We start from the raw sequence: 50,723 nt of genomic DNA, 5'->3' as shown, positions 1-50,723 counted from the left end.
ATGCCGAATTTCACCGGCGTCAGCGCGATACCCTTCTTGAGAATCGGGTTGGCCGCGTTCCACTCTGCCACCGCCGCCCGCCTGCCTGCGTAATCGTAGGACATCTCCAGCGCCTCTGTCATCTCGTGCAGGATGAAATCCTCGACCGTCTGGCCATAGGGCGTGACGGTCCTGGGCTTCTTCTTGGCGGAAATACCCCCCGGGGGGCTCGGCTCTGCCGAGCGGGGGGCGGCGCCCCCCTCCATCGGGTCGTAGTAATTCGCCTTTCGCACCGTCAGCGGATCGCGGCCCAGCACATGGGCGACGTGATCCATGACGCGCTCGATCCCCACCATGCCCTGCGGGCCGCCAAAGCCGCGATAGGCGGTGGCACTGCACATGTTGGTGCGCAGCCGGTGGCTTTCGATCCGGACGGCGGGCAGGAAATAGGCGTTGTCCGCGTGCAACATGGCACGATCGGCCACCGGCAAGGACAGGTCCTGCGACCAGCCGCAGCGGGTGTATTGCCGGAACGCGATCCCCTGAACCACGCCCTCCGCATCGACCCCCACGCGATAGTCGATGCGGAAATCATGCCGCTTGCCGGTGATCACCATGTCGTCGTCGCGGTCATAGCGCATCTTGGCGGGGCGTTTGGTGGCGGCGGCCACCACCGCGCAGGCCACGGCCAGCGCGTTGCCCTGGCTTTCCTTGCCACCAAAGCCGCCGCCCATGCGCCGCGTCTCGACCCGCACGTTATGCATCCGAAGGCCCAGAGCATCGGCCACCTTGTGCTGGATCTCGGTCGGGTGCTGGGTCGAGGAATGGACCAGCATGTCGCCGTCTTCCTGCGGAAAGACAAGGGCGGCCTGGCCTTCCAGGTAGAAGTGCTCCTGCCCGCCCATTTCGATCCGGCCTTCGATGACATGCGGCGCGCCGTCGATGGCGGCCTCCACATCGCCGCGCGCCCAGATGCGCGGGCCTTCTTCGAACCGGCTGTCGGCGGCCAGCGCTTCCTCGATGGTCAGGATCGGGGGCGCGGCTTCGGTCTCGATCCGTGCCTTGGCGACGGCGCGCCGCGCCGCGAGGTGGCTTTCGGCGGCGACGAGGAACACGGGCTGGCCTTGGTAATGCAGCGTGCCGTCCGACAGCAGCGGCTCGTCATGCAAGGAGGGTGAGCAGTCGCACTCCGACGGCAGGTCATCGAAGGTCCAGACCCCCACGACACCGGGCGCGGCGCGCACCGCGTCGAGGTCGAGCGCGGTCAGCCGACCGGCGGCGATGGGCGAAAGGCCAAAGGCGAGGTGCAGGCAATTGGCGGGCGTCGGGATGTCGTCGACGTAACGTGCCTTGCCGGTCACATGCAGCGGCGCCGCGTCATGGGGGAGGGGTTTCGCGACGCTCATGGCCGCACCTCCAGCACATTCGTGGCCTGTCCCATGTCCTCGGCCCGGTAGCGGCGCAGCATGTTCCGCGCGGCGGTCAGGCGATAGTCGGCGCTGGCACGCATGTCGCTCATGGGGGCAAAGTCCTGCGCCCAGGCGGGGCCGGTGGCGTCCAGCGTGGCCTCGGTCCACGGCTGGCCGGTGAGGGCGACCTCCACATGCGATGCCCGCTTGGGGATGCCTGCCATGCCGCCAAAGGCGATGCGGGCGCTGGTCACGATGCCCTCCGTGACAGTCAGGTTGAAAGCGCCGCAGACGGCCGAGATGTCCTGGTCGAAGCGTTTCGACAGTTTGTAGACGCGCAAGGAGGACAGGGCTTTGGGAATGGTCACCGCCTCGACAAATTCGCCCGGGGCACGGTCCTGCTTGCCGTAGTCGATAAAGAAGTCCTCCAGAGGTATCTCGCGCCGGGTGTCGCCCTGGCGCAGGTGCAACGTCGCGTTTGCCGCGATCAGCGCGGGCGGGTTGTCCCCGATGGGCGAGCCGTTGGCGATGTTGCCGCCGATGGTGGCGGCGTTGCGCACCTGGGTAGAGCCATAGCGGCGGATCATCTCAGCATAGCCGGGGCACAGCGGTTTCATCAGCGCCTGCACGCGGTCCATCGTGACGCCTGCGCCGATGCGATAGCCGCTATCCGTCTCCTCGATCCCCTGCAGGTCGGCGCAGCGGTTCAGGAAGATCACCGTATCGAGGTCGCGCAACTGTTTCGTCACCCATAGGCCCACGTCCGTGGCCCCGGCAACCAGCGTGGCCTGCGGATGTTCCGCGTAGAGCCGCGCGAGGTCATCGGCGGTCGTCGGGGCGTGGCAGGTCGGCGAAGGGCTTTCCGCCATTTCAGCGCCTCGGTACGCCTGATCGCCGCTGATCCAGTCGGGCACCGGCTGATCCTCTGCCACCCGGGCGGCGCGCAGGATCGGCGCATAGCCCGTGCATCGGCAGAGGTTGCCCGCCAGGGCGTCCTTGTGGCCGGTGTCTCCGTTCAGATGCGCCGTGGCCATCGAGACCGCAATGCCTGGCGTGCAAAAGCCACACTGGCTGCCGTGACAATCCACCAGCGCCTGTTGTACGGGGTGCAGCGTGCCGTCCGGGCCGGAGAGGCCCTCGACCGTGCGCACCGCCTTGCCGTGCAATTGCGGCAGGAAGAGGATGCAGGCATTCAGGGCGCGCGCGCCGCGCTCGTCCGTCACCATGACGGTGCAGGCGCCGCAGTCGCCCTCGTTGCAACCCTCCTTGGTGCCGGTAAGGCCGCGCCTCTCGCGCAGCCAGTCGAGCAGCGTTTCGGTGGGTGACACCTCAGCCAGCTCAACGCTCTCTCCATTGAGAAGAAAGGCGATGTTCATCAGGTTGTGACCCGCCGCCTTACCGAATCCCCCGCGATTTTTTCGCAGGGTGCGCGCCCTCGATGCGGCGTAGAAAACGCGCCCTTGTCCCTGTTATCGGCGGTCAGGCTAGGCGGGCAGGATGCGGCAAGGCAAGGGAAAAACGCCTGCAGATTGATCGTCACCGCCCGTTTCGGCGCCAAATCGGGCGGTGGCTGCTGACATCACAGGCTGCGTGCGATGTCCAGCATCTGGTCGGCGGCGGTGTTCCAACCCTTGCTGAAACCCATTTCCTCGTGCTTGTCGCGCGCAGCCGTGTCGTTGTGCAGCGCGGTCGCCGTGTAGAAGGTGCCCCCGTCGCGCGGTTCAAAGGTCACGATCGCGGTCATGAAGGGCTGGGCCGCGGGCCGCCAGCCAGCTTGCAGGGCATCGGTGAAAACCAGCCGCCGTTCGGGATCGACGGCCAGGAAACAGCCTTCGTTCGGCATGTCGGCCTGGCTGCCGTCGGGCAGCGGGCCTGCCATGCGGGTAAAGAATCGCCCGCCCGGGCGCAGGTCGATCACGGCCTCGGTCACATGCCAGGGTCTGGGGCAGAACCACTGCATCAACAGCTCCGGTTCGGTCCAGCAGCGCCAGAGCGTCGCGGGCGGTACGTCCATCATGCGTTCAAGGCGCAGGTCAAGATCGGGATCGAGGTCGGGCATGGGTCAGTCCTTTTTGGATGCAGCGTCAAGGGATTTGGCGAAACTCTCCAGCCGGTCGGTCTGTTCCTCCCAGAGGCGCCTTTGGCGGGCGAGCCAGTGTTCTGCCTCTGCAAGAGGCGCGGCCTCGATATGGACCGTGCGCACCCGGCCCTGTTTCTCGGACCGGATGAGACCGGCAGACTCGAGTTTGCGCAGGTGTTTCAGGAAGGAGGGCAGGGCCATGTCGTGCGGGGCGTGCAGTTCTGACACCGGGGCAGGGCCGCCGACCAGCCGTTCGATCACGGCGCGGCGGGTGGGGTCGGCCATCGCGCCGAAGAAGCTGTCGAGATGGTTAGCCATGAGGCTACCTATTCTCGCAGCATGTCTTGCGTCACGAGAAACCTAGCTGAATGGCTAAGTGTTGTCTTGCTGCGAGAGGTCGTCACGCAACTTGGCGATTTCCTCTGCCACGGGGCCAGAGGGGCAGGCGGCCCGTTCCGACCAGGCCGAAAAGCGTTCCAGCAAGGGCAGGAAGGTCTGGATCTCTTCCATCGTCCAGTCCTTAAGGTAAGAACCAAGCACGAGGAACTTGTAGCTGCGCACCGCCTCGACCGCCTGTTTGCCGGTCTCGGTCAGTTCCAAAACGGCGCGGCGCGCGTCCTGCTGGCTGACCGCGCGGCGCAGAAGGCCGCGTTTGATCAGCTGGCTGGTCAGGCGGCTGGCGCGTGACGGGTCGATGGCCAGCCGTGTCGCCACGGTCGAGACCATCGTTTCCTCTCCGGAGGCTTCGCCGAATTCGTTGACCGGCGCCGAGACCGCCATCAGCACGTCCAGCTCGGCAAGTTCCATCCGCAGGCCAAGGTCTTCGAGCGCGCGCAGGCCCAGTTCCCGCTTGACCACCTTGCGGCGCCAGATCTGCAGCACGGCGTCGATGTCGAAGGCGGCTTCTGCCACTTCTCCGCCGATCCCGGCGCGGTCCAGTTGCGCCTTCAATCTGTCATCCCGCGCGGTCATGCAGCCCCCGATGTGCAATATTGCGTGCTTTCGACAAATGCATGACGTTGACATGCTTTTGCGTTTGGCACATATTTAGGCCCAGATCCCAGGCGATGCAATCCGGTCGCCTGCGCCGAATCCGCCCGGTGCCGGCGCGCTGTCCCCGTTTCAAGGAAGTTTCCATGTCCCTGGCCGAAACCCCTGTTGCCCTTGCCGACGACCAACCAGACCCGGCCACGCTGCGCCTGGCGCTGATCGCGATCGCGGCGACCTTGCTCTTTGCCTCTCTTGGTCAGACCATCGTGTCCACCGCAATGCCGATCATGGTCGCGGACCTTGGCGGGATGGATCATATCACATGGGTGATCACTGCCTACCTCATGGCGTCGACCATCGGCGCGCCTGTGGCGGGAAAGCTCTCTGATCTTTACGGTCGCAAGATTGTCCTGCAGGCCGGCATCCTGGTTTTCGTGCTGGGCGCGGTGATCTGCGGGACGGCTGTCTCGATGGAGATGGTGATCGCCGGGCGCGTGGTGCAGGGGCTGGGCGGCGGCGGGCTGATCGTCACCTGCATGACCGCCGTTGGCGACCTGATGCCGCCGCGTGAGCGGGGCAAGGCGCAGGGGTTCCTGGGGGCGGCCTTTGGCGTATCGACGGTGATCGGCCCTCTTCTGGGCGGGGCCATCGTGCAGAGCATCGGCTGGCACTGGATTTTTTTCGTCAACCTCCCGGTGGGCGTGGTGGCCTTTGTCGTTCTGAACCGCGCGCTGCCCTCGCCGCTGGAGCGGTCGGGCAAGCCGGTAGATTACCTGGGGGCGGCGCTGCTGGCAGCGATCCTCGGGTGCATCGTTCTTTTGCCCAGCATCGCGGGCAGCTATGGCTGGTCCAGCCTGCCGGTGACGTGGTTGTTCATCGGCCTCGCCCTTGCACTGGCCGGCTTCATCCGGACAGAGCGGCGCGCCAAAGAGCCGATCCTGCCGCTGCCGCTGTTTTTCAACAACACTTTCCTGGTGACCAACGCGGTCGGCTTCCTGGTGGGCATGGGGATGTTCGGCACCATCACCTTTCTGCCGCTGTTCCTGCAGATGGTGAAGGACATCAGCCCGACCGTCTCCGGCCTGTTCCTGGTGCCGATGATGGGCGGGTTGATCCTGTCGTCCACGGCGGCAGGCAAGATCATGTCTGCGACCGGCCACTACAAGCTGATGCCAGTGCTGTCGACGGGCCTTCTGACCCTGGCGCTGCTGGGCATGTCGCGGCTGGATGCGGCCAGCGCGCTTTGGTTCATCGGCGGGGTCATGGTGCTGGTGGGCTTGGGGCTGGGGCCGGTCTTTGCCGTGGGGGTCGCGGCGGTCCAGAACGCGGTGCCGCGGTCGATGATGGGCGTGGGCACGGCCTCGACCAACATGTTCCGGCTGATCGGCGGCTCCGTCGGCACGGCTGTTTTTGGCGCGATGTTCAGCGCCGGGCTGATGCGCAACCTCGCCGGAGAGATCCCGGGCGGCGTTTCGGGCGGCATCGGTGCGCTGGGCGCCAATGTGGTGCAAGCACTGCCGGAAGAGGCCCAGGCGCGGGTGCTCGACGGGTTCTCGGACGCTTTGCACCCGATTTTCTGGGCGGCGGCGGCAGCGGCTTTGCTGGCCTGTCTTGCCTCGATGCTGCTACGCGAGGAACCGCTGGGCGAGACCTGATCCGTCAGGGCCGGTCCGGCACCATGAACTCGGCGATGCGGTTGATCGCCGAGGTGACGTTCAGGATGCCGTTATGCCCGCCGTGGTCGTATTCTTCCATCTGCGCGCCGGGCCAGGCAGCGGCAAGGGGGCGCGCCTTTTCGACCGGGGCGGCGTAATCGTTGCGGGACTGAACGATCAAAAGGTCCTCGTCCCGGGTTTCGGCCACCGGCAGCCAGGGGCGATCAATGGGGCAGGGAGCGCCGAGCGCGCTCACCCGATCGACGAACTGTTCGAGGCAGCGGCCCGACAGCCCGTATTGCCGCCCGCCGAGGCGGATCAGCCCGGGCAGGTCCAGTGGGACCGAGATCAGCGTCATGCGCGGTGCCGAAATACCCCGTTCAAGCGCGTGGAACATCGCGTTCGCGGCGACGCAATGGGCGACGATCCCCGCGTAGGGCCCTTCGGACTGCGTGGCCCGGCAGATTGCGTCCACGATGTCACCGAGACTGCAGACCCTGCGCTTGGCGTGGCCGTGGCCGGGATAGATCAGCATGTCGACCGTAGCCCCCCGTTTCTGCAGGGCGCGGACTACACGGGTGAACTGGCGGATGTGTCCGTCATGTCCGGGTGCGATCAAAACGCGGGGCGCATCGGCCGCGTTCCCGCGAAAGCGCGAGCGCAAGACAAAGCAGTCCTGTCCCAGGTCGACGATTTCGAACCGATGTGACCGGCCCGCAAGCCTATCCAGCACGGCCTGGTGGGAGGTCAGGTAACGGCGTGCCAGTTTGTCGGCGGCCAGGCGGGGTGCAAGGATCGTTGCCGACAGCAGCACCGTACGGCGCAGTCGGGCCCGCAGGCCGCGGCCGGGTGTCAGGTTCGGGGCGGAACTGTCGGGGGAGGTGGACCCGGGCGCCGTTTCGACACGCGCAATACTATCTGCATGGATCTGCATGACTGGTACTGAAATCCCATCGGCGGCATGTGACTTTCCTGGGCTCAGAATGACACTAAAATACAATCAGGGCACGACTTTGTCGGGATTGTGCCCACGGCGGGGCCGTTCGGAAGTATGCCGCCATTCCCGGGATCGGGGCACGGATTGGGGCTTTTGCCAGAAAAGACCACAGCATAGGGTATGCAAATGGCCGATCCCCGATTCATTCACCTGCGTGTCCACACCGAATATTCCCTGCTCGAAGGCGCCGTGCGGCTGAAAAAGCTGCCCGGGCTCTGCACCGACATGGGAATGCCCGCGGTGGCCGTGACCGACACCAATAACCTCTTTGCCGCGCTGGAGTTTTCCGTCGGTGCCAGCGGCGCCGGCGTGCAGCCGATCATCGGCTGTCAGGTCGATCTGCGCTATATCGATCCGCAGCCGGGGGAACGCCCGAAACCGCCCGCGCCGCTGGTCCTGCTGGCCCAGACAGAGACCGGGTACGAGCACCTGATGAAGCTCAACTCGTGCCTGTACCTGCGCAAGGATACGGAACTGGCCCATGTGACGCTGGACGAGCTGGCGGCGCATTCCGAGGACGTGATCTGCCTCAGCGGCGGGCCGGACGGGCCGGTGGGACGGCACCTGCGGCAGGGTCATCGCGGCGCGGCGCAGGCCCTGATGACGCGGCTGGCCGAGATCTTTGGCGACAGGCTTTATGTCGAACTCCAGCGCCACCCGGGCGAGGACGGCACTCCGCCCGAGGCCGAGCGCCTGACGGAACGCGGTTTCGTCGAGATGGCCTACGAGATGAACCTGCCGCTGGTCGCCACCAACGACGTCTATTTCCCCAAGGAAAACATGTACGAGGCGCATGACGCGATGATCTGCATCGCCGACGGCGCCTATGTCGACCAGCAGGAACCCCGCCGGCGCCTGACGCCACAGCATTACTTCAAGAGTCCGCAGGAAATGGCCGTTCTGTTTGCCGACCTGCCCGAGGCGCTGGACAACACCGTCGAGATCGCCAGGCGCTGCGCCTTCATGGCCTACAAGCGCCCGCCGATCCTGCCGAAATTCGCCGATGACGAGGTCGCGGAACTGCGCCGCATGGCCAATGAGGGGCTGCAAGCCCGTCTTGCGGTGATCCCGCACGCGGTCAGTGTCGAGGAATACCAGGAGCGGCTCGATTTCGAGCTGGGCATCATCGAGGGCATGGGCTTTCCCGGCTACTTCCTGATCGTTGCCGATTTTATCCAGTGGGCCAAGGACAACACCATCCCGGTTGGGCCGGGGCGGGGGTCGGGGGCGGGCAGCCTTGTTGCCTATGCGCTGACCATCACCGACCTTGACCCGCTGCGCTACTCGCTGCTGTTCGAACGCTTCCTGAACCCGGAACGGGTGTCGATGCCGGACTTCGACATCGACTTCTGCATGGATCGCCGCGAAGAGGTGATCCGCTACGTGCAGGACAAGTACGGCCACGACAAGGTGGCGCAGATCATCACCTTTGGCGCGCTGCTGTCCAAGGCGGCGGTGCGCGACATGGGCCGGGTGTTGCAGATGCCCTATGGGCAGGTGGACCGCCTGTCCAAGATGATCCCGGTCGAGGGGGTGAAACCCGTCTCGATCGAAAAGGCGTTGCAGGACGAACCGCGCCTGGCCGAAGAGGCCCGCAACGAGGAGGTCGTCGACCGCCTGCTGAAATATGGCATGCAGGTCGAGGGGCTGCTGCGCTCGGCGGGCACCCACGCGGCGGGGGTCGTCATCGCCGACCGTCCCACGGACGAGCTGGTGCCGCTTTATCGCGATCCGCGCTCGGACATGCCGGCGACGCAGTTCAACATGAAATGGGTCGAACAGGCCGGCCTCGTGAAATTCGACTTTCTCGGCCTCAAGACCCTGACCGTGATCCAGAACGCGATGGATCTGATCTTCAAGTCCGGGCGCCCGTTGCACGTGGCGGCGGATGGCACGGAACTGTACGAACCGGCGGAAGGGGCGGAAAACCACATCAACGCCATCCCGCTGGACGACGAGGTGACCTACAAGCTCTATGCCAGCGCGAAAACGGTGGCGGTGTTCCAGGTTGAAAGCTCGGGCATGATGGATGCGCTCAAGCGCATGAAGCCAACCTGTATCGAGGACATCGTCGCGCTGGTCGCGCTGTATCGTCCGGGCCCGATGGAAAACATCCCGGTCTACTGCGAGGTCAAGAACGGCCTGCGCGAGATCACCTCTGTCCATCCGCTGATCGACCACATCCTGGAAGAGACGCAGGGCATCATCGTCTACCAGGAACAGGTGATGCAGATCGCCCAGGTCATGGCGAAATACACGCTGGGCGGCGCTGACCTGCTGCGCCGGGCGATGGGCAAGAAGATCAAGGAGGCAATGGACGCCGAACGCCCCAAGTTCACCAAGGGGGCGGCCGAAAACGGTGTCGACGCCAAGAAGGCCTCGGAGGTTTTCGACCTTCTGGAAAAATTCGCCAACTACGGCTTCAACAAATCGCACGCGGCCGCCTATGCGGTGGTCAGTTACCAGACCGCCTGGCTGAAGGCGAACCACGCGGTCGAGTTCATGGCCGGTGTCATGAACTGCGATATCCACCTGACCGACAAGCTGGCGGTCTATTTCGAAGAGGTTCGCAAGGGCCTGAAACTGTCCTGGGTGCCGCCCTGCGTGAACCGGTCTCAAGCGACTTTCGACGTTGTCGACGGCGAGCTGGTCTATGCTCTGGGTGCGCTCAAGAACGTCGGGCTCGAAGTCATGCGGCTGGTGGTCGCGGGACGGGCCGAAGGGGCGCCGCAGGGCCAGGATCGGCCCTTCGTCAACATCTATGACTTCGCGCGCCGGGTGGATCTCAAGAAGATCGGCAAGCGCCCGCTAGAGATGATGGCGCGTGCGGGGTGTTTCGATGTGCTGGATTCGAACCGGCGGCGGATCTTCGACTCGCTTGATGCGCTGGTTGCCTATTCGGCGGCGATCCACGAACAGAAGGCCAGTGCGCAGGTGTCGCTGTTTGGCGAGGCGGGCGAGGACCTGCCGGAACCGCGCCTGTCGCCGGTGTCCGATTGGCTGCCCGCAGAACGGTTGGCCGAGGAATTCAAGGCGGTCGGTTTCTACCTCTCGGGCCACCCGCTGGACGACTACATGCCGCAACTGCGCCGGGTCGAACGCAATGGCAATTTCGTGACCCTGGACGAGCTGACCCACAAGGTGCAGTCCAACGGGCCAATGCTGGCCAAGCTGGCGGGCGTGGTGGCTGGTCGGCAGGAACGCAAGTCGGCGCGTGGCAACCGTTTTGCCTTTGCCCAGCTGTCGGATCCGACCGGCGCCTACGAGGTCACGCTATTCTCGGAGGCGCTGGAGAAATCGCGCGAATACCTGGAAAGCGGCTCCAAGGTGCTGGTCACGGTCGAGGCGACGATGGAATCGGACCAGCTCAAGCTGTTGGGCCGTTCCGTCGCGCCGGTCGAGGTGGTGGTGGCCGGGGCCGGGGGCAGCGGTTTGCGCATCTATGTCGAATCCGCAGGCGCCCTGCCGCAGGTCGCCTCTGTCCTTGGGCGTGCGGCGGAACAGATGCCCAAGGCGGCGCGCGGGCCGATCCAGCTGTGCCTCAGCGACCCCAGTCTGCCGGGCGAGGTCGAACTGGACGCCGGCCTGGAATTCCCGGTCAGCCCCGAGATCAAGGGCGCGGTGAAATCGCTCGACGGGGTGCTGGCGGTCGAGGAAATCTGAACCGTATCGGCGGCCGTTGGCGCAATCTGTCGACGGCCAAGGTGGACGCGGCCCCCTTGACCGCGCTAGAACCCCCGGAGTTTTCGGGGAGAACGACATGGGCGCTCGCGTGATCAGGGGGGGATTTGTCCTCTGCGTGGGACTTTTTCTGGCTGGCTGTGGCGATCCGCTGTCCGGCGTTCCCAAGTATCAGGACGTGCCGCTGGCCGATGATGCCGGTCAGGCCGATGTGGTAACGCCGGAAACCCCGCGCACGCCGGTGACGGATGCGCCGCCCCGGCGCGGGCTCCTGGGCCTGTTCGGCGCGAGGGCCGCGGCCGCCAAGCGCGACGACGCCACGGAACTGGCCGCTGCGGGAGGCGCAACCCTCGACGAGGACGCCGACCGGCCTCGGAAACGTGCCCGCGCGCCGCGCCCCGGTGCGCCGGATGCGCGCGAGATTCCCTTTGGCACCCGGCTGCCCTATGGGCAGATCGCCCGTGTCTGCGATGCGCCGCGCCGCAAGCTGGGCAAGAAGATCGAAGGGTATCCCGAGCGCCGCAGCACCTATGTTCTTTATGACAGCGCACCGGACACAAGCAGCGCGCGCAACTTCTATCTGACCGGGTTCGACGATGGCTGTGCCCGGCAGTTCACCGCGGCGCTGGTGATCTTTGGCTCGCCTGAAAGCTACGAGCAGATCCACTATGGCCCTTCGGGAGAGGCGCAGCCGATCTCGGAGACGGACAAGGCCTATGAGAAGGTCAAGCGACGCGTCTGTGGTGTCCGCAAGGGCAAACCCTGCGGGTCCAAGATGCGGCGGCTGGAGCGCGACACTGTCTTTGTCAGCGTCTACGAGCGGTTCGGCAGCAATCCCCGCTGGAAGAACATCCTGTTGCACGACGGTGAAGTCGTCGCGATGGACATGAAGGACTGACAGGGGCGCCGGAGGTGGGCGGTGGGTTGGAACAACCCACCCTACGCGCGGGCGAATTGTGCCGCGACGATGGCGCCCTAATAATGCGGTGGTTTCTCGTCTCCGAAGATGACCCCGCCGGAGCCTTCCGCCTCGCGCGCGGCCTCTCGTTGCAAGAGCATTTCGACCCGCGCGGTGAGGCGGGTGATCTCGCGGTCCTGGCGGGCGACGGTTTCGGAGAGGTCGTCGAGCGCGCGCAGGGCGTGGGCGAGACCTTCTTCCAGTTGATCGGTTCTGTCGGTCATGGGCTGCGCTCCGTGGTTGGGTCAGGGGTGGGTATGTCTACCAGGAAGAAGCTGCAAGGCGCTCTGCTTGCCCCGCACCGGTCGAAGGGATAGAGGAAGCGCGACATATCCGACAACCGGGATGACTCATGGCCAAGCAGAAGAAAGCCCCGCGCCCCAAGGCGCAGACACCCAAGGGGTTCCGCGATTATTTCGGTCCCGAAGTGACCGAGCGCGCAGAGATGCTCAACACCATCGCCGGGGTTTACCATCAATACGGTTTCGATGCGCTGGAAAGCTCGGGCGTGGAGACGGTCGAGGCGCTGGGCAAGTTCCTGCCCGACGTGGATCGCCCGAACGAGGGCGTCTTTGCCTGGCAGGACGAGGACGACAGCTGGATGGCGCTGCGTTATGACCTGACGGCGCCCCTGGCGCGGGTCTATGCCCAGCATCGGAACGATCTGCCGCTGCCCTACCGGCGCTACGCGATGGGGCCGGTCTGGCGTAACGAAAAGCCGGGGCCGGGGCGCTATCGGCAGTTCTACCAGTGCGATGCGGATACCGTGGGTGCGGGCAGCGTGGCGGCGGATGCCGAGATCTGCGCGATGCTGGCGGATACCTTGGAGAAGGTGGGCATTCCGCGCGGGGATTACCTGATCCGGGTCAACAACCGGAAGGTTCTGAACGGTGTGCTGGAATGCATGGGGCTGGACGATGATGCCCAGCGCGATGCGGTGCTGCGGACCATCGACAAGTTCGACAAGGTAGGCGAGGCCGGGGTGCGCGAGCTTCTGGGCAAGGGCCGGCTGGATGCCTCGGGCGCCTATATCGACGGCGTTGGCCTGAGCGACGCGCAGGCCGAGCCGGTCGTCGCCTTCCTGACCTCGGGCAGGCTGGAGGCGGCGGAGACACTGGCCAACTTGCGCGCCGCGATTGGCGCGTCGACCGTGGGCGAAGAGGGCGTGGCCGAGCTGGAGCAGATCGCCGAGTTGCTGGCGGCGCAGGGCTACGGCCCTGACCGGATCATCATCGACCCGTCGGTCGTGCGTGGCCTGGGCTATTACACGGGGCCGGTCTTCGAGGCCGAGCTGACTTTCGAGATCCTTGATGAGAAGGGCCGCAAGCGGCAGTTCGGGTCTGTTGCCGGGGGCGGGCGCTATGATGATCTCGTCAAGCGGTTCACCGGGCAGGCGGTGCCGGCCACCGGTGTCAGTATCGGGGTTGACCGGCTGCTGGCGGCGCTGCGCGAAAAGGGCCGCATCGGTGGCAGCGTGCAGGGACCGGTGGTCGTGACGGTGATGGATCGTGACCGCATGGGGGACTACCAGGCGATGGTGGCAGAATTGCGCCAGGCCGGGCTGCGGGCCGAGGTTTATCTTGGCAATCCCAAGAACTTTGGCAACCAGCTGAAATACGCGGACAAGCGGGAAAGCCCTGTCGCCGTGATCGAAGGCGGTGACGAGAAGGACAAGGGCGTGGTGCAGATCAAAGACCTGATCCTTGGCGCCAAGCTGGCCGAGGATGCCAGCCTCGAGGAATGGAAAGACCATCCCAGCCAGTACGAGGTGCCGCGCGACCAGATGGTGGCCAAGGTCCAAGAGATCCTGGACCTGCACAAATGAGCCTTGCCGCGATCAAGGAAAAGGCGGCCACGCTCAAGGCGGGGTTCGTCGAAAGCGGTGCGGAGCCGGTGGATTGTCCCGTGCTGCTCCCGGCGGACACGTTGCTGGATCTCTATGGCGAGGACATCCGCACGCGCGCCTTCCTGACCCATGACCCGGTGCGGGGCGAAGTCATCCTGCGCCCGGATTTCACCGTCCCGGTGGTGCAGAAACACATGGCCGAGGGCGCGGAACCGGCGCGCTATACCTATGCCGGAGAGATCTTTCGCCGGCAGGAAGAGCACCCGGAACGCCCCTCGGAGTATCACCAGGTAGGCTACGAGGTCTTTGACCGGGCCGACCCGGCGGGTGCCGATGCCGAGGTCTTTGCCAGGTTTTCGGAGGCTCTGGCGCCTTACGGATTGCGGGCCGTGGTGGGCGATATCGGCATCCTGATCGCCGCTGTGGAAGGGCTGGAGACGTCCGAGGCGCGCAAGGCGGCGCTTATGCGGCATATCTGGCGGCCGCGCCGGTTCCGGGCGCTGCTGGATCGGTACGCGGGCAGGGCGCCGGTGCCGTCCAGCCGGACCGCGCTGCTGGCTTCGCCGGATCCGCTGTCGCTGGCCGAGCCGATGATTGGGCTGCGCGGTACCGCAGAAATCGCGGCGCGCGTCGATGCCCTGCGCGCGGATGCGCAGGACCCGGTGTTGCCGGGCGACCAGGTGGACCTGCTGGAAGCGCTGGTGAAGGTTTCGGAAACCTGCGGCAACGCGCTGGAGCAGCTGCGGGACATCGCGGTGGACATGCCTGCCATCGCCGGAGCGGTCGACCGCATGGCTGCGCGGTGCGAGGCGCTGGCTGCGCGGGGGATCGACGTGACCTCGTTGATGTTCGACGCGAATTTCGGCCGGACCTCGATGGAATATTACGACGGGTTCGTTTTCGGGTTCTCGGCGCGCGGCCGACCGGACTGGCCGCTGGTGGCGTCGGGCGGACGCTATGACGCGCTGACCCGACAGTTGGGGCAGGGAAGAGAAATCCCCGCGGTGGGCGGTGTGATCCGTCCCGGCCTGCTGGTCGACCTGGAGGAGGCGGCATGAGCATCAAGCTTGGGGTGCCCTCCAAGGGGCGCTTGATGGAGAAGACCTTTGACTGGTTCGGTGCGCGTGGCATCGGCTTGGCGCGCAGTGGGTCAGAGCGCGAGTATTCCGGAGAGGTGACCGGCGTCGAGGGTGTCGAACTGGTGCTGCTGAGCGCCGGGGAAATCCCGCGCGAACTGGCGGCGGGGCGCATTCACCTTGGCGTCACGGGGACCGACCTAGTGCAGGAAAAGCTGGTGCAATGGGATCAGAAGGTGGCGCCGCTTGCCGAACTGGGCTTTGGTCATGCCGACCTGATCGTGGCGGTGCCCTCTTGCTGGGTGGATGTGAACACGCTGGACGATCTGGACGCGGCGGCGGCGGCCTTTCGCGCGCGGCACGGGTTCCGCATGCGGATCGCGACCAAGTACCACCGGCTGGTACGTGCCTACCTGCACGAGGGTGGTGTTTCGGATTACCAGCTGGTCGACAGCCAGGGGGCGACCGAAGGCACGGTCAAGAACCTGACCGCCGAAGCCATCGCAGACATCACCTCGTCGGGGGAAACCCTGCGCGCCAACCATCTCAAGATCCTGGCCGAAGAACCCGTTTTGCGTAGCCAGGCGACCCTGTTCAAGTCGCGCGTTGCGCCGCTGGAAGAAGGGGAGCGCGAGACCATGCGGCTTTTGCAAGACCGGCTGGGTCTCTAGACCACGCGCAATGGGAAGCCCCGGGCCTCGCACTGCGGGCCTGGGGCGAAGGGTTACTCGGCCTTGGTTACAAGTCCGGTTTCGAAATCGCTGGCGGCGTGGCGTTCGGGCAGCATGCCCTCATCGGTCCGGTTCACGAGGCGGCCGCGTTGGACCGCCGGACGCTCCAGGATTTCATCCGCCCAACGCAGCACGTTGGTATAGCTTTTCACGTCCAGGAACTCGCCCGCGTTGTAGGATTCCCCGTGGACGGTGCGCCCGTACCAAGGCCAGATGGCCATGTCGGCAATCGTGTAGTCTTTGCCCACCATGTAGCGGTTTTCCGCAAGATGCCGGTCGAGGACATCCAGCTGGCGCTTTGTCTCCATCGCGAAACGGTTGATCGGATATTCCATCGGGTAGGGCGCATAGGCGTAGAAATGGCCGAAACCGCCGCCCAGGTAAGGGGCGCTGCCCATCTGCCAGAACAGCCAGCTGAGCATCTCGGCGCGCTTTTCGCGTGGCCCTTGGAAAGCATCGAACTTCTCGGCCAGATGCATCAGGATGGCGCCGGATTCGAAGACCCGAACCGGCTCCGGCCCCGACCGATCCATCAGCGCGGGGATCTTCGAGTTCGGGTTGATCTCGACAAAGCCCGAGCCGAACTGGTCGCCCTTGCCGATGCGGATCAGCCATGCATCGTATTCGGCATCGTGCCCGGCGGCCAGCAACTCTTCCAGCAGGATGGTGACCTTGACCCCGTTCGGTGTGCCCTGCGAGTAGAGCTGGAACGGATGCTCCCCGACGGGCAGTTCCTTGTCATGGGTGGCCCCGGCGATGGGGCGGTTCAGCGACCCCCAGGTGCCGCCGTTTTCCTTGTCCCAGGTCCAGACTTTGGGGGGCGTATACTGTTCGGTCATGGCGCGTGTCCTTCTCATATCTCGTCGCAGAACCTATAGGTCCTGAAGCGAAATGCCAGAGGGGGCAGGGGTGCACAAAGCATGTGCAAAGACGCAAGGCGTGGCGCTGGTGCTTGGGGCGGCAGTGCGCCCGGACGGGACGCCCTCGCCTGCTGTGGTGCGCCGGGTCGGGCATGCCGTCGCGCTTTGGCAGTCAGGTCAGGTGGGCCTGTTGGTGCTGTCCGGGGGTGTCCGCACGCATCCGCCAACAGAGGCCGAGGTCATGGCACGGCTCTGCCGCGAGGCGGGCGTGCCGGACGCGGCCCTGCTGCTGGAAACCCGCGCGCTGACCACCGAGGAGAACATGCGTCTTGCGCAACCTTTGCTGGCCGGGCTGGGCTGCCAGGACGTGGTGATCGTGACCGACAGGTACCACGCCGCGCGGGCGCGGCTGGTGGCGCAGCGGGTTGGGTTGCGGGCAACGGCCAGTTGCCCGCGTTTGACGGGCGCCCCGATGTCGCGCGTGCTGCGTGCCTGGGCGCGCGAGGCGGTGGCGCTTGGCTGGTACTGGCTGCGCGGGGCCGGACGCTGATCCGGCCCCGCCACGTCATCCGGGCAGGATGACCTCGATGTATTGCATGTAGCCGTTCTGGCCGTAGACGTTGACGATCACATGCATGTTGCCGCGCATGATCGCATTGGCCACATGTGGCGGCATGTAGCCGTTGTTGACCATCTGCTCCAGCCGAGCGCGTGCATTGATGTCTCCAAAGTAGGGATCCCACTGGTCCCCGTATTGCGAGATCCCAAAGCGGTGGTAGTTGGCCCGGTCCTGACGCAGAACCTGTGCCGGGGTGCTTAGCCGGACGCCATTGGAATTGTAGAGATCCTGCTGCCCGATGAAGGCGTTGTAGGACCCAATCAACTGCTGCGCCTGCACTGCGGCGGGCGCCAGCAACACGCAGGCAAGAGCGGAAAGAAGGAAACGGCGCTTCATGATGGCCTCCCGTCATCTGTTGGCGATAGCAAGAGTCTAGCACCGGTTTGACAATCGCACCTTGATACAGGCAAAGCCCGGGATCAGAGCACGCCAATTTCGGCCAAGGCTCCGGCCAGTTCGGGGGGCAGCGGCTCTTCCTCCGCCCGGCTTCCCGGCAGGTCGGGCGGGGCGTCGGCGGCGGCGAGGTAGCGCCAGCCCTGGAACGCGCGCTTGGGCGCGGCAGCGGTGCGGGTAATCTCCGGGTCCAGCACAAGGGCGCAGCGTTTGATCCCGTCCGCACCGGTGACCGGGTCAAGCCGCAGGATACGTTGGCGGCACTGGATCAGCCCCTTGATCACCCAGTAGATCGAGCCGCCGTTCAACACCTCTTCCTCGCGCCGGGGCCACATGCGGGTGATGTGTCGCGGCAGACCATCTTCGGTCTGGGCGCGTCGCATGCCTTGCCAGTCCATCAGGCTGTCGACGCTCTCCGTGCCCGCGCTGAGTTTTATCAGGTGAGTTGTCTTGGCCATGTCATCCCCTTGGCTGCCAAGGATCATAGCGGTGCCTGTCTCGGGTTCAAGCCGGGGGAGGCGCGTGTTGATCCTTGCCTCAAAGTTGATCCGGATCGTGATCGTGGCCTTGTGGTTGCGGGTGGTCGGCTTGCTGTCTTTGGAATTATTCAATTACAAAAATAGTCGGTTATAATTAATAGTAGGCTTGTGCCTTTGTGCTCGGGCTGGCGGTCCTGTCGGTGAGAGTGCCGATTTCTGTAGGTTACTCCAGTCTTGGGGCGCAGTGGTATTCTTGAGGAGGAGCGGCGATGAGTGTGTCGGATGAGGTCGTTTTGATCAGCGGTGCAGCCAGGGGGATGGGCGCAAACGAGGCGCGGAGCTTTGCCGCCGCGGGTGCAAAGCTGGTGCTGGGCGATGTTCTCGAAGACTAGGTGCAGGCGCTTGCTGCGGAGCTTGACGATGAGGCGGCCCTCGCGGTGCATTTGGATGTGACTAGGGCGAAGATTGGGAGGCTGCCGTCGCCGTGGCGGTAGCGCGTTTCGGCTGGATCGACGTGCTGGTCAACAATGCAGGTATCCTGCGGTTCTCGGGCATCGAGACCTGTACGGACGAGCAATGGGAGCAGGTGATCGGGATCAATCTTGGGGCGTTTTCAAAGGGATTTGCGCCGTCACCCCTGCGATGAAAGATGCGGGTGGAGGCTCGATCGTCAATAACCCGTCGACGTCGGGAATGAAGGGCTTTGCCGATGTGCTGGCCTATATTTCCTCCAAGTTCGGAATCCGGGGGCTGACAAAGGCCGATGCTGTCGAGCTTGCGCCGTTGAACATCCGGGTCAACTCTGTTCATCCGGGGAATATCAATACGGATAAAGTCGACGACCTCTATCCCAATTTCAACCACGTCCCGATGAACCGCCTGGGCGAACCTGAGGAGATCAGCAAGCTGGTGATGTTTCTGGCCGGTGACGACAGCTCGTTCTTGACCGGGGCCGAGTTCGTGGCGGATGGCGGCGAGACTAGCGGTATGCCCACTTTGTTCTGATGCCATACGGGTAGCGCCTCACAGCGTCGCCCTATTTCAAACTTATTCCGCGAATTCGATAATCTATGGATAATTGTAATGCATGAACTGTCCGCCAGCCGGATCGGCCGGCGCGCTTGGCGTGTTCTGCCTCAGTGCGCCGGCACCTACCCCAGTTCTGATGACAGGTCGCCGGCGGCTTCGTTCAGGGCGGGAATGAACCCTTCCTCTGCCCGGCCCTCGAGGTAGTGGTCCTGTCCGAAAATGGTGATGGCCATGACCATCTGCCCTGCATGATCAAAGACCGGCGCCGCATAGGCCGAAATGCCGGGCACTGGTGGGGTAACGACCGTTGCGTAACCGACCTCTCGGATATGGTCGAGTACCTTGCGGGACATGACGCGGTGGACGCCAACCCGCCCGCTGTCTGGTCACGCCTAGATCAAGCGCGTAGCGTCCAAGGCGATAGTGGCCCGTTTCCTCGTCCTGTTCGATCAGGCCGATCTTGCGATAGCTGACGAGGTAGGCATGTGCCTGGGCGGGGGCGAAGCCAGCGACCTGTGCAAGATACTTGAGCATCATCGGTTCGATTTCTTCTGCCATGGGCAGTCCGCTCGGCATTGTCCTCGGACCAATGGCGGATCAATACCTCACCATTGACGAGGAGGTGGATCTTGGTCGCGAAGCCACTACGCGAACGGCGAAAACTCTGTCGCGGAGTCCCCCTTTAACGGGAAAATCACGGATGTGCGAAAACGAAGGCCAGTGGACCGTGCAGGGAGGTCGGCCACACTGCTGCCCGGCGAGCCGGCCGTGTAAAGGTATCCGAGCGTTCTGGGACGAACTGCCCCCCGCGCGCATTCTCAAGTGCGTCAGTTTTGTGCGTGAAGGCGGCTCTTGCTGCGCCTTGTTCATGAGGAGATACGCGAAAAGACTGCGGGTACTCCAAGACGCTTTACAACCGATAAAAGCGCTGGAGTGACGGGGGCGAGTTCGCTCGGATCATTGCGGGCATGGCGTCCGAACGCAGCGAAGAAAAGACCGTCATGATCGACGTGTCCAAGCTGAAAACCTGCCATGCGGCGTCCGGCACTGCATCGAAGGGATTTCGGTCAACAGAGCCCCTCGATCAACTGAAGAGATCTCTAAAAGCGTTCGTTGCGGGCGTTATTAAACGCTTTTCTTACGCAATCCATTTCGAGGCGCAACTGACCCATCCGACCGCGTTGGCCGAGGCAATGGTGCCCTGCAGTACGACGACGATCTATTCGGAATGCCTCGACTTGCTGAGCGCGGCCGCGGATGAGGGCATCGAGGCGGCGCAGAACCTGTTTCGAGACCATGACAAGCCACCCTATCGCCTGTTCGCCTTTGCCCCGGGAAAGAAGACCGCAGCCACGGTCACCGAGGCGGTGCTGAACATGGAACCGGTGATCGGGCTGGGCGAGTTCGAGCATTTCACCTACAGCTCCGGCAGCGAAGACGATTTCCGCAAGGCCACCTAGGTCCGCGAAAAGGGGGGGGGCATCAACCTGATCCATGCGATCAAGATGGCGACGCTGAACTCCGCACGGTCCTTCCACATGGACGACAGGCTTGGTTCACTGATGCCCGGGCGTTACGCCGATATCGTGCTGACCGACAGCCTGTCGACCATCAACCCACGCTTCGTTTTCAAGGGGGGCGACCCGCCGTGCGTCGCCGTTTCAGTCGATCGACGCGCCAAGCGCGCGGCGCATCTCTTCGGTGAACATCGACGAAGCCAGCCCATGCGCGCGTTTCGGTCGGCGGACCAGTGACAGGGTGTTGCTGCCGAAGGCGCCGTCGCGGATCGGGATATCGGTCAGCTTGCCCTCGCGGCGTTCCTCGAGGATGTCGAACCGGCTGAGAAAGGCGATCCCGTCGCTGCCTGTGGGATACTCTTCATCGCCTCAATGGAATTGGTCTCGAAGGCGGGGTTTGCGTCCTGCCGGAGGCGTCGAACGCCTCGGCCACGATCTGTCGTATCGGCATGGATTTGTCCGCGAAGATCCATGGATGGGTGAGGCATTCGCTTAGCGGCACCATGTTCATATGTGCGATCGGATGTGCCGTCGACACCACCGCGCCGAGTTGCGCGTTCATCCGGGGCATGACTTCGATATTCGGCGTGGGCGGCAGGTTGTAGGCAAAGCCCAGATCGGCCTTGCCATCCAGCACCGCCTGCAGCACGTGCTTGTTGATCGAGGAAGAGGCAACGTTAAGCCACTCCCCCGCCGCGCGGATCGAGCCGGAGCGTGCCACCTCGCCGAGATAGCGCAAGACACGGGAATGCAGCATGAGGCGTCTCGGTTCATCGCCGTTCTGGCAGAGCCGGTATGCCCGAGCGGGACCGGGGGGGGCGTCCAGAAACGATTTCGGGCTACGGCAGAGGCCGGATCAATTATTGCGGTTTGCTTATCAGTAAAAAAGATTATTTAATTTGTGAAAAGAGTATGGCTTGCTTAGTGTCCCCGGGAGTTTCCAACAAAAGGGCAAGGTCATGGGCACCGTCGGCGATCAGCTTTCTTTCTTTGCAGCCAACCGCGAGCGGCCGATCCTGCTGGCCGGAGGCCGCATCACCGGCGCGAGCGCACAGGCCGAACAGGCCGATATTCTGATCGGCACCGATGGCCGTATCGCGGCTGTCGGGCCGGGCCTTGCGTCGCAGCCCGATACGGTGCGCGTCGATGTCTCCGGCAACCTGATTTCGCCCGGTTTTGTCGACATGCATCAGCATCTGGACAAGACCGGTGTGCTGCGTTTCACGCCAAATCCCTCGGGTACGTTGCAGGGCGCGCGCGAGGCCTTCGCGGCCTATGCCCGGACCGCCGGACCCGAGGACATCACCCGACGCGCCTCGCGGACAATGACACGGTGCCTGTCGCGCGGCACCACCGCGATCCGCAGTCACATCAATGTCGACAAGGATGCGGGTTTCAACGGGATCGAGGCACTGGCCCGGCAGCGGGAGGCTTGGGCCGATCGGATGACACTGCAACTGGTGGCCTTCATGACTCCGCATCCCGGGCAGGACCTGGAATGGCTGGCCGGGAACATCGACCCGGCGGTACGTTTCGCCGATGCGGTGGGCGGCACTCCGGCGGTCAGCGAGCACCCGGAACGCTATATGGACATCCTGTTCGAGGCCGCGGCCCGCGCAGGCAAACCCGTTGACCTGCATCTGGACGAACATCTCGATCCGGACAACCTGTATATGCATGCGGCGCTCGACCGGGTAGAGCGTTTCGGGATGCAGGGGCGCACGGTGTTCAGCCATATTTCGGTGCTCAGCGCGCTGGAGCCTGACGCCGCAAGGGCGATCATGGAGCGGATGATCGACCTCGACGTGGGGGCGGTGACGCTTCCGGCGGCCAATCTCTATCTTCAGGCCCGCGACCGCACAAAGCTGCCGCCACGCGGGCTGACCCGGGTGGCCGAACTGCTGCGCGGCGGCGCCAAGATCGCCACCGCCTCGGACAATATCCAGGATCCGTTTGTGCCGACGGGGTCGGGCGACATGCTGGAAATCGCGCGCTGGACGCTGCTGGCGGGGAACCTGATGGCGGACGAGCTGCGCGACGTGCACCGGATGATCACCGACATTCCCGCCCGACTTATGGGGCTGGGGGCGGATTACGGCATCCGCCCGGGCGCCTGGGCCGATCTGGTGCTGACCGATTGCGAGGACACCGATACGCTGGTGGCCGGCGGGCCGGTCCAGTCGCGGGTGCTGGCGCGCGGGCGGCTGGTGTCGGAAACCGCGACGGTGCTGCCGCAGGCGATGGCCGAAACGGCCTGACCGGGCCGGGAGAGGGGCGGGTCATGAATGTCACGCTGCGCCAGATCCGTGCCTTCCTTGCGGTGGCCGAGCTTGGGCGTTTCAACCTTGCGGCCGGCGCGCTGGGGCTGACCCAGGCGGCGGTCAGCCTGCTGATCAAGGATCTGGAACAGGAGCTGGGCGTCCGGCTGTTCGACCGCCACACCCGCAAGGTGAACCTGACCGATATCGGTATCGAGTTCCTGCCCCAGGCGCGCAAGGCGATGGAGGACCTGGACCTTGCCACGCGCAGTGTCCGCGAACGCGCGCAGCTCAAGAAGGGCAAGGTGGTTGTCGCCAGTTCGATCATCTTTTCCTCAACCACGATTCCTGCGCTGATCGCCCGTTTTCTGGACCAGCACCCGGGCATTTCGGTCGGGTTGCGCGACATGCCCGAGGAGGAAATCCGCCCTGCCTTGCTCCGCAACGAGGCGGATATCGCTTTGGGGACCCTGCTGGACGACGACCCCGAGATCAGGTCGCAGCCTGTCAGCCAGGACCGGCTGATGCTGATCTGTCGTGCGGATCATCCGCTGGCTGCGCGGCAGGCCATTGGCTGGACCGACCTGTCGGATCAGAAGCTGATCGTGCTGGCGCGGGACAACCCGCTGCGCCAGATCGTCGAGCGGACCATGATCGGCGTCGCGCCGGACTTCCTTCCGGCTTACGATGTGCGCTTTTCCACCACTGCCATCGGCATGGTCGCGGCGGGCCTGGGGGTGTCGGTACTGCCGGAAAACTCGATGGAACTGACCTCGGCCGCTGGGGTGTGCAGCGTGGCGCTGAGCGATCCGGTCATCACCCGAGATATCTGCGTCATGCAACACAAATGGCGAAGCCTGTCGCCGCCCGCCGAACGGTTGAAAGAGATCATCCTCGCGGCGTTTCCCGAGGCCGCTGCCGCGTCCCGACCCGCGTCCGATCCTTAGCCAGCCCCCTTAGAGCCAGCCGCAATCCTGCGTTCCGCCATCCTGGCGGGGCGCGTTTCGGGTTTCGTGCACCAGCGAAAGTGCGTGCGCAAAAAAGAGATCGTTCCGCGTCAAATATCGTTCTTCTAGAGAGAGCGCATCAATGACGTTTTTTTATGCCGAGGCGCAGCACGGCGGCTTCTACCAGGCCAAGACGCCGTGTCTGTACGAGGCCGCGGGCTGGACGTCACGCTGCGCATGGGCGGGCCGCAGGTGAACGGCATGCAGCTTTTGCTGGCGGGTGAAGCCGATGTTTATACCGGCTACGACTTCCAGGTGCTGAGCGGAGTCGAAAAGGGGCTGCCGGTGCGTGCCGTGGCAGCGACCTTCCAGCATGACGTGAACGGTATCCTGACCCATGAGGATGTCGCCGGGCTGGACGATTGGTCTTCGTGCCCCATTCGATCTACGAGGCGGTGTTCCCGTCGACCCACGTCGCGGTGATGGCGGCACGGCCCGGGCGGATCTCGCGCATCATCGATATCGACCATGCCGGACTCCGGGACGAAACCTTCCGTGGCAGCCCTCGTTTCGCAGCGCTGTGCAGCGAGTTGTCCGAGGCGCTGCGCGACGCATCCGGGAAATCTGGCGAGATGGGAGAACCGCGATGAAACGATCTTTTGCAAACGCGGCTGCCTCGATCGAGGTCTTTGCCCGATCCTTGTCGGCCTGGCCGTGCAGATCCTTTGGGAGGTGCTGTGCAGTGCATTCGACGTGCCGGTCTACCTGTTCCCCAAACCCAGCGATGTCTGGCACAGCATCCTGGCCAACGGCGCCGTCCTTCTGGGGGCGATGTGGGGCACGCTGTCGATCACGCTGCGGGCTTTCGTGCTGGCCGTGGTGACGGGCACGCTGATCGCCTTCGTGTTCAACGAGAGCCGGCTGTTCGAGGCCTGCCTGTTTCCCTACGCGAACATTCCGGGGCCGGGTGCACCTGTCGGAGTGCGCCGGACCGCGGGTCGATTCGATGCGTGGCCCCTTCGGAGACGTCCTTTGAACGGTCTGTCTGAGATGAGGGGAATATTTCAAAATAATGTTTTTAAACAGAAAAAATCTTATTGTTGACAATGAATAGTGGTCCGGTCTAGCGTTCTTGCACCAATGACGAGGTTGCCGTGACAAAGCCCCAATTCCGCAGAAAGGCGGCTGCAAAAGCCGAACTGAAAAGCGGCCAGGACGCAGAAGAGCGCGTGTTCTCCCTTGTGGTCGAGGCGGTGCAGGACCAGAGACTCAAGGCGGGTGACAGGCTGGTCGAACGCGAACTCGCAGAGGCGGCCGGTGCCAACCGGCAGGCGATCCGCAACGGGCTGCTGCGACTGGTCAATGCCGGGCTGGTCGAGACCAGCCGCAACAAGGGGGCCCGCATCGTCCGGCTCAGCGCGGCAGAGGCCGAACAGGTTTTCGAAGCCCGCCTGGTGGTCGAAACCGGGCTGCTGCAACGACTGGCCCGGACCTATACCGACGAGGCAGGTATTCGGTTGCAGGAGATCCTGCGCGCCGAAGGGGCCGCCTATGACGAGGGCAATGTCGTCGAGGCGCGGCATCATTCGCGGCTGTTCCACATGGAGATGGGGCGCCTGGCCGGAAACAGGCACCTGTCGCGGTTGCTGAACGACCTGATCAATTGCCAGCCGTTGCTGATGTCGCATCGACGCGGACGGCCCTCGGAGTTTTCGGGTCACAACCTGCATATCAAGACGCTGGCCGCCTTGGCCCGTGGCGACAGCGAAGGGGCGGTTCACTACAACAACCAGCTTCTGAGCGCGGTCAAATCGGAAATGCTGCTCGATATCAAGGCGAGCGAAGATGACGACGGGCCACCCTCGGCCTGACACCAAATACCCGGCGAAGCCCCTCACCAGGATTAGCGGCCACCCATGAAACGCCAGCGGCACGTTCCGTCCGCTGCGATCTGAAGGAGGCCAGATGCGACGCTTTGCCTATCATGAACCCAAGACCCTTGAAGAGGCCTCGCGCCTCTTGGTCGACCTGGGCGAAAATGCCCATGTGCTGGCCGGTGGAACCGACCTTTTCGTCGAGATCCGCGAAAGGCTGCGAGATGTTTCCGATGTGGTGAACATCAAGAATATCCCCGGCATGAATGACATCACCTGGGATCCCAATGTCGGGCTCACCTTTGGTGCGCTGGTCACGGCGCGGCAGCTGGAAACCCTGCCGGGCGTGCAGCGGACCTTCCCCAATTTCGCCGAAGCCTTGCGCCAGCTGGCCTCGATCCAGGTGCGCAACCGGGCGACCGTGGTCGGCAATCTCTGCCGCGCGTCGCCCTCGGCCGATACGATCCCGCCGCTGATCGCCGATGGCGCGATCATCCATATCTACACGCCGAAGGGGATGCGCCGGATGCCGCTGGCCGAGTTCTTTACCGGTCCCGGGCGCACCCGGCTGGAACGCGGCGATATCGCCACCGGGATCGTGATTCCGGCCCCGGCTCCGGACAGCGGGCGCATCTATCTCAAGCATGGCCGCCGCAAGGCGATGGAACTGGCCACGGTGGGTGTGGCGGTCAGCCTGGACCGCGATGGCGACACCTGCACCGATGCGCGGATCGCGCTTGGCGCGGTGGGGCCGACGGTCCTGCGTGCATCGGCGGCCGAGGCGCTGCTGAAAGGGCGGAAGATAACGGATGAACTCATCGCGCAGGTGGGCGCGCAGGCGATGGCCGAATGCACCCCTATCAGCAACGTGCGCGCCAGCGCCGATTACCGCCGGAGCATGGTGGGTGTCCTGACGCGCCGTGCCGTGAAGACCGCAATGGAGGCGACCCAATGAAACAGATCGTGGAACTGACCATCAACGGGGATCCCCACAGCTTGGCCGTGGAAGGGCACCGTTCGCTGCTGGACACGCTGCGCGAAGAGGCGGGACTGACCGGAACGAAAAAGGGCTGCGACGTGGGCGATTGCGGCGCCTGTACGGTGATCGTCGATGGTCAGCCGGTCAATGCCTGCCTGATGCTGGCGGTCGAGGCGCAGGGCCGCAATGTCGAGACCGTCGAGGGGATGCAGCAGAGCATCGACATCCTGCATCCGCTTCAGGATGCCTTCATGCGCCACGGCGCATCGCAATGCGGGTTCTGCACGCCGGGCATCCTGATGATGGCGCGCAAGCTGATCGAGGAAAACCCCGATCCCAGCGATGACGAGATCCGCTTTGGTCTCAGCGGCAATATCTGCCGCTGCACCGGCTACACCAAGATTTTCGACGCGGTCCGCAGCGCGGCCGCCGAGATCCGCGCGGTGCGCGCGCAGGAGGAAACGGTATGAACAAACCCGCGAACAACCTGAGAAATGCATTCAGCACGATCGGCAAGAGCGTCAAGCGCGAGGATGTGATCGAGAAGGTCACGGGCGAAGGGGCCTATGTCGCCGACCTGAAGCCGGTCGGGATGCTTTATGGCAAGATGAAACGCTCGGACGTTGCCCATGCCCGGATCAAACGCATCGACGTGAGCAAGGCCCTCGCCTACCCGGGCGTGAAGGCGGTTCTGACCCATGAGGACGTGCCGCGCGTGCTGCACTACGGCTCACCGCACCCGCGTTCCGTCTCTTGCACCAAGGATCAGTATATCCTGGACGACAAGGTTCGGTACTGGGGCGAGGGCGTGGCTGCGGTGGCCGCGATCAGCGAAGAGATCGCCGACGAGGCGCTGGACCTGATCGAGGTCGAATACGAGGAATTGCCTGCCGTTTTCACCCCCGAAGAGGCGATGAAACCGGGCGCGCCGCAGATCCATGAGGTGGGGCCGGGCGGCAACCTTGTGCTGGACCCGGTGCGCGTGGAACGCGGCGATGTCGACAAGGGGTTCGCCGAGGCGGATTTTGTGCTTGAGGGCGAATTCTCCGGTGGTCGGCCCATGCCCGGCTACATGGAGCCCAATGTTTGCCTGGCCGATTGGGACGGGTCGGGCAAGCTGACTTTCTGGACCTCGACCCAAAGCTCTTTCATGGTCCGAGGCATCCTGGCCGAGGTTCTGGGGCTGCCCAGAACCAAAGTGCGGGTGCTGGTTGATCACATGGGGGGCGGCTTTGGCGCCAAGCAGGATTGCTTCCAGCATGAGTTCCTCTGCGCCTTGCTGGCGCGGGAGACGCGCAAGCCGGTGCGGATGGAATTCACGCGGCGTGAGACCTTCCTTGCCGGACGGTCGCGCCACCCGTTCAAGCTGTGGCTGAAACAGGGGTTCCGCAAAGACGGCACGATCACCGCGCGCGACATGCGGATCGTGTTCGACTCCGGGGCCTATGGGTCTCACAGCCCGGGGGTCACGACGGTGGGCACCAATTCGGCCACCTCGCTCTATCGTTGCGAAAACGTGCGGTTGGATGGGCGCGCGGTCTATACCAACACCCCGATTGCGGGCGCATTTCGCGGTTATGGCGTGGTGCAGACCTACTACGCCCTCGACATCCAGATGGACGAGGCGGCAGAGCGGCTGGGGATGGACCCGGCGGACCTGAAACTGAAAAACGCTGTGCGTGAGGGCGATATTGCGCCTTCTGGCCACGCGATCGTCGGGCATGGGTTGGAGGCCTGCATCGAGCATGGCACGCGGGTCTTTGATTGGAAGGGGTTGCGGCAAGGGGCGCGCTGCCCCGACCCGGCGGCGTCGCATGTCCGCAAGGGCTGGGGTCTGGGCTGTGAAATGCACGGCTCCTCTGCCTATCCCGGCATCAAGGAACAGGGCAATGCCCTCATCAAGGTGAACGAAGACGGCTCGGTGACGTTGATGACCGGCGCGGCGGGCCTGGGCACGGGGGCCCATACCGCGCTTGCGCAGATCGCGGCGGAAGAGCTGAACATGCCCTTTGAAAGCGTCTCGGTCGTGCATGGCGATACCGACGCCGTGCCCTGGGACATCGGTGCCTTTGCCAGCCACACCACTTACCTGGTGGGCAGCGCCACTCGGATGGCCGCCGCCGAGGCGCGCGCCGGTATCCTGAGACGTGCCGCTGAAAAGCTTCAGACCACGGCCGATGGGCTGGACATGGTCGACGGTCGGATCTTCCTGCGTGCCAGTCCTGACAGCGGCCTCACCGTGGCCGAGGCTATGGGGCCGACCCCAGGGATCCCATCCGCCAATATCCTGGGGCGGGGGACGTATGAACCGACCAAGTCCTATTCCTTTGCAGCGCATTTCGTCGAGGTGACGGTGGACACGGAAACCGGCCTGGTGACGGTGGACAGGGTGGTCCCGGTTCACGACGTCGGCAAGGTGATCCACCCGATCGCTGCTGCCGGCCAGATCGAGGGCGGCATCCAGCAGGGCATCGGTCACACCCTGACCGAGGATTACATCATCGACACGCAAACCGGTCGATCCCTGAATGCGGGGCTGGTGGACTACAAGATGCCGCTGTCGATGGACATGCCCGATATCGACACCGTGATCCTGGAGGCGGCCCCCGATCCCGGCGGCCCCTGGGGCGCCAAGGGGGTCGGCGAAGACCCGATCATCGCCATCGGACCGGCCATCGCCAACGCGATTCACGACGCGATCGGGGTGCGGTTCCATCACTACCCGATCACCCCCGAAGACATTCTGAATGCCCTCAACGAGAAGGAGCGCCAATCATGATGAACGTTCACGAAATCCCCAAGGACAAGCTGCCGATCACCATTCTCACCGGCTTTCTGGGATCGGGCAAGACGACGCTGCTCAACTACATCCTGACCGAGAAACACGGCTATCGCATCGCCGTGATCGAGAACGAATTCGGCGAGGTCGATGTGGACAGCGACCTGGTGCTGGCCTCGGACGAAGAGATCTACCAGATGCAGAACGGCTGCATTTGCTGTTTTGTCGACGTCCGAAACGACCTGATCGACGTGATGAAAAAGCTGCTGGCCCAGAAGGACAAGTTCGATCACATCATCGTCGAAACCTCTGGCCTGGCCGACCCGACGCCAGTGGCGACCGCCTTTTTCGCCGATCGTAGCGTCGCGGACGAGGTCAATCTCGATGCAATCGTGACGCTGGTGGATGCCAAGCACATCGACCAGCACCTGTACGATCCGGTGCTGGACGGGCGCGACAACCAGGCGGTGGATCAGATCGTGGCGGCGGACCGGATCATCGTGAACAAGGTCGACTTGGCCAACGAGACCGGACTGGCCAAGCTGGAAGGCGATCTGCGTGGGTTGAATCAGACGGCCGAGATCCTGCGCTCGGAGTTCGGGGTGGTGGACCTGGACAACATCCTGAACGTCAACGGGTTCCAGCCGTCCTACGTCAAGGAACGGGCGGAGATCCTGCAGATCGACATGACGGCCGAGAGTGACCATGAACACCACCATCACCATCATCACGGCCACCTCCACGATGAAACGGTGTCCTCTATCAGCCTGACCTTCGAGCAACCTTTTGTCCTGGACAAGCTGCACGCGGTGCTGACCGCCTACCTCGATGAAAAAGGGCCGGCTATCTTTCGCACCAAGGGTATCCTGTCGATGGCTGGCGACGACCGTTTCTATGTCTTGCAGGCGGTGCACCAGCTCTTTGACCTGCGCCCGGATCATCCCTGGCAGGACGACCAGCGCCGCTCCAAGATCGTGTTCATCGGGCGCGATCTGGACCGTGACGAGATCGAACGAAAACTCTCTTCCTGCTTGGTAGACTAACCCCTCCTCCTCTTGGTCCCGGGTAGGGAAGCGGCCCGCGCGATCTGCGCGCGGGCCGCTTTGGTGTTTCATTATAGATAATAAAAACAATTACTTATCTAACTTTTCCTGTTGACCTTGGATGGTCGCGGGCGTAGTCTGGGACAAGAGTAGAAGCGCAGCCAATTGCTCACCAACCCATTGAGAGGTGAGGCTGCGATGTCGAAACTCCCCACTTTCCCGATCCGGATTGGCCCCAAGGGGACCATCCCCCGCACAGCGTCCTTCGGGCCGTTCGCGGGCGGGACCGGCATTGCATCCAGGCACCTCGTTCCAGGAGGTTCCTCATGATTATCGACCTGAGTTGCTATCCGACGGATCTCGTCGATCTGGCCTGGCGCCACGACGGCGAGCCCTTCACCGGAGAGCGGCTGCTGAAGATGATGGACGGCCCGTTCTATGTGAACGGCAAACCCCGTCGCGTCGACAAGGCATTCATCCAGCCGCCGCAGGGCAACACGATCTACACGCACGGCATCCACGAAAAGGAAGGCAAGGCCGCGATCCGGGAATACATGGGCTATACCGAAAAGATGGTCTGTGAACATCCGGACCGTTTCATCGGCTGCTTCGTGTACAACCCGCGCTACGGCACCCAGAACGGCGCCGAGGAAATCGAACGCTACGTCAAGGAGTTCGATTTCAAGATGGTGCAGCTGCAGGCCAACATGCATGCCTATCGCCCTGACCGGGCGCTGGACTGGCTGCGCCCGGCGATGCGCGTCTGCGCGGACCTCGGCATCATGGTCAAGGTGCACACCGGCGACGGGCCCTATTCGATCCCGACGGAATTCATCCCGATTATCCGGGAATTCCCGGAGGTGAACTTTATCCTGGCGCATTTCGGTGTGCAGACCGGTGGTGTCTACACGTTTGAGCCATTCCAGATGGCGATGGACGAACCCAATGTCTACGCCGAAAGCGGCTGGTGTCTGCAGTCGCGGATCGTTGAATTCGCCAAGGAACTGCCCAAGCACAAGATCCTGTTCGGCACCGACACGCCGCCCAACGAACCGGGCATGTGGATCAACCTGCTGGAGGTGCTGTGCCACGAGCCGCCGCAGGGCCTGAACCTCGATGAGGACACGCTCGAGGATTACCTGGGCAACAACACCGCTCGGATGATCGGGCTGGAGCCGACCGCGCCGCCGAAAACCGTGGCCGAGGCAGAGGCCTATCTGCGGGACAACGGCGTCGTGCTGGAACCGGCAGAATAAGCCGCCCAAAGACTTTCCGAAGGAGACCAAGATGATTATCGACACCCATCTTCATCCGACCAACCTGGTGGACGAGGCGTGGCGCCATACGGGCGAACCCTTCACCGGCGAGCGGATGCTGAAAATGATGGACGGCCCCTACATGATCAACGGCAAGCCGCGCCGGATCGACATGGGGTTCATCCAGCCGCCGCCGGGCAATACCGGCTATCGCGATGGCAACCGCATGGGCCGCGAAGGAATTCGCGACTACATGGCCTATTGCGCGGAGCTGTGCCAGAAATACCCGGACCGCTTTATCGGGAATTTCAACTACAACCCGCGCTGGGGCCCGGAGAACGGCGCCAAGGAGATCGAATTCCACCACAAGGAATACGGTTTCAAGATGATCAAGCTGCACGCCAACATGCACGGTTACCGGCCTGACCGGGCGCTGGAATGGCTGCGTCCGGCGATGGAGATGTGCGCCAAGTACAACATCGTGGTGCTGATCCATACCGGCGACGGACCCTACACGATCCCGACGATGTTCTACCCGATCATCCGTGAATTCCCGATGGTCAACTTCATCATCGGCCATTTCGGCATCCAGACCGGCGGCAACTACAGCTTCGAGGCGTTCTGGATGGCGATGGACACGCCGAATGTCTATTGCGAAAGCGGGTGGTGTTTCCAGTCGCGGATCGTCGAGTTCGCCCAGCAGTTGCCCAAGGACAAGATCGTCTTCGGCACTGACAGCCCGCCCAACGATCCGGGCATGTGGCTGCGTGAGCTTGAGGTGCTGTGCCACGAGCCGCCGCACGGGATGAACCTGTCCGAGGACGATCTCGAAGGCTACCTTGGCAACAATATCGCCAAGCTGGTGGGGATCGACACCACGCCGCCGCCGCGCGATGCGAAGGACGCACAGGCCCGCCTGACGGATACCTATGCGGGCGTCGACCGCGCGACCGGCAAATTGCTGGAACCGGTCTGATCCTGACCTGACGGCGCCGGGTGTCCGGCGCCGTCTTGGACACTTTCACCCTATTTCACGATCTTGCCGACCCGGGGGACGATAGCCATGCTCATGACCAAAACCGAAAGCCATCACCCGCAGGATGTGCGTCATTTCCTGGCCGGCTACTGCGCCGAACATCCCGGGGACGTGATAGAGATCGACAGCCCGGTCTCGGACGACCAGGACGCCACGGCGCTGATCTGGGCGCTGGCGGGGCAGGGGCGGCAGCCGCTCTTGCGGCTCAACAAGGTGGCACATCTGGATGCGCCGGTGCTGTGCAATGTCTTCGGGTCGCGGCAGCGGATTGCCCGTCTGTTCGACACGGAAGAACCCGGGTTGCACGCGGCCTACCAGAAACGCTCCCGCGCCGCGATGCCGTCGAAAACGGTCGATGACGGGCCGGTGCTGGAGCGGGTCATCTCTGGCGCGGACGTGGACCTGAACCTGCTGCCGATGCTGAAGCACTTCGAGACCGACCGGACCAAATACATCACGTCGGGCATCATCCTGGGCGAGGACCCGGATAGCGGGATCGGCAACCTGTCCTATCACCGCGCGATGATCCATTCGAAAAATCAGCTCGCGACCTCGCTGCATTCGCGTGGCCACCTGTGGCGGCTGCTGAACATGTCAAAGGAACTTGGCAAACCCATGCCGGTGGCGATGATCATCGGCGGCCACCCCCTGTTCATGCTGGCGGCTTCTGCCCGCCTGGCTTTCGAAGAAGATGAGCGCGACATCGCCGGCGGTCTAATGGGTGCCCCCCTCGAGGTGGTGGAAACACCGAAATACGGTATCCGGGTTCCGGCCCATGCCGAAATCGTTCTGGAAGGTGTGATCGACCACGAGGCCACGGTCGAGGAAGGGCCGTTCGGTGAATTCACCGGCTATTCCTCGGACCGGTCGACCAATAACCTCTTCACCGTCGAAACAATCCTGCGCCGCGAGTCGCCGATCCTGGTCAGCGTGGCGGGCGGCAATTCCGCCGAGCACCTGAACCTGGGCCGCATCCCGCGCGAGGCGGAGATGGTCGAAAAGCTGAAGGCCCGTTTCCCCTCGGTGACGGCGGTGCATTACCCCGCTTCGGGGACGCATTTTCACGCTTACGTGGCAATGAACCAGAGCCGCGAAGGCGAGGCCCGGCAGGTCATGCTGGGGCTCTTGGGCTGGGACCAGTACCTGAAGAACGTGATCGTGGTGGATGCGGACGTGGACATCACCCGCGACGAGGAAGTGTTGTGGGCGGTGTCCAGCCATTTCCAGCCGCACCGGGACGTGGTGATCGTGGAGGGCCTGCCGGGCAACGCGCTGGACCCGTCGGCAAGCGGCATCGGAACCACCTCGCGCATGGGGCTGGACGCGACGCGCGGCCCCGATTTCCACGGCACCCGCGCCCGGATCAGCGCCGAGGCGCAAGCGCGCGCCGCTGCACTTTTGCAGGAACTGGGCGCGTAATCCGCCAGGGCAGGAAAGGGAACCGGACATGACACAGCCAAGGCGGATGATCGTCGGAATCTCCGGGGCCTCCGGGGTGATCTACGGCAAGCGGATGCTCGAGGTGCTGCGCGCGCTGGAAATCGAAACGCACCTGGTCATGTCCAACGCCGCGCGCATCACGATGGCGCAGGAATGCGATTTCACTGCCGCGGATCTAGAGGCGCTGGCCGATCACACCCATTCCAACAAGGACATCGGCGCGGGGTGCTCCTCGGGGTCCTTTCGAACGATGGGAATGATCGTCGCGCCCTGTTCGGTCAAGACGATGGCCGAAATCGCCAATGGCACAACATCGAACCTCTTGTCGCGTGCGGCTGACGTGGTGCTGAAGGAACGGCGCCGGCTGGTCTTGATGCTGCGCGAGACGCCTTTGCACCTGGGTCACCTCCGCAACATGTCGGCGGTGACAGAGATGGGGGCGATCATCTATCCGCCGGTGCCGGCCTTCTACACCCGGCCGCAGAGCCTGGAGGAGATGGTCGATCACACGGTCGGGCGGGTTCTGGACCTGTTTGATCTGGATGCCGGTACGGTCAAGCGCTGGATGGGCACCAAGCCGGCCAGCGCCTAACCGCGCGCGGGCTGGGGCCGTCCGAGCCCTGCGTTTGCCTGGTTCCGCCGGATCACGAGGAAAACGCCGGCAATGACCAGGATCGAACCCAGCCCGGAGAGGGCGGAAATCGTCTCGCCAAAGAACAGCCACGCCTGCAACATCGCCAGCGGCGGCACCAGGTAGAAATAGCTGGTGACGCGTGCAACCTGATCCCGGCGGATCATCACCATCAACAGGCTGATCGCTAGGACCGATATCCCAAGGACCAGCCAGGTCATCGTCAATACCAGCGGCCACGTCAGCGTGACGTGCCGGGTCTCGAACAACAGCATGAGCGGCAGCGTGGCCAGCAGGGCACCGATGTACTGCACCGTCGTTCCTGCCAGGACCGGCACATCGCCCCCCAGACGCTTTTGCAGCACGGTCCCCAGCGAGATGCCAAGCAGGGCCAGGACGGTTGCGGCCAGCCCGATGCTGTCCAGTCCACCGCGCCCCGGCAAGGCCCCGGCGCCGGAGATGACCAGCAGGATCCCCGCGAACCCCAGGACAAGTCCGGTGAGTGCTGAGCGTTCCAGGCCTTCGCCCAGCCAGAACCATCCCAGCAGCGCGGTGAGGATCGGTTGCATCCCGACGATGATCGCGACCAGACCGGCGGGTATCCCCTGGGAGATGGCGTAGAACACGCCGGCGAGGTAGGCGCCGTGGATCAGCACACCGATCAGCAGTTGGGACGGGATGTCATGGACTGCCAGCAGACGTTTGCGCCAAAGCAGCAATCCGAACGAGAAGAGCACAAGCACGAGCGCGTAGCGAACGACCAGCAGGAAGAAGGGCTCCATATAGGGCAGGCCGAATTTCGCGCCGATGAAACCCGTGCTCCAGATCAGCACGAAAATGAAGGGAATGAGGCGTGTCAGTCGTGGCATGGGTCGTCGTTCGTTTGCTGGGCCCAGGGTGGGGCTTCTCGGTTTCGCAGGTGCTGGCGGGGGAAACAAAAGTCCCGGCCGGTGATCCGGCCGGGACGCTGGATTGACAGGATTGCGCGTTACTTGGATTCGCGCGGCAAGCTCCACGGGAAGAAGTAGCGTTGCGTCTGGGCGATGATCTGGAACAGTGTCAGCGACATCAGCACCAGGATGCCCAGCCCGGCCCAGGCCTGCGGGATCTTGAACAGCGAGGTCGAGAACTGGATGAAATAGCCAATTCCCTTCTCCGCGGCCACGAACTCTGCCACCACGGCGCCGATCACCGAGAGGGTTACCGAGATCTTCAGTCCCGAGAAGATGTAGGGGATCGCATAGGGAATGCGGATCTGGGTGAACTCGCGGATGGCCGGGGCCTTCAGCGAATGGCTGAGCTCGATCAGTTCATCCGGTGTCGCCTTCATCCCGGTGGTCATCGACACGACCAGCGGAAAGAACGAGATCATGAAGGTGATCAGCACTCGCGACACGTCGCCCGACCCCATCGTGACGATGATGATGGGCGCCACCGCGACGATCGGCGTCGACTGGATCACAACCAGCAGCGGATAGATACCGCTGGAGACCAGCTTGAACCGCGTCAGCGCTATTGCCAGCGGCAATGACACGACGATGGCCGTCAGGAAGCCCAGCATGGCGACCCGCAGGGTCGCCCAGGCATGGGCGAGCCAGCGCGAAACGGTCACCGCATCGAACCCTTCCAGGATACGGCTGGGCGCCGGCAGCAGGAAGGTCGGGATGGTAAAGACCCGGGTCGAGGTTTCCCACAGCACGAGGATGATCAGGAAAGTCAGCCCGGGCAGCAGCCCGGGAACACGGTTCACGCGTGTCAGTGTTGCAGTCATGTCAGGCCACCTTTTTGGTCATCAGGATGTCGCGCAGGTGGGATACAAGGTCCTGCATCTCGCTCAGTCGCATCGAGTCTCCGGTGCGTGGCCGTGGCGCAGGGACCCTCAGGTCCTCTGCGACATGGGCGCCGGGGCCGTGGCTCATCACGATGATCCGGTCGGCCAGAAGGACGGCTTCGACGATGGAATGGGTGATGAACATCACGGTCTTGCGATGTTCCTGCCAGATGTTCTGCAACTCGTAACCCATTTCCTCGCGGGTCAGGGCATCGAGGGCCGAGAACGGTTCGTCCATCAGCAGGATATCGGGGTTGTGCAGCAGGGCCCGCGCAATCCCGACCCGCTGCTGCATGCCGCCCGACAATCGTCCCGGACGGCGGTTTTCCAAGGAGGCCAGGCCGACCAGCTTCAGCAGTTCATGTGCTCGCTCTCGCTGTTCCTGCGTAACGCGGCCGAACTTGTGCTTCATCGGGAAAACCACGTTGTCCTCGAGCGTCGCCCAGGGCAGCAGGGTCGGCTTCTGGAACACGATGCCGATGTCGTCGCGCGGCTCGACCACGTTTTCCCCGTGGACAGAGACTGTGCCGGCGCTTGGTTTGAGAAGGCCCGCCACGATGCGCATCAGCGTTGACTTGCCACAGCCAGACGGTCCGAGCACGGCGATGAACTCGTGATCGTTGATGGCCAGGTTGACGTGTTGCAGAGCAATCAGCTCACCAGCCCGGGTGTCGAAGGTCATTTCGACATCGGTAAACTGGATGGCCGGAGTGACATTTGTATTCACGGCCATGATCAGTTCCCCGGCATGAAGCTGCGGTCGACGATGTCTTCGGGATCAAGCGCGTCCAGATCCATTCCCTGGGCTGCGGCGACGCGCTCCCAGGTGGCTTTCAGGCGGACGGGGTCAAAGGCACCCAGACCGTCCCGTTCGGTCACATCGTTGAAGATCAGCCCAAGCGCGTCTTGCAGCGAGCCAAGCGCAGTTGCGTGGTCCAGTTCCGGAACTGCATCGGTCACGGCCTTCGCGGCGTCATCGGGATTGGCCCGCATGTATTCCACGGATTCCAGCAGGGCGCCGACAAAACGCCGGGCCACGTCAGGGCGTTCTTCCAGGAACTTGTCCGATGCGACGATCGCGCCCGAATACATCACCAGGCCGGCATCGGCCCAGGGCAGGACGATCATCTCGCGACCGGCATCCTGCGCCTGTTGCGAATACCGGGTCACATCGGTGATCCAGGAAATCACCGCATCTGTCCTGCCGGTGACAAGCATCGGGTTCAGCGCGCCGGGATCCGATTTGGTCAGCGTGATGTCATCCATCGTCAGATCGTTGTCGTGCAGCACCAGCGGCAGGTAGACGTTCGACGAGGTAAAGGGCGAGGTCACGACATCCTTGCCCTTCACGTCCGCGAAGCTTTCGATGCCATTGCCTTTCAGGGTGAAGAAGGCATGCGGTCCTTCGTTGTAGTAGGACATGACTGCGGTCACCGGCAGTTTTTCGGTTACGCGGGCCGCCATCAGGGCACCGATGTCCGCATTGCCGATGTCCGAACTGCCGGTGGCAAGCTTGGTCAGCGACTCCGACGAACCGCGCCCAGTTTCCAGTGACAGTTCCAACCCGGCCTTTTCGCAAAAACCACGTTCAAGGCAGACGAAGATGGCTGCCTTGTCGCCGCCGGGCAACCAGTCCATCTGAAACGTGACCTTGTCGGCGGCGTGGGCAAACGCCGCACTTCCCAAAATGAACGCGGTGGCTGTTGTTATTACCTTCATGAGTCTTCCTCCCTGTCGCGGTCCGCAGCGAGTACGAACCGGCGATCTCCTTGAGCCGTTTTGAAACAGTTCGCCCAGAGGGATTGCCGAGCAGTAGCGATGGTTACCCTTTTCAACACGTCTGCCCCGGGTGAACTGCACGAATACTGAGCAATTACCAAAGTCCCAGGGGGCCAAGTTCGCTTCTACTCTGGGACGGAGACTAGCACGTAATGTTCAATTCAGGAAGGAAAGTTTTAGCATTGTCAACAATAGTTCCGCTGGGGGGCAGGGGATGCTTCCAGCGCGCTGCGCATAAGTCGACGCAAATGTTGAGAAATTCACGGTGGCCTTTGACCATCGCGAAATCCGGCCAAAGATGGTCCAAATCCCGCAAGAACAGCGGGTGAGGGGGCAAGAGGCAATGTCCTCGTCGCCGCCGCGCAGGGATCGCGACCCGCAGAGGAATCACTCCGCCGCCACCCGGTACCTTGCGACTCTTTCCCGAGATCCTTGGGGAAGATGTTTCGTTCCTTGGTCAGCCGCGAGGTCTGCCGACGGTCCAGCCCCCGACCACACCAGAACCATGTCGCTTCGGAACCCCGGGAGCCCACGTTCAGGCAGCGAAGCGGTCTGGCTCAAGTGGGCGACGATGCCTCAACGCGGGGACCGGCGCGCTCGGGAAAGCCAATACTCCCAGCAGAAATATGCAAGGATCGCTTTGGCCACATGCTTCCGCGAACCATCTCTCTGAAGACAGTGTCGAACCTTGCGAACAGAGAGAATGATCACAGCATCTAGGGTCTACTGCCCCCGCAGAGTGCCACTAGGCGTCGCCACAGCCAGACATGCAAACGGCCTCGGGTACTCTCCGAGGCCGTTTCTTTGTCATCTCAGCCATAATGATCTTGTGAGTCGGTTAGGTCATGTCCCGTGGCACGCCACAGGCTGTCGACGCGGCAATAGTTAAGCCAAAATCATCTATGCGCCCAAAAATAATTCAATGAAATCAACATGTGATATCGGCGTGGACATGATTTTATCGCGACCGCCGCCAAAGCAACGGCCAAAGCCGTGCCAAACAAAATCGGGGAAAGGTTTGCCAAGATACAAAAAAGCCGCCCGGAGGGGCGGCTACGAAGAGGTCCGGATTTCCTTTTGTCAAAGGTCGGCTCTTCGGAAGACCAAAGCTCTCAACCGATTTCGGGGAAGGATCGGTTCGACACCTGCCCGCTTCAGCGTCCACATCACGGTTCGAGGAAATAGACCATTCTCGTTTGCCAACTTTGCCAAAGAGACATAGCATTTTTCGAACTCAGCGACATCCTCCTCTGGAAATCGCTCACGGATCGATCCTCGTGCATTCTTGATTTTCTTCGAAGTCAAGAAGGGTCGTCCATCAGAATCCAGCGTTTTTTGGAGCCAGTTTATTCCGGACACAGGAATTCTTAGCCGTTCGCTGACCTCACGCACGGTGTGACCGACCATAGCAGATTTTCGGGACATGACCGCTCTGATTTCGTCCGGATCGACCAAAATGGCTCGGAACCGCAAGTCTTCAGGAAGTACTTCGACGCGCGTCAACGAACGGTCAAGGACAAGCTTGATGATATCTGTGACGGTTTCCCGGACGACTTCCGATGCGGCAATGGCGTCCACCATGCCATAACCGCCCTTGCTCACCGGCTTGGCAGAACCACGAAGTCGGAGAAGAAAATCGTCAAGATCGTCTTTGGAGACTTGAGACGATAACCCACTACGTTTGCCGCGCCCGGGCGCAAGCTGCTTTATGATACCATTACGCACAAGCATTCGTGCCTGTGTCTGATTACAGTTTAGGTAAGAAGGAATCTTACTGATCGCGATAGAGTTTTTCATCCGGCTTGCGAGCTTTTCACCCTTTTCAGCCTCGAAGCTGACGCCGCTGTTCGCCTTCGCATCGCGAGGCACGAGGCCGATTTCGACGAGCGCGCTGCGCAAGGTAACGGGATGGAGGCCTGTCTCCCGAGCCAGAGAGGGAACAGAATGCCGAAGCCGCTTGGCGACGACCTTTCCAAACAGTTGTGTTCCAGGATCGACAGCCATGGTGTCCAAGATATGTTGGCGCACAACATCACGAATTGGCCCCGGATCTTTCTGACCCCTCGGGAATTGCAACCAACGATACAAGCAGCCGAAGGCTGCAGGAGCGCCACACGTCCTCTTGGCCTTCCAAGATTGTGAAGCGATCGCTTCCAATGCCTTGCCGATCCCAGAGGGTCCCGTGACGGCGGCTTCAAACCCTGCCGCTCCTGCGTCGTCCCACTGCGAAAAACTGAGAGAGTCCAAGTTCGTGTGAGCCCCGAAGAGCATACACGCCCCAATTATTTCGCATGCCCGTGAAGCCTGATCGGCATCTTGCCCATCCAGCCAGTCCGACTGTGCTAAACCCTGAAATCGTAGCTCGATGTAGCGCTGCAGTGGAGAAGCATTTCTCGGCTGCGATTTCGCTGCTTGCAATTCGAGCTCGGGATCGCAGGGCGCAACAAGATTCATGTCCTGAAACTGCTCGAAGAACCCCCGATTGCGCCGTCGATGCAGAGCGATGCGATGTTGTGGACATGTCCGAACCGGAGAAAAGGCCCAAATGACACGGCCAACGCGGCTATCTCCGCTTGCGTTAGCGACATTCGCGTCTTCGAGGAGGCAAGCCGGACAATAGGTCGTGTGTGTGCGAAGCGCAAAATTTGCTCCGAAAGTCTCGGCACGGTGGCGAAACGACCGGTTCCCGACCGGCCGAACACCGCACGCTTCGATGTCTTCCGCCGGAACACCGGTCAGGCCAGAAAGCCGCCCCACGCATGCAGCGTTCGTGTCAACCACGCTCTGGCGGCTGATTTCCATCATTTGCAGCCAATCGGCGCAATCAAGATTGGCATGAAACCTCGCCATCCGAGAGCACCAGGAAACCGTGGTCTCGCCCGCTATCGGTGGGAGTGTAGGCAGCATCAGCATGTGCTCACACCCTTTCCAGCTTCTTCTTCTGACGTTTTGTCCGAGCTTCCTCATACTCCTCTGCCTGTTGGTCGAGTTCGACCGACAGCCAGTCGGACACCAGGAAGACGTTGCTGTCCGGGTCATTACGGTCTTCTTTGACCCAAGCGACTGCAAAATGATCGATGGTGAGTATTTCGTCCCCATCCATCAGCGCACTTTCGATGGCATGGAGGATGAGCACTACCGCACGACCGAACCGCCTGCGGCTCGCGTGAATTAGGCGAGCGGGCAAGTCGTCTCCGAGATCAGCCCCGAGTCCGACCTCAGCACAATACGCATCAATCAAGCCCAAGAGGCTTCCCTCGTCCGCGCCAAACTCAAGGTCGGAGGGACGAATCTTGGTGAAGCGACGGGAGACTTGGGGGTCATAGCCAATCACTTCCCCCAGTCGTTCTGTACCGCTGAGAATAGGAACCACCGGATGATCACCCTTCATCAGCGACTTGATCATGCGCAATGTCTTCTCGGTTTCCATCGCAGAGTCACCCAAAACCAAGTCTTGGGCTTCATCGAGCCAAAGAACGACAATCCCAAGCAAGGCAAGGCGATGCCGAACAGCCCTCCAGACCATGGCAGCCGTTGCTTTGTCGGAAACCCCAGACATTCCGCTGGCCTCGAGTATAGCAGTTCCCACACTTTTGAGGGTGGCATAAGGCGGGACATCAAGCGCAAGGTACCGCGGGCAACCAGTTTCTGGATTGGGTGCCAAGATATCGATTTCCGACAATACGGATTTGATGGCGGTTGTCTTGCCTCCGCCAGAACCCTCTATCACCATGACGCCCCGGGCTTCGTTCCCGGAATAGCGTGCCGGGGCCGGAATCAGTTCACCGGCATCATCGACATCAAGACACCGGAGCAGATGCAGCCGTATCTCAGCATCACGCTCGTTTGGAACATACATCTCGCGAAGTTGTTTAACTTCGGAACGAATTTTGGCGATATCGTTCATCACTTCACTTCCTTCTTGACCGGAACCCACTTTGGCGCCGGAACGACATTAGTATTGATCGTCTTGGGTTTCGGATTGGCGGCCCCTCGCGCCGGCTTGGCACGCTTGGGAGAACATGCCGCAGCGGGCTTCGCGGCGGTGGACTTGGCTTTCTGGGCAGTCGCTGGCTTTTCAGTGCGAGCGGGTTCGCAAGGCGGGATCTCTTGGCCAGGTTCCTCTCCATCGTCCAAAAGCGAACCACCGTCGGCAATGTCGAAAGACGAAAAGAGCGATGCTTCGAGGTGCTTGAATTCCTTTTCGGAAATCGACGTGTCGAGAAGCCCAAAGACCGCCGCCTTGTGCGCGGAAAGAGCCTCGATCTCATCGATCGCTCGAAACACCGCCTCCTCGTCCCAAGCTTTTCGCCCTGCCGACCGGGCACGAAGTGCTCGGCGGCTCGTCAGCCAGACGTGGAGGTTCACACCGGCGAACCGCTCATGAACGGCAGGAATTTCGCGCCATTCGCCATCAAGGAAAACCTCAATTGCCCCCAAGTCTTCTGCATCCCATCGGACATCGACCACCTTGGATCCGGGCCGGATGAACCACGCCCCGAGCTCTCGGTTATGATACTTGATGCCCATGACAACGATGCCCGACCTCGAGATTTTCCGTTTGTCACGAAGCCCGAATGCCAGCCTCTTGCTCCGCGTGTCTGGCAGAGCTCGGAGCGGATAGTTGCCGTTGGATATATCCGCTTCCCATTGCTCGCGCGGTGTGAGCCCTCCGAGACCAGCATGCGGAGAGTTGTGGTAAATATCGACGATCCAACGGACCAAGGCGAAGGCGACATCTGACGCGTCCAGACATGCGCGGTCTGTCGCGGGATAGTCACCCCTCTCCCTTGGATTGGAAAACGTTCGTCCGCGAAGCCGTGGCATAAGATCGAGAGCTGCCGTGTAAAACACGCGCTCGACGGTCCCGCGCATGCCCGGAATGCCGCCAATTGTCCTGAGGAACGACATCCCCAAGTCCATGCAGGTACTGCTGAACAGGTCTGCTTTGAAGGCTGGGCCATTGTCCGAGACAAGTAGTTCGGGAATTACCGCATAGGGCCATGGGCTCAGGGCACCCACGTCGTCTGCCCATTGACCTTTGTCACTCATCACCATGCGAAGGCATTCACGTGCTGCACTGGTGGTCGGATTTCTGGTGAGTTTAGCTCCAAGGATGACCTTTGTGCGACAATCTATTGCGAGAACCAGCCACCAGCGCGCTTTCTCCCCGTTGAGTTCCAACGCCTTTATGAAGTCTTCCCCAAAAACCTCATTGAGTTTTGCAGAAAAGATCATGGATATGAGGTCAATTCGCCACTCATCAATTTCGACGCGTTCACCAGGTCGGGAGACCTGCACGCCCTTCGCGACGGATCGTAATTTCTTTATTGCGTGATCACGGCCCCACCGTGCGATAAGGACCTTCAGAAAGTCGAGCTTACCAATCGTTGAGAGAATGGCGTCACGCCCCGGAATATCCAGCAACTCTACTCGCTCTGCCGCCAGCTTATCCCTATTCTCAGCCTCGCGCCTCTGATTTTCCTTCCGGAATCCGCGCCGAACGTCTTGGACGGTTTGCTTTTTGGTCTTTCTCTCGGTTGTAAGGTAGCTCGCCTGAACAAGCTCCATCATCAGACCGAGCACCTCCGGCCTATAGGCAGAGGTCCTGTTCCCCGAATGCGAAAGATTGTCGACCAAGGCTGACAATCCGTGTTTCCGATATTCAGCGACAAACTTTCTGATCGTGTCCGAACTGAACAGGGTAACGGTTACTTCGGGCTTGCCGCCCCGCTGCTTCCGGCCAGCCTTCTCTATGCGCCGATCACTACGGTTCTTCCGTTCGTGCTCGAGCATCTGCTGCTGAGAGGCCACCTCTTGGAAGTAAGGCTTGATCAGCTTCTCAATCTTGTCTCGGGACTCTTCAATGTCTATGGTATTGTTGCGAATTCCCAGTTCTTCGACTGCCATTACATGGGCATACCGGCTGAAGAACCGTGCCCTTGGCTTATCGGGAAGATCCGAAACCCTGAAGCTGACGTCTGCCAGCCCCACCGCCGGCCTCAGATCGGCAGGAAGGTAATACCCGACCTCATGCTTGACGCGCCCCATCGTGCTCAAGCGGCTTAGATTGGACATCGGAAACTGCTCGGCCAGACCAATCCCATCTGCAGGCACGAGTTCCACGTCTTCGCCGACGTATCTGTTCAAACGAAAGGCTTTGCCGTTGATCGTTATCCGATCATGCACGCCGATGCTGAACCCGGTCCCGACAGTCTTTACCTGGTCCGCCGGCACCATTCTGAATGGAACACTCAACTTACGGACTCCTTGCGCGAAACCAGCGTCGCCGGGGTTATCCGCTCGTTTTGGGGCACGAGCAGGTCACCGAAAGAAATGAGCTTCAGGAGCGCGCGGTAGCCACGTGCTCCGAGACCGAGATTGTCTGTCAGGGCCTTGATGCTGACGCGCCCCTGAAGATTCCCCACGAGCGCCCGGGCGGCATCTTCGGCATCTGGATCCCGATCACGAAGCGCGACGTTGATGTTTGCGTTGTGCAGCGCTTTTGCGTCAATATCCTGCTCAGTCAGCAACCGGACCGAATGGGCAAATTTCTTTTCCTGTACCCACCACGCGACTGTCCGCATGTGTTCGACAAAGCGACCCGACTGAAGGTCGATCGTCGGTTTGATTGTGCACGCAATACGCCGACCGTCGCCTTTCGTCACGACCATGTCGAAGAAATGCCGAAGCTCGTCCCGGCGTCCATAGACGAAGCGCACCTGCTCCCGCACATCGACAACGTCTGCACGCACGCTCTGCAATTGCAGATGGCACTGTTCGATCCAGGCCTCCGATACCGTTCGCATCCCGGGACCATCGCCAAGCACGGTGAAGCCTGTACAGTGCCCTTTCGACGCATTCGCGATCCTTCGGTCTGCCCGAGACGGTTCAGGCAACACTCTTCCCTCCGAAAAACACGGCATATTCGTTCTCCTTTTGCATAGAGAGGCCGCCTGCCGGCACGGCGGCCGACAGCGCCCGAAGGCTGCGGTCTATTTTTGGGGTTAGTGGCGACGCTCAGCCGATACGGGCTGGCTCCGCTCTTGAAGCTCCTGACATTTCAAGGAGCCAGGGACTCAGTGCCAATGGATGAGCTATGGAAAGTCGCGACGTCCGATCGGGGTATCATCTCCGGTCCGTGATTGCTTCGTTTCAAAAGCAATGTTGGCCACTCTTTCTCGCGACGAAGAATTTTTTTCCTTTGGGCGTTTCTCCTTCTGCTCAGTGATTCTCTCGCTAAGGAATCCGATCACGAGTCCTCTGGTCAACGCTGAGATACTTCTTTGTGCGCCGCGAGTGATGCGTCGTGCTGCCAACATGGCCTCAAGCATGGAACTCGCACGGCAAAACGCTGAAGTTTAATCCAAATTCTGAGACGGAATTTTCCCGGACTATGGTGGTCAACAACCTATAAATTGTGCATGATGCGCTCAGCAGCCCCTCTATCTTGGGCCAGCTTCAAGAAGACGGAGCTTCACGGTGACAAAAGCAGCATCTTTTCGTACGCCAGATGCGCGGAGGACGGCGCTCAAGCTGGCTGAAACCATTGGCGTGAAAAAGGCGGCTCAAGAGCTGGGTTTACACCGAAACACACTGAACAACTGGAAACGTCGAAAGAATGAGCAAGGGACACAGGGGTTGAAGCCCACACCCCGAAAACAGACGGCACATCCGCAGATGACGCCCGCCAACACGGTTGAGGCCATAATCGACCTCGCTTTGGCGCATCCTTCTTTCGGCTGTTACAGGCTGAGGGAACTCCTGCCTTCGGATGATCGCCAAGTCTCGACAACGACGATCCAGAAAATCCTGAACAGGAAAGGTCTCGGGACACCGAGGGGCCGCCTGATGGCCTTGGAGGATCGCGGAACCCTGGACGGCATGAGCGACGAGCAGACCGAGTTCGTCAACCGCAGGAATCCGTGTTTCCCCAAGTGTAATGTCCGGAACCAGGGCCCCGGATGGGCGCTTGCGGCGGGGTCGTGGAGGATCCGCGTTGGCATCTCTCCGAGCGATATGTTGCTGTTCACCGTCCTCGATGTCTGGACTGGATATGTGTTTTGCGTTGTGACGAATGACGATAAGAAAGAAAAGGCGCTACAGAAGCTAAACCACCAGATTGCGCGATTCTATCACGGATGGGGATGTAAGGTTCAGTCCATATACTTGTTCGAAGGAATGGAGAAGTCGGACAACTCAAGTCTCGCGTATGACAATAACCACTTTCTTTTCCATATTTATCTGTCTCAAAACTTCATAGTGCGAAATCATCGGTCATGTTGCCTAATGAGGTTCCAAGAAATAATTTCAAACGAATTCTTTGAGCTTCTTGATGTCGACACTTTTCGACCAAACGTGGACGAGTTCGATCAGGCGCTCCATGGATGGCTCCGCTATTACAACGCGGAACGGAAGCATGAAGGCTATCCGCACGGCGGAAGGGCACCACTTCACCGTTTCAACTTGCGACCCAAGGTTCGGTCCCAGCGAAAGACGTCTGAGCGACAGCCTCACGAACCAGCCCGCTGCGGCACATCCAGCGCAGAAAATTCGACATCTTGCGAGCCGACGCATGGCCGAGGTCGCTCGACAAATAACCTTCTCGATTTCATCGTGAACGACATTCCGGAGGTTACAATTCAGCCCAGCAACATTCACCCGCCGCCGTTCGATTTCCTTTGGTATTACTGTAACCGCTCCAGAGTTGGCCCAGCACGGGATTTCTTGTCTTGAAGGGCAAGCGGCTCCTCTTTGACCTTCGCCACCTGCCCGCGCTACTGCAGGCCCAATTGAAAATGTCGGCGACGTCGCCCGTTTGGCCGCGCGGTTCGTTCACTCAGTTCCAAATGAAAAAGTTCCAGCCCGCCGTTCGTAGTTTGCGGTTGAGGCGGACGGTGATCATTGCATAGCTTGACAAGTGTCGCGGCTGCGCAGCGCGCGCCATTTTACACATGGTTTCGGAGAGTTACTGGAAATGACCGCACTTGACGATCTCCTTCAGTCCTATCGGGACGCTGCGGTCACAGAGCGCGAAAAAGGCACTTACCTCGAGCGTCTGGCCTGCGCCTACCTGACCGCTGACCCGGTTCAGTCAGAGGAATACGCGGATGTCTGGTCATGGTCGGATTGGGCCGTCCGGAACGGCTGGAACGGCAAGGACGTGGGCATCGACCTCGTCGCGAAGCTACGGAACGAAGAGGGCTTCGCCGCGATCCAGTGCAAGTTCTACGGGGCTCAACACCGGATCCAGAAAGCGGACATCGACAGCTTCATCTCGGCGTCGGGCAAGGCGCCCTTCGTTCGACGCGTCGTCATCGACACCACGGAGGTTCCGTGGGGTGCCAACGCCGAGGAGATGATCGCCGGTCAGAGCATCCCGGTTGTTCGCCTGTCCCTCACGCATCTCCGCGAGAGTCCGATCGACTGGACGATCTTCGGCATTCGCGGTGAAGCCATCCTATCGGCGAAGAAATCCCTCAGACCTCACCAGATCGAAGCGCTGGAGGCCGTGCGCACAGGATTGGCCGAAGCTGATCGCGGCAAGCTCATCATGGCCTGCGGCACCGGCAAGACGTTCACTTCTCTCAAGATCGCGGAGGATCTCGTCGGCAAGGGCGGTCGCGTGCTGTTCATGGTTCCCTCCCTCGCCTTGATGTCCCAGACGGTTCGGGAATGGACGAACGACACGGAGATCCCTCTCCGGTCCTTTGCCGTGTGTTCCGATGCGCAGGTCGGCAAGCGCCGTGTCTCTAACGACGACGCGGCCGAGATCGAGGCGCACGATCTCGCCTTCCCGGCCACGACGAACCCCGAGCGCCTCGTCGAGAAGGCCGGTCAGGATGATCCGGAGCGGATGACGGTCGTTTTCTCAACCTACCAGTCCATCGGGGTGCTGGATGCCGCGCAGAAGGCTGGCCTCCCCGCCTTCGACCTCATCGTCTGCGACGAGGCGCACCGCACGACCGGCGCGACGCTGGCCGGCGAGGAAGATTCCAACTTCGTCCGTATCCACGACGATGCCTGCGTCGAGGGGCGCAAGCGCCTCTACATGACCGCCACGCCCAGGATTTTTGGCGACGCCGTGAAGACACGGGCCGACGAAGAAGCTGCTGTTCTGGCCTCGATGGATGACGAGGACCTTTACGGCAAAACCTTGCTCCACAAGGGCTTCGGCTGGGCCGTGCAGAAGGGCCTGCTGACCGACTACAAGGTCATCGTATTGGCCATGGACGAGGGGTTGGTCAGCGCCAGCGTGCAGAAACGCCTGGCGGATCAGAATTCGGAACTCGACCTCGACGACGCCACCAAGATCATCGGTTGTTACAAGGCGCTGACCAAGCAGGACCTGAAACAAGACATATCCTTCGACCCGCAGCCCATGAGGCGCGGCCTGGCGTTCTGCAAGAGCATCGCCGCCTCCAAGCTGATCCGTGACGAGTTCGCCAATGTCGTAGCCGAGTACACCGGTGATGACGCGATGATTGAGGACGACGCGCCCTCGTCGCCGGACCGCCTCGACATCGAGATCGAGCACGTCGACGGCACCTTCAATGCCAAGTCCCGCAACCAGCTTCTGGACTGGCTCAAGGCCGACGCCGACGGCAACACGGCTCGCATCCTCACCAACGCCCGCTGTCTCTCCGAGGGCGTCGACGTGCCGGCGCTCGACGCGATCATGTTCCTGCACCCACGGAAGTCCCTGATCGACGTGGTGCAGTCGGTCGGCCGCGTCATGCGGCGCGCCGAGGGGAAGAAAATGGGCTACGTCATCCTTCCAGTCGGCGTCCCGGCGGGGGTGGAGCCCGAAGTCGCGCTTCAGGACAACGAGCGGTATCGTGTTGTCTGGCAGATCCTGAACGCCCTCCGAGCCCACGACGAACGCTTCGACGGCACAATCAACCAGGCGTCGCTTGGGCAGGACGTATCCGACCGGATCGAGATCGTCGGGGTCACGAAGGAATCCGAAGAGCTCAAGTCCATCACCCACGAGGTGACCGAGCTGCCAACTCGCAAGGCGCAACCGCAGGCCGGGCTGGGCAAAGGAGGCGACACCGGGGATATCGTGATCGAGGGCCCCAGCGCCGAGCAATACGAACTCTTCATCGACGAGTTCTCCAAGGCCATCATGGCCAAGATCGTCAAGAAGTGTGGCACCCGCGACTACTGGGAGGACTGGGCCACCAACATCGCCGAGATCGCGCAGCGGCACATTTCGCGCATCACCGGCATTCTGGCCGAACCCGGCACCAACGCCCGCAAGGCCTTCGACGACTTCCTCGCCGAGCTCCGCGACGACCTGAACGACAGCATCACCGAGCAGGACGCCATCGAGATGCTGGCCCAGCATCTCATCACGCGTCCCGTCTTCAAGGCGCTCTTTGCCGGGCACCAGTTCACCGACCAGAACCCCGTCTCCCGTGCCATGCAGCAGGTGCTGGACGTTCTGGACGAGAACCACATCGACAAGGAAACCAAGGACCTCGAAAAGTTCTACGACAGCGTCCGCAACCGCGCCCACGGGATCAGCGATCCTCAAGCCAAACAGCGTCTGATCGTCGAGCTCTACGACAAGTTCTTCCGCAACGCCTTCCCCCGCACGACGGAGAAGCTGGGCATCGTCTACACGCCGGTCGAGATCGTCGACTTCATCCTGCACTCGGTCAACGAGATGTTGCAGGAGCACTTCGGCCAGACCCTCGGCTCGCGTGGCGTCCACATCATGGACCCGTTCACCGGCACGGGCACCTTCATCACGCGGCTGCTGCAATCGGGCCTAATCGCGCCCGAGGAGCTGGAGCACAAATATCGCCACGAGATCCACGCAAACGAGATCGTCCTGCTGGCCTACTACATCGCCGCGATCAACATCGAGGCGGTCTACCAGGGCGAGGCCAAGAAGAACGAGTATGTGCCCTTCGAAGGAATCTGTCTCACCGACACCTTCCAGATGTATGAGGGCAAGGACGAGCTGGCGCTCTACATGCCTGACAACTCCGAACGCCGGACCCGGCAGAAGGAGCTGGATATCCGGGTGATCGTGGGCAACCCGCCGTATTCCAAGGGGCAGGAAAGCGCCAACGACAACAACGCTAATGTAAGCTATGACGAGCTGGATCGGAGCATCCGCGACTCCTATGCAGCAAAGTCCACCGCGACCAACAAAAACGCTCTCTATAATAGCTACATAAGGGCTATTCGTTGGGCCTCGGATAGAATTGGCAATGCAGGTGTCATCGGGTTTGTTACGAGTGCTGGGTGGATCGACAGTAACGTTTCAGATGGTATGCGCGCATGCCTCGCGGAGGAGTTTACCGACCTCTATGTGTTCCATCTTAGGGGCAATCAACGCACCAGCGGGGAACGGTCGCGTAAGGAAGGTGGCAAGGTCTTTGGTTCGGGCAGCCGATCACCAATTGGGATCAATATTTTTGTTAAGAACCCATATGCCAAAGAGCAAGGCCGCATCTTCTTCCACGACATCGGCGACTACCTCGACCAGAAACAGAAGCTGGCGATCATCCGCGATTTCGGCGCGGTGAAAGTGGACCTGTCACGGATTTGTGCCGCT

General features: G+C 62.1%; 45 protein-coding genes and 1 pseudogene. 26 read left to right on the top strand and 20 right to left on the bottom strand.

Annotated elements, in window-relative coordinates; genetic code table 11:
- The 5 genes from PVW46_RS28465 to PVW46_RS28445 all read right to left on the bottom strand — a co-directional run.
- Nucleotides 1–1,385, bottom strand: a 1,385-nt coding sequence (locus PVW46_RS28465) for a molybdopterin cofactor-binding domain-containing protein (RefSeq protein ID WP_274578301.1), incomplete at its 3' end; no start/stop codon positions are given.
- A complete protein-coding gene (gene xdhA / locus PVW46_RS28460; protein ID WP_069208041.1) occupies nt 1,382–2,764 on the bottom strand; it encodes a xanthine dehydrogenase small subunit in 1,383 nt (460 codons plus the stop codon). The genes PVW46_RS28465 and xdhA, both read right to left, overlap by 4 nt.
- A 203-nt stretch (nt 2,765–2,967) precedes the next feature.
- Nucleotides 2,968–3,447, bottom strand: coding sequence for an SRPBCC family protein (locus PVW46_RS28455; protein WP_043144710.1), 480 nt, complete (start codon nt 3,445–3,447; stop codon nt 2,968–2,970).
- 3 nt (nt 3,448–3,450) lie between these two features.
- On the bottom strand, nt 3,451–3,786 hold the full coding sequence (locus tag PVW46_RS28450) for an ArsR/SmtB family transcription factor (protein ID WP_069208042.1): 336 nt from the start codon (nt 3,784–3,786) through the stop codon (nt 3,451–3,453).
- A gap of 54 nt (nt 3,787–3,840) precedes the next feature.
- Nucleotides 3,841–4,440, bottom strand: a complete 600-nt coding sequence (locus PVW46_RS28445; protein ID WP_069208158.1) for a MarR family winged helix-turn-helix transcriptional regulator — start codon at nt 4,438–4,440, stop codon at nt 3,841–3,843.
- Nucleotides 4,441–4,604: 164 nt separating this feature from the next.
- On the opposite strand from PVW46_RS28445, the gene PVW46_RS28440 reads away from it, so the two are divergent.
- On the top strand, nt 4,605–6,113 hold the full coding sequence (locus PVW46_RS28440) for an MDR family MFS transporter (protein ID WP_069208043.1): 1,509 nt from the start codon (nt 4,605–4,607) through the stop codon (nt 6,111–6,113).
- A 4-nt stretch (nt 6,114–6,117) separates the two neighbouring features.
- Here the strand turns inward: PVW46_RS28440 and PVW46_RS28435 are convergent, their stop codons facing one another.
- The gene (locus PVW46_RS28435) at nt 6,118–7,047 is read right to left on the bottom strand and encodes an alpha/beta hydrolase (RefSeq protein ID WP_069208044.1); all 930 of its coding nucleotides are present in this window, start codon (nt 7,045–7,047) and stop codon (nt 6,118–6,120) included.
- Between the two features lie 189 nt (nt 7,048–7,236).
- Between PVW46_RS28435 and dnaE the strand changes: the two genes are divergently transcribed.
- Together dnaE and PVW46_RS28425 are read left to right on the top strand one after the other, a co-directional pair.
- Nucleotides 7,237–10,773 carry a DNA polymerase III subunit alpha gene (gene dnaE, locus PVW46_RS28430; RefSeq protein WP_043144773.1) on the top strand — a complete coding sequence of 1,179 codons (3,537 nt, stop codon included), beginning with the start codon at nt 7,237–7,239 and terminating at the stop codon, nt 10,771–10,773.
- Between the two features lie 136 nt (nt 10,774–10,909).
- A complete protein-coding gene (locus PVW46_RS28425; RefSeq protein WP_274578300.1) occupies nt 10,910–11,689 on the top strand; it encodes a hypothetical protein in 780 nt (259 codons plus the stop codon).
- Between the two features lie 77 nt (nt 11,690–11,766).
- On the opposite strand, the gene PVW46_RS28420 is transcribed toward PVW46_RS28425, so the two are convergent.
- Nucleotides 11,767–11,973, bottom strand: coding sequence for a SlyX family protein (locus tag PVW46_RS28420; RefSeq protein ID WP_043144703.1), 207 nt, complete (start codon nt 11,971–11,973; stop codon nt 11,767–11,769).
- A 128-nt stretch (nt 11,974–12,101) separates the two neighbouring features.
- Between PVW46_RS28420 and hisS the strand changes: the two genes are divergently transcribed.
- From hisS to hisG, 3 genes are read left to right on the top strand one after another with little or no spacing between them, the layout of a single operon-like run.
- Nucleotides 12,102–13,574: a histidine--tRNA ligase gene (gene hisS / locus PVW46_RS28415; protein ID WP_069208046.1), complete on the top strand. Its 1,473-nt coding sequence runs from the start codon at nt 12,102–12,104 to the stop codon at nt 13,572–13,574.
- Entirely contained in the window at nt 13,571–14,653 is a 1,083-nt protein-coding gene (locus PVW46_RS28410; RefSeq protein ID WP_069208047.1) for an ATP phosphoribosyltransferase regulatory subunit, read from the top strand. Before hisS ends, PVW46_RS28410 begins: the two co-directional genes overlap by 4 nt.
- The gene (gene hisG, locus PVW46_RS28405) at nt 14,650–15,342 is read left to right on the top strand and encodes an ATP phosphoribosyltransferase (protein ID WP_043144699.1); all 693 of its coding nucleotides are present in this window, start codon (nt 14,650–14,652) and stop codon (nt 15,340–15,342) included. The genes PVW46_RS28410 and hisG overlap by 4 nt, the downstream gene beginning before the upstream one ends.
- Before the next feature lie 53 nt (nt 15,343–15,395).
- On the opposite strand, the gene yghU is transcribed toward hisG, so the two are convergent.
- Nucleotides 15,396–16,241, bottom strand: coding sequence for a glutathione-dependent disulfide-bond oxidoreductase (gene yghU / locus PVW46_RS28400; RefSeq protein WP_069208048.1), 846 nt, complete (start codon nt 16,239–16,241; stop codon nt 15,396–15,398).
- Between the two features lie 100 nt (nt 16,242–16,341).
- Between yghU and PVW46_RS28395 the strand changes: the two genes are divergently transcribed.
- Nucleotides 16,342–16,812, top strand: coding sequence for a YdcF family protein (locus PVW46_RS28395; protein WP_139132215.1), 471 nt, complete (start codon nt 16,342–16,344; stop codon nt 16,810–16,812).
- A gap of 15 nt (nt 16,813–16,827) precedes the next feature.
- On the opposite strand, the gene PVW46_RS28390 is transcribed toward PVW46_RS28395, so the two are convergent.
- On the bottom strand, nt 16,828–17,217 hold the full coding sequence (locus tag PVW46_RS28390) for a hypothetical protein (RefSeq protein WP_043144694.1): 390 nt from the start codon (nt 17,215–17,217) through the stop codon (nt 16,828–16,830).
- Nucleotides 17,218–17,300: 83 nt separating this feature from the next.
- A complete protein-coding gene (locus tag PVW46_RS28385) occupies nt 17,301–17,732 on the bottom strand; it encodes a DUF1489 family protein (protein WP_043144772.1) in 432 nt (143 codons plus the stop codon).
- A gap of 290 nt (nt 17,733–18,022) precedes the next feature.
- Between PVW46_RS28385 and PVW46_RS28380 the strand changes: the two genes are divergently transcribed.
- Together PVW46_RS28380 and PVW46_RS28370 are read left to right on the top strand one after the other, a co-directional pair.
- On the top strand, nt 18,023–18,145 hold the full coding sequence (locus tag PVW46_RS28380; RefSeq protein ID WP_263281708.1) for a hypothetical protein: 123 nt from the start codon (nt 18,023–18,025) through the stop codon (nt 18,143–18,145).
- 92 nt (nt 18,146–18,237) lie between these two features.
- Nucleotides 18,238–18,758, top strand: a pseudogene (locus PVW46_RS28370) (SDR family NAD(P)-dependent oxidoreductase).
- A gap of 146 nt (nt 18,759–18,904) precedes the next feature.
- Here PVW46_RS28370 and PVW46_RS28365 read toward each other — a convergent pair.
- Nucleotides 18,905–19,135, bottom strand: a complete 231-nt coding sequence (locus PVW46_RS28365) for an IclR family transcriptional regulator domain-containing protein (RefSeq protein WP_083242150.1) — start codon at nt 19,133–19,135, stop codon at nt 18,905–18,907.
- A 615-nt stretch (nt 19,136–19,750) separates the two neighbouring features.
- Here PVW46_RS28365 and PVW46_RS28845 point away from each other — a divergent pair.
- Together PVW46_RS28845 and PVW46_RS28355 are read left to right on the top strand one after the other, a co-directional pair.
- Complete coding sequence (locus PVW46_RS28845) at nt 19,751–20,242, top strand: hypothetical protein (RefSeq protein WP_069208050.1); 492 nt, start codon at nt 19,751–19,753, stop codon at nt 20,240–20,242.
- Between the two features lie 21 nt (nt 20,243–20,263).
- Nucleotides 20,264–20,536 carry an amidohydrolase family protein gene (locus PVW46_RS28355; protein ID WP_274578304.1) on the top strand — a complete coding sequence of 91 codons (273 nt, stop codon included), beginning with the start codon at nt 20,264–20,266 and terminating at the stop codon, nt 20,534–20,536.
- A 124-nt stretch (nt 20,537–20,660) separates the two neighbouring features.
- On the opposite strand, the gene PVW46_RS28350 is transcribed toward PVW46_RS28355, so the two are convergent.
- Complete coding sequence (locus PVW46_RS28350) at nt 20,661–21,056, bottom strand: LysR substrate-binding domain-containing protein (RefSeq protein WP_069208052.1); 396 nt, start codon at nt 21,054–21,056, stop codon at nt 20,661–20,663.
- Nucleotides 21,057–21,258: 202 nt separating this feature from the next.
- Between PVW46_RS28350 and PVW46_RS28345 the strand changes: the two genes are divergently transcribed.
- The 13 genes from PVW46_RS28345 to PVW46_RS28285 all read left to right on the top strand — a co-directional run bounded on the left by PVW46_RS28345 (nt 21,259) and on the right by PVW46_RS28285 (nt 34,503).
- Nucleotides 21,259–22,557 carry an amidohydrolase family protein gene (locus PVW46_RS28345; protein WP_069208053.1) on the top strand — a complete coding sequence of 433 codons (1,299 nt, stop codon included), beginning with the start codon at nt 21,259–21,261 and terminating at the stop codon, nt 22,555–22,557.
- A gap of 23 nt (nt 22,558–22,580) precedes the next feature.
- Nucleotides 22,581–23,504, top strand: coding sequence for a LysR family transcriptional regulator (locus PVW46_RS28340; protein ID WP_069208054.1), 924 nt, complete (start codon nt 22,581–22,583; stop codon nt 23,502–23,504).
- 198 nt (nt 23,505–23,702) lie between these two features.
- Nucleotides 23,703–23,987, top strand: coding sequence for an ABC transporter substrate-binding protein (locus PVW46_RS28335; RefSeq protein ID WP_274578298.1), 285 nt, complete (start codon nt 23,703–23,705; stop codon nt 23,985–23,987).
- A gap of 72 nt (nt 23,988–24,059) precedes the next feature.
- Nucleotides 24,060–24,608, top strand: a complete 549-nt coding sequence (locus PVW46_RS28330; RefSeq protein ID WP_139132217.1) for an ABC transporter permease — start codon at nt 24,060–24,062, stop codon at nt 24,606–24,608.
- A gap of 50 nt (nt 24,609–24,658) precedes the next feature.
- Nucleotides 24,659–25,375: a GntR family transcriptional regulator gene (locus PVW46_RS28325; RefSeq protein WP_069208058.1), complete on the top strand. Its 717-nt coding sequence runs from the start codon at nt 24,659–24,661 to the stop codon at nt 25,373–25,375.
- A 94-nt stretch (nt 25,376–25,469) separates the two neighbouring features.
- Complete coding sequence (locus tag PVW46_RS28320; protein ID WP_069208059.1) at nt 25,470–26,333, top strand: FAD binding domain-containing protein; 864 nt, start codon at nt 25,470–25,472, stop codon at nt 26,331–26,333.
- Nucleotides 26,330–26,827, top strand: coding sequence for a (2Fe-2S)-binding protein (locus tag PVW46_RS28315; RefSeq protein ID WP_069208060.1), 498 nt, complete (start codon nt 26,330–26,332; stop codon nt 26,825–26,827). The genes PVW46_RS28320 and PVW46_RS28315 overlap by 4 nt, the downstream gene beginning before the upstream one ends.
- A complete protein-coding gene (locus PVW46_RS28310; protein ID WP_069208061.1) occupies nt 26,824–29,136 on the top strand; it encodes a xanthine dehydrogenase family protein molybdopterin-binding subunit in 2,313 nt (770 codons plus the stop codon). Before PVW46_RS28315 ends, PVW46_RS28310 begins: the two co-directional genes overlap by 4 nt.
- Entirely contained in the window at nt 29,133–30,179 is a 1,047-nt protein-coding gene (locus PVW46_RS28305) for a CobW family GTP-binding protein (RefSeq protein WP_223306262.1), read from the top strand. Before PVW46_RS28310 ends, PVW46_RS28305 begins: the two co-directional genes overlap by 4 nt.
- A gap of 326 nt (nt 30,180–30,505) precedes the next feature.
- Complete coding sequence (locus tag PVW46_RS28300) at nt 30,506–31,435, top strand: amidohydrolase family protein (protein ID WP_069208062.1); 930 nt, start codon at nt 30,506–30,508, stop codon at nt 31,433–31,435.
- Between the two features lie 31 nt (nt 31,436–31,466).
- Complete coding sequence (locus PVW46_RS28295) at nt 31,467–32,411, top strand: amidohydrolase family protein (RefSeq protein WP_043144679.1); 945 nt, start codon at nt 31,467–31,469, stop codon at nt 32,409–32,411.
- Between the two features lie 93 nt (nt 32,412–32,504).
- On the top strand, nt 32,505–33,890 hold the full coding sequence (locus PVW46_RS28290) for a UbiD family decarboxylase (RefSeq protein WP_069208159.1): 1,386 nt from the start codon (nt 32,505–32,507) through the stop codon (nt 33,888–33,890).
- 28 nt (nt 33,891–33,918) lie between these two features.
- Nucleotides 33,919–34,503, top strand: a complete 585-nt coding sequence (locus tag PVW46_RS28285; protein WP_069208063.1) for a UbiX family flavin prenyltransferase — start codon at nt 33,919–33,921, stop codon at nt 34,501–34,503.
- Here the strand turns inward: PVW46_RS28285 and PVW46_RS28280 are convergent.
- From PVW46_RS28280 to PVW46_RS28245, 8 genes are all read right to left on the bottom strand, one after another.
- Complete coding sequence (locus tag PVW46_RS28280) at nt 34,500–35,411, bottom strand: DMT family transporter (RefSeq protein WP_069208064.1); 912 nt, start codon at nt 35,409–35,411, stop codon at nt 34,500–34,502. The genes PVW46_RS28285 and PVW46_RS28280 overlap by 4 nt on opposite strands.
- A 119-nt stretch (nt 35,412–35,530) precedes the next feature.
- Nucleotides 35,531–36,313 (bottom strand): ABC transporter permease, encoded by a 783-nt coding sequence (locus PVW46_RS28275; RefSeq protein WP_069208065.1) that lies wholly within the window; start codon nt 36,311–36,313, stop codon nt 35,531–35,533.
- A gap of 1 nt (nt 36,314) precedes the next feature.
- Nucleotides 36,315–37,106: an ABC transporter ATP-binding protein gene (locus tag PVW46_RS28270; RefSeq protein ID WP_043144674.1), complete on the bottom strand. Its 792-nt coding sequence runs from the start codon at nt 37,104–37,106 to the stop codon at nt 36,315–36,317.
- 2 nt (nt 37,107–37,108) lie between these two features.
- Nucleotides 37,109–38,092 (bottom strand): ABC transporter substrate-binding protein, encoded by a 984-nt coding sequence (locus PVW46_RS28265; RefSeq protein WP_052244684.1) that lies wholly within the window; start codon nt 38,090–38,092, stop codon nt 37,109–37,111.
- A gap of 1,140 nt (nt 38,093–39,232) precedes the next feature.
- Nucleotides 39,233–41,059: a TniQ family protein gene (locus PVW46_RS28260; protein WP_274578302.1), complete on the bottom strand. Its 1,827-nt coding sequence runs from the start codon at nt 41,057–41,059 to the stop codon at nt 39,233–39,235.
- Nucleotides 41,060–41,069: 10 nt separating this feature from the next.
- Complete coding sequence (locus tag PVW46_RS28255; RefSeq protein ID WP_069208067.1) at nt 41,070–42,059, bottom strand: TniB family NTP-binding protein; 990 nt, start codon at nt 42,057–42,059, stop codon at nt 41,070–41,072.
- Complete coding sequence (locus PVW46_RS28250) at nt 42,059–44,410, bottom strand: TnsB C-terminal domain-containing protein (protein WP_139132218.1); 2,352 nt, start codon at nt 44,408–44,410, stop codon at nt 42,059–42,061. Before PVW46_RS28250 ends, PVW46_RS28255 begins: the two co-directional genes overlap by 1 nt.
- A complete protein-coding gene (locus PVW46_RS28245; RefSeq protein ID WP_069208069.1) occupies nt 44,407–44,982 on the bottom strand; it encodes a hypothetical protein in 576 nt (191 codons plus the stop codon). The genes PVW46_RS28250 and PVW46_RS28245 overlap by 4 nt, the downstream gene beginning before the upstream one ends.
- 652 nt (nt 44,983–45,634) lie before the next feature.
- On the opposite strand from PVW46_RS28245, the gene PVW46_RS28240 reads away from it, so the two are divergent.
- Both PVW46_RS28240 and PVW46_RS28235 read left to right on the top strand, forming a co-directional pair.
- A complete protein-coding gene (locus tag PVW46_RS28240; protein WP_139132220.1) occupies nt 45,635–46,888 on the top strand; it encodes a helix-turn-helix domain-containing protein in 1,254 nt (417 codons plus the stop codon).
- A gap of 241 nt (nt 46,889–47,129) precedes the next feature.
- On the top strand, nt 47,130–50,723 hold a 3,594-nt coding region (locus PVW46_RS28235), incomplete at its 3' end, for a DEAD/DEAH box helicase (protein ID WP_274578297.1).

The organism is Mameliella sp. AT18 (assembly GCF_028807275.1).
Taxonomy (GTDB): domain Bacteria; phylum Pseudomonadota; class Alphaproteobacteria; order Rhodobacterales; family Rhodobacteraceae; genus Antarctobacter; species Antarctobacter albus.
This window is presented reverse-complemented; position numbering and strand designations above follow the sequence as displayed.

Bases quoted from the DNA above. Each gene is read 5' to 3' on its own strand.
- xdhA (WP_069208041.1), bottom strand. From the start codon at position 2,764: ATGAACATCGCCTTTCTTCTCAATGGAGAGAGCGTTGAGCTGGCTGAG.
- PVW46_RS28455 (WP_043144710.1), bottom strand. From the start codon at position 3,447: ATGCCCGACCTCGATCCCGATCTTGACCTGCGCCTTGAACGCATGATG.
- PVW46_RS28450 (WP_069208042.1), bottom strand. From the start codon at position 3,786: ATGGCTAACCATCTCGACAGCTTCTTCGGCGCGATGGCCGACCCCACC.
- PVW46_RS28445 (WP_069208158.1), bottom strand. From the start codon at position 4,440: ATGACCGCGCGGGATGACAGATTGAAGGCGCAACTGGACCGCGCCGGG.
- PVW46_RS28440 (WP_069208043.1), top strand. From the start codon at position 4,605: ATGTCCCTGGCCGAAACCCCTGTTGCCCTTGCCGACGACCAACCAGAC.
- PVW46_RS28435 (WP_069208044.1), bottom strand. From the start codon at position 7,047: ATGCAGATCCATGCAGATAGTATTGCGCGTGTCGAAACGGCGCCCGGG.
- dnaE (WP_043144773.1), top strand. From the start codon at position 7,237: ATGGCCGATCCCCGATTCATTCACCTGCGTGTCCACACCGAATATTCC.
- PVW46_RS28420 (WP_043144703.1), bottom strand. From the start codon at position 11,973: ATGACCGACAGAACCGATCAACTGGAAGAAGGTCTCGCCCACGCCCTG.
- hisS (WP_069208046.1), top strand. From the start codon at position 12,102: ATGGCCAAGCAGAAGAAAGCCCCGCGCCCCAAGGCGCAGACACCCAAG.
- PVW46_RS28410 (WP_069208047.1), top strand. From the start codon at position 13,571: ATGAGCCTTGCCGCGATCAAGGAAAAGGCGGCCACGCTCAAGGCGGGG.
- hisG (WP_043144699.1), top strand. From the start codon at position 14,650: ATGAGCATCAAGCTTGGGGTGCCCTCCAAGGGGCGCTTGATGGAGAAG.
- yghU (WP_069208048.1), bottom strand. From the start codon at position 16,241: ATGACCGAACAGTATACGCCCCCCAAAGTCTGGACCTGGGACAAGGAA.
- PVW46_RS28390 (WP_043144694.1), bottom strand. From the start codon at position 17,217: ATGAAGCGCCGTTTCCTTCTTTCCGCTCTTGCCTGCGTGTTGCTGGCG.
- PVW46_RS28385 (WP_043144772.1), bottom strand. From the start codon at position 17,732: ATGGCCAAGACAACTCACCTGATAAAACTCAGCGCGGGCACGGAGAGC.
- PVW46_RS28380 (WP_263281708.1), top strand. From the start codon at position 18,023: ATGAGTGTGTCGGATGAGGTCGTTTTGATCAGCGGTGCAGCCAGGGGG.
- PVW46_RS28365 (WP_083242150.1), bottom strand. From the start codon at position 19,135: ATGTCCCGCAAGGTACTCGACCATATCCGAGAGGTCGGTTACGCAACG.
- PVW46_RS28845 (WP_069208050.1), top strand. From the start codon at position 19,751: ATGGCGTCCGAACGCAGCGAAGAAAAGACCGTCATGATCGACGTGTCC.
- PVW46_RS28350 (WP_069208052.1), bottom strand. From the start codon at position 21,056: ATGCTGCATTCCCGTGTCTTGCGCTATCTCGGCGAGGTGGCACGCTCC.
- PVW46_RS28345 (WP_069208053.1), top strand. From the start codon at position 21,259: ATGGGCACCGTCGGCGATCAGCTTTCTTTCTTTGCAGCCAACCGCGAG.
- PVW46_RS28340 (WP_069208054.1), top strand. From the start codon at position 22,581: ATGAATGTCACGCTGCGCCAGATCCGTGCCTTCCTTGCGGTGGCCGAG.
- PVW46_RS28320 (WP_069208059.1), top strand. From the start codon at position 25,470: ATGCGACGCTTTGCCTATCATGAACCCAAGACCCTTGAAGAGGCCTCG.
- PVW46_RS28315 (WP_069208060.1), top strand. From the start codon at position 26,330: ATGAAACAGATCGTGGAACTGACCATCAACGGGGATCCCCACAGCTTG.
- PVW46_RS28310 (WP_069208061.1), top strand. From the start codon at position 26,824: ATGAACAAACCCGCGAACAACCTGAGAAATGCATTCAGCACGATCGGC.
- PVW46_RS28305 (WP_223306262.1), top strand. From the start codon at position 29,133: ATGATGAACGTTCACGAAATCCCCAAGGACAAGCTGCCGATCACCATT.
- PVW46_RS28300 (WP_069208062.1), top strand. From the start codon at position 30,506: ATGATTATCGACCTGAGTTGCTATCCGACGGATCTCGTCGATCTGGCC.
- PVW46_RS28295 (WP_043144679.1), top strand. From the start codon at position 31,467: ATGATTATCGACACCCATCTTCATCCGACCAACCTGGTGGACGAGGCG.
- PVW46_RS28290 (WP_069208159.1), top strand. From the start codon at position 32,505: ATGACCAAAACCGAAAGCCATCACCCGCAGGATGTGCGTCATTTCCTG.
- PVW46_RS28285 (WP_069208063.1), top strand. From the start codon at position 33,919: ATGACACAGCCAAGGCGGATGATCGTCGGAATCTCCGGGGCCTCCGGG.
- PVW46_RS28280 (WP_069208064.1), bottom strand. From the start codon at position 35,411: ATGCCACGACTGACACGCCTCATTCCCTTCATTTTCGTGCTGATCTGG.
- PVW46_RS28275 (WP_069208065.1), bottom strand. From the start codon at position 36,313: ATGACTGCAACACTGACACGCGTGAACCGTGTTCCCGGGCTGCTGCCC.
- PVW46_RS28270 (WP_043144674.1), bottom strand. From the start codon at position 37,106: ATGGCCGTGAATACAAATGTCACTCCGGCCATCCAGTTTACCGATGTC.
- PVW46_RS28265 (WP_052244684.1), bottom strand. From the start codon at position 38,092: ATGAAGGTAATAACAACAGCCACCGCGTTCATTTTGGGAAGTGCGGCG.
- PVW46_RS28260 (WP_274578302.1), bottom strand. From the start codon at position 41,059: ATGCTGCCTACACTCCCACCGATAGCGGGCGAGACCACGGTTTCCTGG.
- PVW46_RS28255 (WP_069208067.1), bottom strand. From the start codon at position 42,059: ATGAACGATATCGCCAAAATTCGTTCCGAAGTTAAACAACTTCGCGAG.